Source organism: Pseudomonas sp. P42 (genome assembly GCF_017973755.1).
Taxonomy (GTDB): domain Bacteria; phylum Pseudomonadota; class Gammaproteobacteria; order Pseudomonadales; family Pseudomonadaceae; genus Aquipseudomonas; species Aquipseudomonas iridis.
Window position 1 is genome coordinate 398,052 of the sequence record NZ_JACOPU010000003.1, and the last position, 56,285, is coordinate 454,336.

The window sequence follows — 56,285 nt, forward strand, 5'->3', positions numbered from 1 at the left end:
ATGCGCGGGTAGATCGTCTCGGCGAGTTCCAGACCGCGCTTGTCGTTGAACGCCTTGGCTTCGCCCGTCAGCTGTTCATAAATTTCGAAGTGCCCCGCCGATACGTAATCAACCAGCACGCCGCAGAATTCCTGCAAGGGCTTGCGGCTCTCGGACAGCGTCTGAGGCTCCGCGCCAAGATTATCGTAGGCATCGATCAGCTCCTTGCGCTCCTGGAGCCAGCGGTCGATCAGCAGATGAACTCCACCCCAACGTTCCTGAGCATTCTGACAACTTTCGAGCATGGCGATCTCTCTTCCCTTGTGGGTCATGCTGCTCTACACCCGTGTCCCGCTTTAGGTTTTAGCATGGGGGACAGTCGGGCAGAGTGTCATCGAGCAACATAAATCCAATGACACGTGCGGGCCAGATTATGCCCGCACGCCTATGGCTTCAAGGTACGCAGGAGATAATGTTCATACAAGTGTTTAATCCCGCAGCAGCTCCCGGTGCGACGCTTCGTCGCTGAGCGGCCGTTGCAGAGCACTCCAGACCAATCGCAATAATTGATATACAGCAAGAATTGACACCGCGACAAAGAACAACAGGCTCCACTCCGGGATCGTCAGGTCAAACAACGTCCAGGAGATTTCCGCGCAGTCATTGCCGCCTTTAAACAGTTTTTGCAAGGCGCAGATCCACGACATGGCGCTGAACAGCGCCTCGGAGCTCGGCGCACACTGGATCGATTGCAGCACCGGATCACTTTGGATCAATACCTGCCGCCAGGCCGCCGTGGTGCCACCCAGACTCGCGCCCAGCGCAGACAACCAGTAAAGCCACAGGCCGACACGCTTGGGGCCATGCACCGCCGCCAGACCACAGCAAACACACAGCAACGTGAGGAACAGCCGCTGCACCAGGCACAAGCTGCACGGCGTCAGACCCACCGCGTATTCGAGATAATAGGAAGCTCCCAGAGCAAAGGCACTCGCAGTGAAAGCCATGAAGAACAAGGAGCGTGAGCAGGCCAACGACATGGCTTTTCCGTAACAGTAGAGACAGATGGTTACGGTAGAGGAAAGCGTGTCAGCCTTTCAAGGCAAGGCCCTGCCGACAGTTCACCAGAGGTGTAGGGAAAACCCGACAGCTTCGAGAGGATTCGACGTAGCCCGTTGTAGGACTTTGCCCTAAAGGCTGACTGAAGGTAAATTTTCGCTCTGCAAAGGTGTGCGAGGGAGTTACCTCCCTCGCCACTTCAGACGCGAGCCAGGGCCGGCAGTGGCGCGGCCAGCAGGCGCTCATCCAGCAGACCGAGGCCTTCCTGGAACAGCTGATTGCTTCGCTCGGTATCGCCAAGCTGTGCGAGCAAACGCGCCAGTTCCGCACAGGCTTCCGGATTGCGCTGCACACGCAGGCTGCTTTCCAGATAATCCCGGGCCTTGCCCCACAGACTCGATTGCAGGCACAGACGGCCCAGGGTCAGCAGCAGGCTCGGATCGTTCGGGTGATCCTTGAGCCAACCTTCGGCAGTTTGCAACTGACGCGCCGGATCACTCCCGCGCACCAGACCATAAAGACGCGCCAGATGACTGTCATACTTGCGCTTGAGGGCCGTGCGCAGCACTTCTTCCGCCTCGACCTGAGCGCCCAGCTGACGCAGCTGTTCGGCATAAGCCAGCACCAGTGGCGGCTCCTGGCGTTGCGCCGAGGTCAGCTGTTGCCAGGCGCGAGTCAGCGACTGCAAACCAACCGAGCCGTCCTCTTCGCGCTGCGCGGCCAGCGACAGGTTTTCACCCCAGGCGCGACGCTCGAGCTCAGCCAGTTCGGCGGGCGGCAAAACTTTATCCTTGCGCAGCTCCGGCAGCAGACGAATCACCGCCGACCATTCGCCGCGCTGCTGGTACAAGCGCTGCAACTGACGCAGCGTCTGCACGTTATGAGGATGACGCTCGTGCATCGCCTGCAATGTCACCAATGCGCCGTCGGTGTCGCCACGGTCGGTCTGCAACTGTGCGTGGCTCAAGGCAATTGCCAGCTCTGCCTGAGGCTGGCGCTCCAGCGCACGCTCAAGCAGACGATCGGATTCCTCGTAATTGCCCTGCTCGTTCGCCGCACGGGCAGCGCCGAGGTAGTACAGCAGCGGTTGGCGCTCGGCTTCAGCGGCCCGATACAAATGACGCTGGGCACTGGCCCAACGACCTTCGGCCAGATCCAGCTGGCCGTGCTCGATCGCCACTTGCACCCGACGGCTGCGGTTGCGCCGCGACCATGGATTGACCACGCCGCTGGACGCCATCACCAATTCGATCAGAGCCTTGATGCCCCACACCAGCAGCCACAACACTGCGATCAACGCCAAAGTCGCCCACAGGCTCGACTCGTAACGGAACGATTTGTAAGCGACCAACACGTAACCGGAATGCTCGGCAATCGCCAGGCCCAGCGCCGCAGTCGCTGCGATCACCAGAAACACGATCACATAGAGGCGCTTCATGGCGTGGCCTCCTGCACGGTGTCGGCGGCAGGCTTGGCAAACGGTTTCACCGATTCTTCGGCGTTGACGTTACGCCGCTCGAGATAGCCTTGCACCGCACTCAGGGTGCCGGTCAGATCCGGCGTCTTGACCGCGACCGGTTCCTTGCTCAGCTCACCGACCTGTTCCAGCATCACTTTGCTTTGTGGATTGTCCGGGTTGAAGTTGCCTTTGAGCACGTCGCGCGCCTCGGCCAGTGCCTGGGTGTAAACCGCGGCCTGACCATTGAGGGCTGCCCATTGCGCCTGCTCCAGCGCAAGGCTCAGGGCCAGACGCACCTGGCTCAGACTCTGTCCGGCCAACAGTGGCTTCACATTCTTGTCTGCATTGAAATCGATACGGATGAAGTGCGAAATCTGATCCCACCACTGCGCCCAGCGACTGGCGCCGTCACCCTCGGCGGTCAAGCCGAGCAGCGACTCGCCACGATCCTTGTATTCCGGCGCCAGTTCGGTGAGGTCGATGACCTGATCACGCAGGGCCCCCAACCGCAGGAACAAACCCGTGCGATCCGGTTGCTCGGTGCTGCGCAGCGCAACCAGGGTTTTGGCCACTTGCTCGCGGGCGGCAAAGGAGCCGGGATCATTCTGTTCGCGGAGGATTTCGTCAGCACCCTGCACCAGTGCCTGGGCGCTGCTGATGTCCTGCAACGCGGAAAGGCGCAGGCTGGCCAGACGCAGCAAGTGCTCGGCCTCGGCCAGACGCCAGTCCTTGCGGCTGGCGCCGAGGACGGTTTCCAGACGTTGATTGAGGCGCTGCTGGTCACCCTGAAGCTGCGCCACCAGACGCTGGCGTTCGGCGAGCTCTTCGGCCCCCGGCAGCTGCGCGAGACGTTCGGTCAGACGCTGCTCGTTGAGCTTCAGGGTCTGCGCCTGATCATTCAACGCCTGCACCTGACCCGATTGTTGCTGAGTGTTGGTTTGCAGGTGTCGCACCTGCCAGACTCCCCAGCCACCAATCGCGACCCCGGCTGCACCGAGCAACAGGGCGACGATGGCCAGGCCATTGCCTCGGCGCGGCGCTTGGGCCGGCGGTGGAGTTTCAACTTGTGCATCAATCACAGGTTGGACGTCATCTTTTGGCAAGGCTGTTTCGCTCACGTATCCATCCTTTGCATTAGAAAACGGGTACGGGATGCTCCCGCAACGCCGTCAGCAAAGCCGCGGCACTCGCGCCGCGGCAATCCACAACTGTTTGAGCCCCGGCGGCACGTGCCAGCTCGGCGACTCTTGGGCTTGGAACAAACAACGGCAACCGCGCAATCGACGGCCAGGTATCGCCGGCCATTTGGCGCAGGTGCTCGAAACCCTGTCCACTGCTGACCACCAGCCCGTTCAAGCGTTCCGCTGCGATCCGCTGCGGCAGTACTTGCGCTGCATAGGCCGGCAGCTCGCGTCGATACAATTCCAGATACTCGACACTAGCACCAAGCTCACGCAGGCGCTCGGCAAGCAGTTCACGGCCGCCCTCGCCGCGCAGGATCAACACCTGCGAATTCGGCTGGGCGACGGCTTCACGCAGACGCGGCAATTGCAGCAACGCTTCGCTGTCATCGCCGTCAGCCGGACAATGAACGTCGAAGCCGCGCTCCTGAAGAATCTGCGCCGTTGCCGCACCGACACTGAACCACGGCATCGCCAACGACTGCGCCCCTTGGGCATCGAGCAGTTCAAGCGCAATCCGCGCCGCTGGCTTGCTCACCACAATCACTGCGCTGCAATCGGGCAATCGCGCCATCGCCAGACGTATGTTCTCAGAGACCGGCAGCGGGGCAATTTCCAAAAGCGGCAGACAACTACCGAAAATCCCCTGCCCGGCCAACGTCTCTGCAAGCGCCGCACAATCATCCGCAGGGCGCGTCAACAGCAGGCGCCAGCCAGTCACTCGTGACCTGCCTCGCCGTAGACTGATTTAAGAATCTCTTCGGCACCTTGGGCGAGCAGATCTTCAGCGACTCTCACACCCAATGCTTCGGCATCAGCGCGAGGGGCCCGCGCTTCGGCGCTGATCAAGCGGCCGCCACTCGGCTCGCCCACCAGGCCACGCAACCACAATTGCTCGCCTTCAAGCACGGCGTAGCAGGCGATCGGCACCTGGCAGCCGCCATTCAAATGTTTGTTGAGGGCACGTTCAGCGGTAACCCGCGAAGTGGTATCAGCGTGATGCAGCGGTTCCAGCAAGGCGTGGATTTCGCTGTCTGCGCTACGGCACTCGATACCGACCGCGCCCTGGCCACCGGCGGGCAGGCTGTCATCGACACTGATTGCCGAGGTGATGCGATCCTCGAAACCGAGGCGGATCAAACCGGCGGCCGCGAGGATGATCGCGTCGTACTCACCCGCATCCAGCTTGGCCAGGCGAGTGTTGACGTTGCCGCGCAGGAAACGAATTTCAAGGTCAGGACGGCGGGTCAGCAGCTGTGCCTGACGGCGCAGGCTCGACGTGCCGACGATGCTGCCGGCAGGCAGCGCCTCAAGGCTTGGATAGGTATTGGAAACAAAGGCATCACGCGGGTCTTCGCGCTCACAGATGCAGAACAGACCGAGGCCTTCGGGGAAGTCCATCGGTACATCTTTCATCGAATGGACGGCGATGTCGGCTTCGTTTTCCAGCAGCGCGGTTTCCAGTTCCTTGACGAACAGGCCCTTGCCGCCGATTTTCGACAGCGGCGAATCGAGCAGCTTGTCGCCGCGACTGACCATGGGCACCAGTGTCACCCGCAAACCGGGATGGGCCGCTTCCAGACGGGCTTTGACGTATTCGGCCTGCCAGAGGGCCAGCGCACTTTTACGGGTGGCGATGCGGATTTCGCGAGAGGACATGGATCAATCCGTACTGAATAGATACGGCGGATAATAACAGCTCAGCCAAATCCACTTTGACTTGAATCAGAAACGGCGCGGCCTCCCTGGCCTGCAATGCCCGCTAACGAGAAATAAACGCCCGAAAAGGCCGGGTTAAAGACCCTGCATCATCTTGCGCACACCCGCCACATGCCGGCGACTGACAATCAGCGCGTCGCCATTGAGGCCTTTGAGAAATAGCTGGAAATGCCCCAGCGGCGTGCGTTGCAGACGCTCGATGCGGTCGCGGGCGACCAGCGCGTTGCGGTGGATGCGCACGAAGCGCTCGCCAAATTCGTCTTCGAGGGCTTTGAGCGGCTCGTCCAGCAGCACTTCGCCGCCTTCGTGGCGCAAGGTCACGTATTTGTGGTCGGCAATGAAATAGACCACCTGATCCAGCGGGATCAGTTCGATGCCTTTACGGGTACGGGCGCTGATGTGACTGCGCGGGCCGGTGCCACTTTCGGCAGCGGGACGGGTCAGGGCCGAGAGTTGCGCCCGATTGGGACGTTCAGCCCGTTTCAGGGCGTCATGCAGGTGTTCGGTTCGCACGGGTTTCACCACATAGCCCACGGCGCTGGCCTGCAGGGCTTCCACGGCAAATTCATCGGGACTGGTGAAAAACACCACGGCGGGCGGTGTTTCTCGCTCGCACAGACGGGCAGCAACCTGCAGGCCATCGAGGCCCGGCATGCGGATATCGAGCAGTACGATATCCGGCTTGTGGCTGTCGATCAGTGCCAACGCCTCTTCGCCATTCGTGGCGCTGGGCTCCAGGACTGTATAACCCTCGAGCTCGCTCACCATACGGCTGAGGCGCTCGCGAGCCAGTGGTTCGTCATCAACGATCAGGACATTCATATTGCGCTGGATTCCTGCGTGAGTCTCGCACAAGGATAGCGTAGACAGGTGAAGTGACGTCCGTCACCGCGATCCACGCTAAGACTAGCCCGAGCGCCAAAAAGTGCCGTACGTCGGCCAGCAATATTTGCCAGTGTCCGGGTCGTACTGCTCAAAGCCCGCTGTTTCCTGCGTTTCTCGCGGGGTTTGTCGAAGGACAAGACACCCACCTCCACTTCTTATAGTCGGCGGCCAGACCTTTGCGCGATCCGCAGTCGCGCCGACCCTTATGTCCTACTGTAGACGCTCGTCGGGCCGATATTGCTCAATCGAAAAATATCGTTGTGCAAATTCCCCGCGCAGCACACCGACTATGCATGACACTTTGCGAAAAAAACGTATCGACTGGTGTCAACGACAGGATTGGCAACCCTGTTATTATCCGCGCCAGCGTTTCACGCCTTTTTTCTTCAAGCCGATACGAGCGAATTCATGAGCACTGACAAGACCAATCAGTCCTGGGGCGGCCGCTTCAGTGAACCCGTCGACGCCTTCGTCGCCCGCTTCACCGCCTCCGTCACTTTCGACCAGCGCCTGTATCGCCACGACATCATGGGCTCGATCGCCCACGCCACCATGCTGGCCAAAGTCGGCGTGCTGACCGATGCCGAGCGCGACACCATCATCGATGGCCTGAACACCATTCAGGGCGAAATTGAGGCCGGCCAGTTCGACTGGCGCATCGACCTCGAAGACGTGCACATGAACATCGAAGCGCGTCTGACCGACCGCATCGGCGTCACCGGCAAGAAACTCCATACCGGCCGTAGCCGCAACGACCAGGTCGCCACCGACATCCGCCTGTGGCTGCGCGACGAGATCGACCTGATCCTGGCCGAAATCACCCGCCTGCAAAAAGGCCTGCTGGAACAAGCCGAGCGCGAGTCCGGCAGCATCATGCCCGGCTTCACTCACTTGCAGACCGCGCAACCCGTAACTTTCGGGCACCACATGCTGGCCTGGTTCGAAATGCTCAGCCGCGATTACGAGCGTTTGGTCGATTGCCGCAAGCGTACCAACCGCATGCCGTTGGGCAGTGCCGCGCTGGCCGGCACCACCTACCCGATTGATCGCGAATACACCGCGCAACTGCTGGGTTTCGATGCCATTGGCGGCAACTCGCTGGACAATGTTTCCGATCGCGATTTCGCCATCGAATTCTGCTCCGCCGCGAGCATAGCGATGATGCATTTGTCGCGTTTCTCCGAAGAGCTGGTGTTGTGGACCAGCGCGCAGTTCCAGTTCATCGATCTGCCGGATCGCTTCTGCACTGGCAGCTCGATCATGCCGCAAAAGAAAAACCCGGATGTGCCGGAGCTGGTACGTGGCAAGACCGGCCGTGTGTTCGGTGCACTGATGGGCCTGCTGACCCTGATGAAAGGCCAGCCACTGGCCTACAACAAGGACAACCAGGAAGACAAGGAACCGCTGTTCGACGCCGCCGACACCCTGCGCGATTCGCTGCGCGCGTTTGCCGACATGATTCCGGCGATCAAGCCCAAGCACGCGATCATGCGTGAAGCGGCCCTTCGTGGCTTCTCCACCGCAACCGACCTGGCTGACTACCTGGTGCGCCGTGGCCTGCCGTTCCGTGATTGCCACGAAATCGTCGGCCACGCTGTGAAGTACGGCGTCGACACTGGCAAGGACCTGGCTGAGATGAGCCTGGAAGAACTGCGTCAGTTCAGCGATCAGATCGAGCAGGACGTGTTTGCTGTGCTGACCCTGGAAGGCTCGGTAAATGCCCGTGACCATATCGGCGGCACTGCGCCAGCGCAGGTCAAGGCAGCCGTTGCCCGCGGCCAGGCCCTGATCGCCAGCCGCTAAAGGTCAAAAGCTTCGCGAGCAGGCTCGCTCCCACATTGGATCTGTGCTGAACACAAAGTCTGTGAACAACACAAATCCCTGTGGGAACGAGCCTGCTCGCAAATGCTGACTTCAGAACAGCACAGAACCTACTTCTTGGCAGCGATCATCGCCAAAAACGCCGGCATCGCCGCATCCTTATCCGCCGCAATCTTCTGCACATGCGGATTCTGCTCAAGCCGCTCCAGCAGCGCCTTCGCCTGCGGCATTTCTGCCAGCAAATCGATCCCGAACAGCTTCTGCCCCACCGCACAGGCCAGCGGCACGCTGTAGAGGAAATACAAATCCGCGATGCTCAGACTGTCGCCCGCCACATACGGGGCGAACTTGCCGTGCCGGCCGAGCGCCGCAAAGCCCAGCAGCAATTCTGATTGGGTCTTTTCCTTGATGGCGTCCGGCAAAGTCATGCCAAAAAACGCTTCACCGTAGCAGGCACGTCCCGGCAGCTCGATGTACAGCTCGATTTCCTTGGCGATTGCCAGCACCTGCGCCCGTTCGAAAGGATCGCTGGGCAGCAGCGGCGTGCCTTTCTGGGTCAGCTCGAGGTATTCAAGGATGATCGCTGTTTCGTTGATGTAACCGCCATCAACGCCCAGCACCGGCACCTTGCCGCGCGGGCTGATAGCCAATGATTCAGCGGTCTGCGCGGGATAAAACGTGACCTCTTCAAACGGCAGGCCTTTTTCCAGCAGCGCCAGTTTGATCATGTTGTAGTAGTTGCTGACAGAGAATCCGTAGAGCTTGAGCATCACATAGCCTCCAGGCCGTGCGGGGTGGGCAGTGCCTGTTTATAGATCGCCCGGACAATTCCCGCCAGCAGCATCACGCCGCTGAATGCGGGTAAACTGGCGCCTTTCCTTGAGGAGCCTGCCATGAGCGAGCCGACAGACATCGACAACGACGAAGAAGAGTTTACCGAGAGCACGCTGATCGAAGCGATCGAGAACCAGATCGAAAGCGACAACCCGCCTGCGGCCAAGGCTACGCTCAACAAGCTGACCCTGGTCGGCGTTGAACGTGAAGAAATCCTCAATCTGATGGCGCATGTGCTGGCCTACGAGATTGACGCGATGCTGGATGAAGATCGCCCATTCGATACCGCATGGTACGAAGCCGCACTGCGTGCGCTGCCTGAATTGCCACCAGAAAAGCAGTAATCGCGCTTTCCCGGTGGGAGCAAGCCTGCTCGCGCGACGAGGCCGTAGCATTCGTATCATGCGGCGCCTGACACGCCGCATTCGCAATGCCGGCTCGCTCCCACACAATTTGTCACCCATCCCTCCGGCCATCTCCCCGGCCCCGACTACACTGGAATTCGCCTCAAGAGGAAATCCCTGATCTGAGCACTGGACATGCCGCACAAGCGGGTTCACCTTAGGGGCGCTGCGTTCCAATTCCTAGAAAGTCTGGAGTCCTTATGTCGCTTACCCCTGAGTTGGTTGCCGAACTGGAAGTCCTTGCACTCTTTCCCCTGGACAGTTCCCAGGAAGGTTTGAAAATTCATCAGACCGCTGCCCCGAAACACATCGCTGCTGCCCAACGCCTCTTTGATAAAGAACTGACCGATCAGCCCGATGGCGGATATCTGACCAGCCTGGGTCGCGATGCCGCGCAGAATGTACAAACCGTACTGACGATCCTGAAAGAGCCGGAAACAGCCTGATTCTTCCTGACTTCGCCCACGGGAACCCCTGTCACGGGATTTCCGCGGGCCCGTCCGGACGTCAACTATCGCCTCGCGATTGAAATCTGACGTCAAAAAACAAAATCAGCTTAAAACTCCCGCCGCGCAAAGGCTAAACTGCCCGTCATTCCGAGACCCTCTACGTCCGAGCCTGCGAGCCGGTTTGAGCTGACATGACGCGCACCCATGAAATCCGCCCCGACCTGGACGAAGGAATCGACCGCAAGGTGCTTAGCCAACTGCGCGCGCGCTTTCTAAAGCTCAATGAAGGCCGCCTCGGCCGCGCTCTGGAAGGGTTGTCGACGCGCCAGCAAGCTGTGCTGACGCTGCTGCCGCTGTTCTTTCACGTCAATCATCCGCTGCTGCCGGGATATGTCTCGGGCAGTACGCCGGCCGGCCTGTCGAATTACGAGCCGGACGCCAATACCCTCGCCGAAGCCCAGCGCCTGACGCGCTCCTTCTCTTACAAGCCGCGCCACGGCAGCAATCCGCCGCGACCGATTCATGGCCTGTTTCTGATGGGCAGTCTCGGCACCCTGGCCCAGGCCGATCAAAGCGACATGGACGTATGGGTGTGTCACGCGCCGGATCTGAGCGAAAACGAGCTCGCTGAACTGGGCAAGAAATGCCAGCTCCTGGAAACCTGGGCCGCGAGTCAGGGCGCCGAGGCGCATTTCTTTCTGATCGACCCGGTGCGTTTCGTCAAAGGTGAGCGCGACACCCAGCTCAGCTCCGAAAACTGTGGCAGCACCCAGCACTACCTGCTGCTCGACGAGTTTTATCGCACCGCGATCTGGCTGGGCGGACGCACGCCGATCTGGTGGCTGGTGCCGGTATACGAAGAAACGGCCTACGACCTTTACACCCACACGCTGCTGTCCAAGCGCTTCATCCGCGCCGACGAAACCCTCGACCTTGGGCATTTGGCGACGATTCCACCGGGAGAGTTCATCGGCGCGGGGCTGTGGCAGTTGTTCAAGGGCATTGAGTCACCTTACAAATCGGTGCTCAAACTGCTGCTGACCGAGGTGTATGCCAGCGAACACCCGCAGGTGCAGTGCCTGAGCCTTCGCTTCAAAAAAGCCGTGTTCGCCAATCAACTCGATCTGGATGAACTGGACCCTTACATGGTCGTGTATCGGCGCATCGAGGAATACCTCATCGCCCGCAACGAACCGGAACGTCTTGAGCTGGTGCGACGTGCGCTCTACCTCAAGGTCAATCGCAAGCTCACGGGCAATAGCCGCACGCAGAGCTGGCAACGTTCACTACTGGAACGACTGGCCAACGAATGGCACTGGGATCAGCGGCAACTTGCCCTACTCGATAGCCGCAGCCAGTGGAAAGTCCGGCAGGTCAGCGCAGAGCGCCGCGCGCTGGTCAACGAGCTCAATTACAGCTATCGCTTCCTGACCCAGTTCGCCCGCACCGAGCAGACCGTCAGCCTGATCAACAAGCGCGATCTCAACGTGCTGGGACGCAGGTTGTACGCGGCATTCGAGCGCAAGGCCGACAAGGTCGAGTTCATCAATCCCGGCATCGCTCCGGATCTGGCCGAAGACACCCTGACCCTGGTGCAATCACGCAACAAGAAGGAGGCGGGACAAAGCCAGTGGGGCCTGTACAACGGCAGCCTCACGGCGCTTGAGTGGGAACATTTCGCCCCGATCAAACGCAGCCGCGAACTGCTGGAACTGTTGACCTGGTGCCACCGCAACGGCGTGATCGACAGCAGCACCCGTCTGGCCTTGCACCCCGGCAACAGCGACCTGAGCGAGTTCGAACTGTTCAACCTGCTTGGCAGCCTGCAACAGTGCATCGCCCTGCCCTTGCCCACTGTTGCCGAAGAGCCGCTGCTGCGCGCCGCCGTACCGAGCGAAGTACTGATGCTGGTGAACGTCGGCGTCGATCCGCTCAAGCATCACCGTGACCTCAACATCCTCATGACCACCGAGCGCACCGATTCACTGAGCTATGCCGGCGTGCGCGAGAACCTCGTGCTGACCCTCGATCAGGTCACGCTCAACAGCTGGAACGAAGTGCTGGTCAACCGTTTCGACGGACCTCACGCCCTGCTCGACTGCTTGCGCGATTATCTCAACAACCTGCCTCGCGGGCCATTGCAGCCATCGCTGAAGGTGCGCTGCTTCTGCCATAACCGTGCCCAGTTCATCGCCCGACGCGTGGAAGAAATCGTCGACACCGCGCAGAATTTGCTACTCAGCGAATTGAATCACCGCTACCTGATTCAGGTGCAACAGCACTATCACGTGCTGGAACTGGTGCCCGGACAAGTCAACCATATCGCGCTCGCCTCCCTGCCGGCGCTGCTCGACTACCTCGGTGAGGAGCAGGCGCGCTACAGCCCGCTGCACCTTGATCCGATGGCACTGGAAGATAACGACCTTGCGCTGATCCTGCCAATGGGCCAGCCGGAATGCATTCAGGTGTTCTACAGGATCACCGAGCAGCACGCCGAAGTCTGCGTTCTGGACGAGTTCAATGCGCTGTGGCAGCAGTACTTGCCGTATCACGACGAGCAAAGCCTGCTGGCACCGCTGCAACGTTTCCTGCAATCGATCCAGTATCGGCGTGAGGCGCTGCTGCCGATGGAGGCCGCCCCCTCGACCAGCCTCGACATTTTGTATTACCAGCTATTGCCTTCGGGCCCGGGACGGGCGCGGCGCGTCGAAGCGCGGCCAATGCCGCAGACGCCAGCCAACAAACCGTTCTACGACGTGCAGGCGATCATCGGCAAAGCCGCACCAGGGCAAGTGCAGGTCACGCTGTATTGCAATCAACGGGAGTTCAGCGAGCTGGAACATGGCGACCAGCTGTTCAGCGTGGTCGCCCGGGAGATCGTCGAGCAGCGTCGTGAGACCGAACGCTATCGTTGCTACATCACCGACCTGGACCTGTCCGGGCTGCTCGGTGACGGGCAAAGCTCAAGCAATCTGTATCTACGCTACAAGGCCGACCTGGAGCGCGCCCTGAACGAGGCACTCGAACAGGTCTGAGTGAATTTACTCGGGGAACGCGCCACCGTTGGCCGGTTGCGATTCGACTTCAAGCAGGGTCAATTTCAGGGTCTTGCCGCCCGGTGCCGGCCAGTCGATGTGCTGTCCGACCTTCAGGCCCAGCAGCGCGCTGCCGACCGGTGCGAGAATCGAAATCTTGCCTTCATCGGCATTGGCATCCTTGGGATAGACCAGCGTCAGATGGTAATCCTTGCCACTGCCTTCTTCGCGGCAGTGCACGCGGGAATTCATCGTCACGACATCGGCAGGCACTTCATCGTGGCTGACCAGCGTATCGGCGCGATCCAGTTCGGTTTGCAACGCAATCACGCCCGGCAGCGTGTCATCCAGGCTGTCGATCAGGCGCTCCAGACGTTGAACGTCCAGACGGGTAAGAGTGATGGAAGGTGCGGTCATGATCCGGGCAGACTCCTTTCTTCTGCGCAAAAAAAGCAAAAAACCCCGCCAAAAAAGGCGGGGTTTTCACCAGGCCTCGATGGGTTGAGGCGTTTCCGGACACTATCACAGCTCAAAAAATATACAAGTCATGCCCAGCGACACGCGTCCCCTGTAGGAGCTGCCGCAGGCTGCGATCTGTGCTTTTGAAGATCAAGATCAAAAGATCGCAGCCTTCGGCAACTCCTACAGGGACGCAGTCCTGCGATGGGCAGCCTGGGTGACAATCACTCGCCGCCGCTCATCATCCGCCGAGCGCCACTCACGAATGTCTTCAACATGCCGGAAACAGCCGAGGCAGACTTTTTGTTCGTCCAGCCGGCACACGCCGCTGCACGGCGAAGGCACCGCCGGGCTGATATTGCTGTAGAGCGGCTTGGGCGGACGGACGGGAGCGGTATCAGTCACGAATCACAGGCCTTCGAAATCGAATTCGGCGCCAGCCTGCTGCTTGACGATGCGTTCAAGCATCTCGCCCAGCTGCTCTTCGCTCTTGTCACACATCCAGCGCTCGCTTTCTTCGTCGTAATCGAAGTGGAAACCACCCGAGACGGCCGCCAGCCACAGCTGACGCAGCGGCTCCTGACGGCTGAAGATCAGCTGCGAGCCGTTTTCGAACTTGACGGTCAGCACACCGGCCGAACTTTCCAGATCGATATCCAGATCGCTCTCGTCAAAGATGTCTTCCAGTTTTTCCTGGGTGTCATCGACCAGATCGTGGAAACGGGCTTCGGACAAACTCATTGTGGCAACCTCAAAAAATGTCTGATCAGGCTCAAGCGCCGCAAGATACGGACGCTTCTGGCCGATTGCAAAGGATAACGACCAAGTGCCTTACTGCCCCTTCAACACAGCACCTGTGGGAGCGAGCCTGCTCGCGAAAGCGCTGTGTCAGCCAAAGAGCCTGTTGAACTTGCCGACCCCTTCGCGAGCAGGCTTGCTTGCACAGGGAATGATGCGCTTCTCGGGAGCCCCGCCAGACGGGAGGCCCGTCGCATAGGCAAGCTGCCGGGTGGTCGGTATACTCCGGCGCAATTAACGTATTTTCAAGGATTTCGCCATGAAGCGCCTGATCTCTTCCCTTGCTGCGCTCGTCGCGGTTGCCTGCCTCGTTTCGGCCTGTGGTCAAAAAGGCCCGCTGTACCTGCCGGATGACGATCAGGACCCGGCCGAGCAAGCCCAGTCTTCGCAAAAGCAGCCTGCTTCCAAAGCACACAAGCACGACGTTTACTAAGGGATCGCCATGGACGCTTTTAACTACCGTGGCGGGGAGCTGTTCGCGGAAGGTGTGGCGCTGTCCGCCATCGCCGACCGCTTTGGCACGCCCACTTATGTCTACTCGCGCGCGCACATCGAAGCCCAGTATCTGGCCTACGCCGATGCGCTGGCCGGCATGCCGCACCTGGTTTGCTACGCCGTCAAAGCCAACTCCAACCTCGGCGTCCTGAATGTCCTGGCCCGTCTCGGCGCCGGTTTCGACATCGTCTCCCGTGGCGAGCTGGAACGCGTACTGGCCGCTGGCGGCAGCGCCGACAAGATCGTGTTCTCCGGCGTCGGCAAGACCCGTGACGACATGCGCCGTGCGCTGGAAGTCGGTGTGCACTGCTTCAACGTCGAATCCACCGACGAGCTGGAACGCCTGCAAGTTGTCGCTGCCGAACTGGGTGTTCGCGCACCGGTTTCGCTGCGTGTGAACCCGGACGTCGATGCTGGCACCCACCCGTACATTTCCACCGGTCTCAAAGAAAACAAGTTCGGCATCGCCATCGCCGACGCCGAAGACGTGTATGTACGGGCCGCGCACCTGCCGAACCTGGAAGTGATTGGTGTCGACTGCCACATCGGTTCGCAACTGACCACGCTGCCACCGTTCCTTGATGCGCTCGACCGCTTGCTGGATCTGGTCGATCGTCTTGGCGATTGCGGCATTCACCTGCGCCACATCGATCTCGGTGGTGGCCTGGGCGTGCGTTATCGCGACGAAGAGCCGCCATTGGCTGCCGACTACATCAAAACCGTGCGCGAACGTCTGGACGGTCGTGATCTGGGACTGGTGTTCGAGCCGGGCCGTTTCATTGTCGCCAACGCCGGCGTGCTGCTGACTCAGGTCGAGTACCTCAAGCACACCGAGCATAAAGATTTCGCCATCGTCGACGCGGCGATGAACGACCTGATTCGCCCGGCGCTCTATCAGGCGTGGATGGACGTCACGGCGGTCAAGCCGCGCGACACCGCCGCGCGTCAATACGACGTCGTCGGCCCGATCTGCGAAACCGGCGACTTCCTCGCCAAGGATCGCGAGCTGGCCCTGGCCGAAGGCGACCTGCTGGCGGTGCATTCGGCCGGCGCGTACGGTTTCGTCATGAGCTCCAACTACAACACTCGCGGCCGTGCGGCCGAAGTGCTGGTGGACGGTGATCAAGTATTTGAAGTGCGTCGCCGCGAAACCGTGGCCGAGCTGTTTGCCGGCGAAAGCCTGCTGCCGGAGTAACCCATGCTGCTGCGTTTTACTAAAATGCACGGTCTGGGCAATGACTTCATGGTTCTCGACCTGGTCAGCCAGCACGCGCATATTCAGCCCAAGCACGCCAAGCAATGGGGCGATCGACACACCGGCATTGGTTTTGACCAGTTGCTGATCGTCGAAGCGCCGAGCAACCCGGACGTCGATTTCCGCTATCGGATCTTCAACTCCGATGGTTCGGAAGTTGAGCAGTGCGGCAACGGTGCACGCTGCTTCGCGCGTTTTGTGCTCGACAAGCGTCTGACTGCCAAACAGCAGATCCGCGTCGAGACCAAGGGCGGCATCATCGAACTGGACGTGCGTAACGATGGCCAGATCGGCGTGAACATGGGCGCCCCGCGCCTGGTGCCAGCGGACATTCCGTTTGAAGCACCGGCGCAGGCCTTGAGCTATCAACTGGACGTCGACGGCACCACGGTCGAACTGGCCGCCGTGTCGATGGGCAACCCGCATGCCGTGATGCGCGTGCAGGACATCAACAGCGCTCCGGTGCATGAATTGGGGCCGAAAATCGAGCACCACCCGCGCTTCCCGGCGCGGGTCAATGTCGGTTTTATCCAGATCATCGACCGTAACCGTGCCCAACTGCGCGTCTGGGAACGTGGCGCCGGGGAAACCCAAGCCTGCGGCACCGGCGCTTGTGCGGCGGCCGTCGCTGCAATCAGTCAGGGGTGGATGGATTCGCCGCTATTGATCGACCTGCCTGGCGGGCGTTTGTCCATTGAATGGGCAGGCCCTGGCCAACCGGTGCTGATGACCGGTCCGGCAGTGCGTGTATACGAAGGACAAGTGCGTCTTTGAGTGAGCAGAAACCATGACCGATAAGCCCCAGGTACCCGCCCGACAGTCCGACGAATCAGCGTCCGAGAGCCTGGAGGCGGCAGCGGTTGCCGCGTACCTGGAGGCTCATCCGGAGTTTTTCGTCGAGCACGAAGAACTGCTGCCAGCCATGCGCATTCCCCACCGACGGGGTGACACCGTGTCGCTGGTCGAGCGGCAGATGACCATCCTGCGCGAACGCAACATCGAGATGCGTCATCGCCTCTCACAATTGATGGACGTCGCCCGCGACAACGATCGCCTGTTCGACAAGACCCGTCGCCTGATTCTTGCCCTGATGGACGCGACCAGCCTGGAAGACGTTGTCATCAGCGTCGAAGACAGCCTGCGTCAGGACTTCCAGGTGCCCTTCGTCAGCCTGATCCTGCTCGGCGACAACCCGGCGCCGGTCGGGCGCTGGGTCAGCCACGCCGACGCACAAGTTGCCATCGGCGGCTTGCTCACCGAAGGCAAAAGCGTCAGCGGCACCCTGCGTGACCATGAGCTGGACTTTCTGTTCGGCGAAGAACAACGCAAACAGATCGGTTCCACCGCGGTGGTCGCCATCAGTCATCAGGGCATCCACGGCATTCTGGCCATCGCCAGCCGTGATCCGCAGCACTACAAGAGCTCGGTCGGCACGCTGTTCCTCAGCTACATCGCCGAAGTCATGGGACGCGTGCTGCCACGGGTCAACAGCTCGCTGCGCTCGGTACGCTGAACATGGAACGACAACTGGACGCTTACTGCGAACACCTGCGCAGTGAGCGGCAGGTGTCGCCGCACACGCTGTCGGCTTACCGCCGCGACCTCGATAAGGTCCTCGGCTGGTGCGTCAAACAGAACATCGGCAGTTGGGCCGCGCTGGACATCCAGCGCCTGCGCAGCCTGATCGCCCGCCTGCATGCCCAGGGCCAGTCCTCGCGCAGCCTCGCCCGCTTGCTCTCGGCAGTGCGCGGGCTCTATCACTATCTGAACCGCGAAGGGCTCTGCGATCACGATCCGGCCACCGGCCTCGCGCCACCGAAAGGTGAACGTCGCCTGCCGAAAACCCTCGATACCGACCGTGCGCTGCAGTTGCTTGAGGGTGCGGTCGAGGATGATTTTCTAGCGCGGCGTGATCAGGCAATTCTGGAGTTGTTCTATTCCTCTGGCCTGCGTTTGTCGGAGCTGACGGGGCTCAATCTCGATCAGCTCGACCTCGCCGACGGCATGGTTCAGGTGCTCGGCAAGGGCAGCAAAACCCGTCTGCTGCCGGTCGGCAGAAAGGCCCGCGAAGCCCTCGAACAATGGCTGCCGCTGCGGGCCATGACCAACCCGGCAGATGACGCCGTTTTCGTCAGCCAGCAAGGTCGGCGCCTCGGCCCGCGAGCCATTCAGGTGCGGGTCAAACTGGCCGGCGAGCGTGAATTGGGGCAGAACCTGCATCCGCATATGCTGCGGCACTCCTTCGCCAGCCACTTGCTGGAATCCTCGCAGGACCTGCGCGCAGTGCAGGAGCTGCTCGGCCACTCCGATATCAAGACCACGCAGATCTACACCCATCTGGACTTCCAGCACCTGGCGGCGGTCTACGACAGTGCCCATCCACGGGCCAAACGCATGAAAGGCGATGACTCATGAGCATCCAGTTGATCACCTTCGACCTCGACGACACCCTGTGGCACACCGCTCCGGTAATCGTCAGTGCCGAAGCGATATTGCGCGAATGGCTGAGCGAACATGCGCCGAATCTGGGCGCGGTGCCGGTGGAGCACTTGTGGTCGATCCGCGAACGCGTACTGGCTAATGAACCGGGCCTCAAACACCGCATCAGTGCGTTGCGCCGGCGGGTGTTGTTCCACGCCCTGGAAGAGGCGGGTTACGCCCATGGCGAAGCGTCGGAGCTGGCGGACAAGAGTTTTGAAGTGTTCTTGCATGCGCGGCACCAGATCGAGGTGTTCCCCGAAGTCGAGCCGGTACTGGAAATTCTCGCCAATCATTACGCCCTCGGCGTGGTCACCAATGGCAACGCCGACGTGCGTCGATTGGGGCTGGCGGACTACTTCAAGTTTGCGCTCTGCGCCGAAGACATCGGCATCGCCAAACCTGATGCGCGACTGTTTCACGAGGCATTGCAGCGCGGCGGCGTGAGCGCCGAAGCCGCGGTGCATATTGGCGATCATCCGGGCGATGACATTGCCGGGGCGCAGGAGGCAGGGTTGCGCGCGGTGTGGTTCAACCCGGCGGGTAAAGACTGGGAAGCGGATCGTCTGCCGGATGCCGAGATCCGTAGCTTGAGCGACCTGCCAGCAGTACTCGCACGCTGGAATGCCGTTTCCAACTAACACTGGACACCTGTGGGAGCTGGCTTGCCAGCGATGAGGCCGGCGCATTCAACATCAATGTCGTCTGACAGGCCGCCATCGCTGGCAAGCCAGCTCCCACAGGGTTTGTGTTTCATTCAGATATTTTTGTTTCACCCATGAAAAAGCCCGCAGCGACGGCGGGCTTTTTCAGCAAGCAAGCGGCACGCCTCAGATAGGGCGGCTGCCGTACTTGTTGTCCGGCTTCTTGGGCGGATCGGCGACCACATTGGCCTCCACTTCCTGCACTTTTCCGCCACGCGACAAGAACTCTTCCATGGCCTTGGCCAGGGCATCGCGCTCCTTGTTCTTGGCTTCAATGCTCGGCAAATCGTCCACCGACACCGCAGCCTTGGCTTTGCCTTTGGCAGCCGGGGCCGGCGTATCTTCGCCGCCATCGTCGTCAGCAACGTCTTCCGCTGCCGCTTCCAAGCCTTCCTCGGCCTCGTCTTCGTCGCCTACTTCGAGGTCGTCGTTTTCCAGATCATCGTCGCTCATGTTCTACCTCATGACTTGCGAAAAGCAGATTAGTTATAGACCAGCTTTGGCAACTGTCGAAAGTCGCCGTTAAAAAATCGTTCGCCGCTGCTGACCAGCGGCTATGCCCCTTCACCATGCAAGGTGGCGAGGACTTTACGGGCACCGCCGTGATCACGGTGCTCGCCCAGATAAACACCTTGCCAGGTTCCCAGTGCCAATCGACCTGCCGAAACCGGCAGACTGATCTGGCAGCCAAGCACGCTGGCCTTGAAGTGCGCCGGGAGGTCGTCCAGGCCTTCGTCGTTATGCTCATAGCCGTCTGTTCCTTGTGGGATCAGACGATTGAAAAATCGTTCGAAGTCGCGACGGACCGCCGGATCGGCGTTCTCGTTGATGGTCAACGATGCCGAGGTGTGCTGCAGCCACAGATGCAACAGACCGACCCGACACTCCCTGAGTTCGGGCAAGCCATGAATCAACTCGTCCGTTACCAGATGAAAGCCCCGGGGCCTTGCCCGCAGGGTTATCAGAGTCTGTTGCCACATACAGTTCTCCGCACGTTCGGGGCGCATTCTAGCGCGCTCTGGGAAAAAACAAAGGCCCTAATATTCCTGCAATGATGTAAGCCTTTGGCCGTAGAAAAACGCTCGTCGTAAACACGACTAAAGGCGTACGAAAAATCCTTTCAGCTGTTCCTTAAACGACAAATCCCGGACAAAAAAATGCCCGGCAAGCCGGGCAATTTTTTACTTCGCGTCTTACAGGTTGTAGCCGCGTTCGTTGTGTTGTGCCAGATCGAGGCCAACCGACTCTTCTTCCTCGGTCACACGCAGACCCATTACGGCGTCCAGGACCTTGAGGATGATGTAGGTGACGATCGCGGTATAGATGACCGTGAAGCCGACGCCTTTGCACTGAATCCACACTTGTGCACCGATGTCGGTGACAGTGCCGAAGCCACCCAGAGCAGGAGCGGCGAAAACACCGGTGAGGATCGCGCCGAGGATACCGCCGATACCGTGCACGCCGAAGGCATCCAGGGAGTCGTCGTAACCGAGTTTGCGTTTCAGGGTAGTGGCGCAGAAGAAGCACACCACGCCTGCCGCCAGACCGATCACCAGTGCGCCCATCGGGCCGACGGTGCCGGCAGCCGGCGTGATCGCCACAAGACCGGCAACCACACCAGAAGCGATGCCCAGTGCGCTTGGCTTACCGTGAGTGACCCATTCGGCAAACATCCAGCCCAGTGCAGCAGCAGCGGTCGCGATCTGGGTGACCAGCATCGCCATGCCAGCGGTGCCGTTGGCCGCCGCAGCGGAACCGGCGTTGAAGCCGAACCAGCCGACCCACAGCATCGCGGCGCCCATCAGGGTGTAACCAAGGTTGTGCGGCGCCATCGGCGTGGTCGGGAAGCCTTTGCGCTTGCCCAGTACCAGACAGGCAATCAGACCGGCAACACCGGCGTTGATGTGCACCACGGTGCCGCCAGCGAAGTCGAGTACGCCCCAGTCCCACATCAGGCCGCCGTTACCGGACCAGACCATGTGCGCGATTGGTGCATACACCAGAGTGAACCAGATGCCCATGAAGATCAGCATCGCGGAGAACTTCATCCGCTCGGCGAACGCACCGACGATCAACGCCGGAGTGATGATCGCGAAGGTCATCTGGAAGGTGATGAACACCGCCTCAGGGAACAGCGCTGCAGGCCCGGTAATGCTCGAAGGCGTGACACCGGCGAGGAACGCCTTGCCCATACCGCCGAAGAACGAGTTGAAGTTGACGACGCCCTGCTCCATGCCGGTGGTGTCGAACGCGATGCTGTAGCCATAAATGACCCACAGGATGCTGATCAGACCGGTAATGGCGAAGCACTGCATCAACACGGAAAGAATGTTTTTCGAGCGAACCATGCCGCCGTAGAACAGCGCCAGGCCGGGAATGGTCATGAACAGCACGAGGGCCGTCGAGGTGAGCATCCAGGCTGTGTCGCCGGAATTGAGGACTGGGGCCGCCACTTCGTCTGCCGCCATTGCAAGGCCGGGCATTACGATGGACAACAGGGCTCCTAGCCCTGCGAATTTACGCAGAGTCATATTGTTTTCTCCTGGGGCGTTGGGTTTGTGGCGGCGCTTAAATCGCGTCGGTATCGGTTTCGCCGGTACGGATGCGAATCGCCTGTTCCAGATTGACCACGAAGATCTTGCCGTCACCGATCTTGCCGGTGTTGGCCGCCTTGGTTATCGCTTCGATAACCCGATCCAGATCCTTGTCGTCGATGGCCACGTCGATTTTCACCTTGGGCAGAAAATCGACCACATATTCCGCGCCGCGATACAGCTCGGTGTGACCCTTCTGCCGGCCGAAGCCTTTGACTTCAGTAACGGTAATGCCCTGCACGCCGATTTCGGACAGCGACTCGCGCACGTCGTCCAACTTGAACGGCTTAATGATGGCAGTGACTAGCTTCATGAAAACTCTCTCCCGAATTGGTGGACTTGCCCCAGGAAAACAAACCCGACTCAAGTCTAAGCGCAGTGCCTGGCTTTGTAACGCATCGTCGGCCTTACCTGCCCGACTGACGCCAGCTAACCGCTGCTGACGAAACTCCCCGCTTCGTCTGCCGCACTGCATTCGTCACAGCGACTGCATCAGTGCATGGGTCAAGAGTGACTAAGCAGAAACCTTGCCATCTCGGCAAAAACCTCTGATTTCAATCCCTTGGCCGCTACCGCAAGCACTCGCGTGCAAAACGCTTCGCGGATACGCACAACAACGGTGCGTCACCGTCCGTCCGCCTGCGCGAAAAGCGTGCATCCCTGACGACGAGATTGACTATAGACACTGCGTGATACACTGCCGGCCATTGTTTCCAGGACATTTCCCATGCTCGCGCCCAAAGACTTCCTCGACGCTCTGAGCGGCACCGCTTCCCGCCTGTTCAGCGGCGACACCCCGCTGCCAAAAGCCGAAATCGAAAGCCAATTCAAGATGCTGCTGCAAAGTGCCTTCAGCAAACTCGATCTGGTCAGCCGTGAAGAGTTCGATAGTCAGATGGTGGTGCTGGCCCGCACCCGTGCCCGCCTCGAAAGTCTCGAAGCGAAAGTTGCCGAGATGGAAGCGAAGCTGACGCCGCCCGCCGAGTAACCCTGCCCCCCTGTAGGAGCCGCCGAAGGCTGCGATCTTTTGATCAAAAAAAGGCGATTACTCGGTAAACTTCAGGTTTGGCCAGGTGAGAAGCCAGTCTTTCCCCTGCATGCGTTCCAGATAGATTTCCCGTTTGTCGATCTGGAACCTTGCTGTAGGTCGAACAACAAGTTGCAACAGATCCTCCAAACCAAGCGGCGCTGCAACCTCCAGAGCGCCTTGCGAGTCGAGCCTTATGGCAATTGCCGTGGCTGTCTCCGGCCAGAACCTGATGGCATCAATTGCGCTGGCATATGGCGTATCAGAATTTCGCAGATGCATGCGCGCCTGGTTCTTTACTGACCAATTGTATGAAGCATCCATATTTCGCAAACAGGCTTCCAGTTCAGTGTCTGACTGAACAGTAGCCCGCCCCGGATCGAACCAGATGACATAGATGTCGGAAGGCAGTGGCGAGTAAGCACGCTGGTGCAAGTGATCCCAAACCGCGCTACGCAGAAACCCTGCGCCTACCCAGCAATCAGGTAATCCAAGAGATTGCACCAGACTCAATATGCTCATGCGCACTGGGTCGGCTTCGATGAGCGCCTGGATTTGCAACACTTGTTCAGAATTCATAGTTCCATTCAGTCACGCATGACTTCACTGCTTGATCTAAATAATTATGCGCAATGTGCCAGTCGCTCCACCTGATCACGGATAGAAGCACCTCTTTCAATTTCCGCTTTGCGCAAATCGTAAGTCGATTGCAGGTTCAGCTAAAACTCTGGAGTGGTGTCCAGACAGTAGGACAGTCTGAGCGCCATATCAGCGCTGACACCTCTGCGTTGTAGAACGATGTCGTTCACCGTCGGAGTGAATACACTCAATGCCCTCGCCAGCGCAGCAGCCGTCAGGTTCAGAGGCTCCAGGTACTCATCCTTGAGGATCTCGCCCGGATGTACCGGACGCATACCATTTTTAGTCATACTCACCTCAGTGGTAATCGACGATTTCAACATCCTCGGGGCTGATGTCGAAAAAATCAAACAAGGCATCCCGCGCTTTCGGTGTTCCCTCAAAGCTTTCGGAAATGGCCTACTCACGCTCCTTGGCTCGCACTTAAAAATCGCCATTTCCTACAGTAATAATCGCTAATTCTGCTTGCAGGTCTGGATCAAAATTTCTCGACTCGCTCCTGCAACATTCTGCGAAACGTTGCTCTGTATACCTCCCCACGGAAACGACTTCTCCCAACTACCCTTAAAAAACCCGCAGGAAGCGGCCCCCGATTCAGCTCAAGGAACGACCATGTCCCTCTCCATCGTCCACAGTCGCGCCCAGATTGGCGTGGATGCTCCCGCCGTCACTGTCGAAGTTCATCTGGCAAACGGTCTGCCCTCCCTGACCATGGTCGGGCTGCCCGAGGCGGCGGTGAAGGAGAGCAAGGATCGGGTACGCAGCGCGATCATCAATTCCGGGCTGCAGTTTCCGGCGCGGCGGATCACTTTGAATCTGGCGCCGGCGGATCTGCCCAAGGATGGCGGGAGGTTTGATCTGGCGATTGCTTTGGGAATTTTGTCGGCGAGTGTGCAGGTGCCGTGTCTCACACTGGATGAGGTGGAATGCCTCGGTGAGCTGGCGTTGTCCGGCGCGGTGCGGCCGGTACGCGGGGTGTTGCCAGCGGCACTGGCGGCGCGCAAGGCCGGGCGGGCGTTGGTGGTGCCGCGAGCAAATGCCGAGGAGGCGTGCCTGGCGTCGGGGTTGAAGGTGTATGCGGTTGATCATCTGCTGGAAGCGGTGGCGCATTTCAATGGGCATACGCCGGTGGAGCCCTACGTATCGGACGGTTTGATCCATGCCGCCAGACCCTATCCCGACCTCAATGAAGTACAAGGGCAGATGGCCGCCAAACGCGCGCTGCTGATTGCCGCAGCGGGTGCGCATAACCTGCTGTTCAGCGGGCCGCCGGGGACAGGCAAGACGCTGCTGGCCAGTCGACTGCCGGGCTTGCTGCCACCATTGTCCGAATGCGAAGCGCTAGAGGTGGCGGCGATTCAATCCGTCGCCAGCGGCGTGCCACTGACCCATTGGCCCCAGCGCCCCTTTCGCCAGCCGCATCACTCGGCGTCAGGCCCGGCACTGGTCGGCGGCAGTTCGAAACCACAACCCGGCGAGATCACCCTCGCCCACCACGGCGTGCTGTTTCTAGACGAGTTGCCGGAGTTTGATCGCAAGGTGCTGGAGGTGCTGCGCGAGCCGCTGGAGTCCGGGCATATCGTGATTGCCCGGGCCAAGGATCGCGTGCGTTTCCCGGCGCGGTTTCAGTTGGTGGCGGCGATGAACCCGTGTCCCTGTGGATATCTTGGCGAGCCGAGTGGCAAATGCTCGTGCACGCCGGACATGGTGCAGCGCTATCGCAACAAGCTCTCGGGGCCGTTACTGGACCGGATCGATTTGCACCTGACGGTGGCGCGGGAAGCGACGGCGTTGAACCCGCAAGTGAAACCGGGAGAGGACAGCGCCAGCGCCGCGGCATTGGTGGCCGAGGCGCGTGAGCGGCAGCTGAAGCGTCAAGGCTGCGCCAATGCATTTCTCGATTTGCCTGGACTGAAAAGGCACTGCAAGTTATCCACAGCCGACGAAACCTGGCTGGAGTCAGCCTGCGAAAGGCTGACTTTATCGCTTCGCTCGGCACATCGGTTACTCAAGGTTGCCCGGACACTGGCAGACCTTGAGCAAGTCGATGCAATCAGACGTGAGCACCTGGCCGAAGCGCTGCAATACCGGCCGGCGACGACTTAATGCTCGGTCAGATCAACCAGCGGCGCTTGCCGCACTTCGGTTTCACGCCCGGCCTGAATTTCGGTCACTCGCTTCAAAGCGTTATCCACGGCAGCTTTGTCCGCGAGCAGGCTGTAGCTGATCTGGAACTGTTTGTGTTCCTTGGGTGCAATGGTCGGGACCAGATTCAGCGGACGCTGATAGCGGCGGTTGTAAGAAAAACTGGTGCCCGGCTCCAGTCCCGTGACATAGCCCTGCCCTTGGGTGTCAGTGTTTTTCCACAGGGAAAACACCGGCAACTGCTGGGTATTGAAACCGACAGAGACACCAAGGCTCCCGGCCTGGTTGTGCAAAACGGTCAGGGTTTCGCCTTTGGCATCCGCATAGGGCACGACGTTGTAGACGGTTTCGTCGTAGTCCTTGGTGGGGGCGCGGTAGGTCTGCCAGTCGGCCAAATCGCCCTTGGCCTTGTTGTTGAAAGGCGACACCTGTTTTACCGGTGCAGCAAAACGTGCGCCCTGTTCGAGGAATGGCGTACTGAAGTTGCTGTGATACAGCGCCTGGTATTCCTTTGGATAATCGCCGTTGTTGGTCAACGTATCGTTGAGTGCGAAACGCACGCTGCCGGGCTCGGTGACCAGCTCAGTGACGACCGAAAAGTCGACTTTCTTGAACGCCTGCTCCTTCAGTTCGCCGCGCAAACTGATGGCGTAGGGCGGCTTTTCATCGATGTGCAGCGTGACGGTACTGGCCGGGATGTTGGCGGCGCGTCCGTGCAGGGTCAGCAGCTCACCCTTGTCCATGCCGGGATGGCCGACCCATTCGTAACCACAGCGGGTCACCAACTCGTTGAAACCTTCCAGCCAGCCCAGACCACCGCGCCCATTGAGCTCAATGAATGCCGGGTTGACCACATCCTTGACCGGCGAATCCCAGCCCATCCGCACGCTGCCAACGGAAGCGTGCAGGACATTCATGCCACGGGTTGGCACCACCGAGAGTTTCATCGTGCCGTTATCGATGTCGACAATGCTCACGCCTTCCTGCCGCCCACCGTGCAAGGTTCGCAGGCTCACAGAGAAAGGCTTGTCGGTTTTCACGCCGAGTTGCTCGCTGGTGACGGTCCAGTTTTGCGCGGGTTTGTCAGTGTCGAGGAGGACGTAATCCCAAGCCATGGCATGGGAGGCAGCGGACAGTGCGCCGAGTGCGGCGACAAGTTTGAGCGGGGTCATGGCAGCAGCCTTTATTGGAGTTGTGCCATTTTTATAGCGCTGCGGAAACGTTTCAGCAAGTACAAATGAAGGAGATACAGGGTGATCTGCAATATCGGCGGCGACGCATTCGCGAGCAGGCTCGCTCCCACGGGATTTTCGGATGTTCACAAGATTTGTGAGCCACCCAGAAAACTGTGGGAGCGAGCCTGCTCGCGAAGCTATTTCAAAGGCGCATCAACGAAAGCGATCAACCTCGGAACGCAAGTCCGCCGCCAGTTTCTCCAGCTCTTTGGCAGTGACCGCGAGGTTCGACACAACTTCACGCTGCTCACTGTTGGCCAGCGCAATGCTTTGCAGATTGCTGCTGAGCAAAGTCGCCGTGCTGCTCTGCTCCTGAGTCGCCGTCGTGATCGCCGCAAACTGCTGCCCCGCCGAGCGGCTCTGCTCATCGATGCGCGCCAGTGCCGAAGCAACGTTGGCATTACGCGACAAGCCTTCCTGCATCAGCACGTTGCCCTGCTCCATGGTGCTGATTGCGTTGCCGGTTTCCTGCTGGATGCTGTGGATCATGCTGGAAATTTCATCCGTCGCCTGACGGGTGCGCGAGGCCAGGCTGCGCACTTCATCAGCCACCACGGCAAAGCCGCGGCCTTGTTCACCGGCACGGGCCGCTTCAATCGCAGCGTTGAGCGCCAGCAGGTTGGTCTGTTCGGCAATCGAGGTAATCACGCCAACGATGCCGCCAATTTCCTGGGAGCGCTGGCCGAGAGTGTTGATCACTGTTGCGGTACTGTTCAGGGCGCCAGCAATCTGCTCCAGAGACGACGAAGCTTCTTCCATCGAGCTGCGGCCGATTTGCGTTTGCTGAGCGTTTTCCTGTGCCAGGCGCTGGGTTGCGCCCATGTTGTCGGCAATGTCCAGCGACGTCGCGCTGAATTCTTCAACCGCGCCAGCCATGCTGGTGATCTCGCCGGATTGTTGCTCCATGCCTTCGTACGCGCCGCCGGACAAACCGGACAGCGCCTGGGCACGGCTGTTGACCTCTTCCGAGGCGAGGCGAATGTGCTCGACCATGGTCGACAGTGCCTGGCTCATCTGGTTGAAGGCGCGAGACAGCTGACCGATTTCATCGTTGCTCGACACGTTCAGACGCACGCTCAGATCACCGGCCCCCAAGGCCTCTGCCTGACGCACCAGGTCACTCAACGGCGCCAATTTGCTGCGCAGCAACCAAACCACAGAGCCAACCGCCAGCAGCATCGCCAGCAGGCTGCCGATGGCCAGTTGCGTGCCGACGCTCCAGGTCACTGCACGAATCTCGGCTTTCGGCATGCTCGCCACGACCGCCCACGGCCCGCCGTCGAAGGGCACCGAAACGCTGTAGAAGTCTTCAGACTTGTCGCTCCAGAAATGGCCTTTGCCCGGCGTTTGGGACATGCCGCCGATCACCGGGATCGCTTGATCCAGCGCTTGCACACCTGCTGGCGCAACCAGCCATTTGCTCTGTTCATCAAGCAGGGCCAGCGAACCGGTCTGACCGATGCGGAAGCGCTTGAGGTTGTCGAACTGGGCGTTCTGCGCGTCGGTGTAATCGAAACCGACGAACAGCACCGCAATCACCTTGCCGCTGCCATCGCGCACCGGGGTGTACTGGGTCATGTAAGAGCGATCAAAGAGCAACGCCCGGCCGACGTAGCTTTGCCCCGCCATCAGCTTCGCATAGGCCGGATGCGCATGATCGAGCAAGGTGCCGATGGCGCGGCTGCCATCCTGTTTGGTCAGGGAGGTGCTGACCCGCACGAAGTCTTCGCCGCTGCGCACAAACAGTGTGGCAACGCCCGCCGTCATTTGTGTGAACTCGTCGACTTCCTTGAAGTTGTTGTTCAACACTTCGCTGCCCAGGTGCAGACCCGGGGTCTGGGTGCCGGCAACCGTTACCGGCTCACTCGGGTGAATGCTCAAACCGGCGCTGAAGCGCTTCTCGAACAACCCGCTCAAGCGCTGAGTGCTTTCACGCAACGTGCCGTGGAAGGTGCTCAGTTGGTCGGCCAGCAGCCGAGCCTCACTGGCCAGGTGCTCTTCACGGGTGGCAAGGTTGGCGTTATCCAGCGAACGCAAGGCAAAGACTGTACTGCCGCTGATGACAATCGCCAGTATCACGGCGAGCGCGAGGCCCAGCTGCGAGGCGATCCGAGCGCGAGGTTGAGACATGGTCAGCTCCTGGCCGAGCCACGGGATCCTCCTTGATCTCGACTCGGATAATTTTCTAATAGTTGGGTCACTCGTGGACACCGGCACGACGGTTCCACATGCACGTATTCGGCGGCAGCGCCAAATACTTGAGCGAATAGCAGGGTTATGGCACAAGGCCGGCATTGTGGCGGCTCTAACGTTTCAGCTCAAGCGCGCAACTGGCGGCAGTTCCATGGCGCGGACCTCGCCTTGCAGGAAGTCGCTGAGACGACGCAAACGTTCACCTCCCGGACGGGTTTTGGGCCACACCAGGTAATAATTCAGGCCACTGGCGACAGCCGTAGGCCACGGCAGGCTCAAGCGGCCTTGCGCCACATCTTCAGCCACCATCAACAAATCGCCCATCGACACGCCGTAACCCCGCGCCGCAGCGATCATCCCCAACTCCAGCGTGTCGAACACCTGCCCGCCCTTGAGCGACACCTGATCGGCCAATCCCATGTGCTCCAGCCAGCTGCGCCAATCGCGGCGATCCGGGGTCGGATGGAGCAACTCGGCAGCCGCGAGTCGGGCCACGTCCCAAGGTTGATCGTGCAGCAGATTGGGCGCGCCAACGGGGATCAGTTCCTCGGGAAACAACAGGCTGGCCTCCCAGTCCAGAGGAAAATGGCCGTCGCTCAGCAACACCGCGCAATCGAACGGCTCATCGTTGAAGTCCACCGAGTCGATGTCCATCCACGCACTGGTCAACTGCACCTCGTTGCCCGGCTGCAAATGCCGGAAGCGACTCAGGCGCGCCAGCAACCAGCGCATGGTCAGGGTCGATGGCGCCTTCATGCGCAGGATGTCGTCCTCGGCGCGCAAGGTGTTGCAGGCGCGCTCCAGCGCCGTGAAACCTTCGCGGATGCCCGGCAACAGCAGGCGCGCCGCTTCGGTCAGCTGCAAATTGCGTCCGCTGCGATGAAACAGTCGACAGGCGAAGTGATCTTCAAGCGTTCGAATGTGCCGACTCACCGCACTCTGGGTGATGGACAGTTCCTCGGCCGCACGGGTGAACGAGCTATGCCGCGCTGCCGCTTCGAATGCGCGCAGGGCATACAACGGAGGAAGTCGACGGGACATGCACAAAGCTCCTGTAGCGGGATGCGGCCAACTTAGCAGAATTCTTTCATGATGAGTTTTAATCATGCCAGCCATCCTTTTTATCCCTTTGTGCAATCCCTTCCAAGCGCCGAGAATCGACGGTCTCTTGTTCCCTCTATTGATGGCGGGTGATGACCATGCAGCATCCTGTGCGTACTGAACTCTGGGCCATCCTGCGGCTGGCGGGGCCGTTGATTGCCTCGCAGTTGGCGCACATGTTGATGGTGCTGACCGACACTTTGATGATGGCGCGCCTGAGCCCTGAGGCGCTCGCCGGCGGTGGCCTGGGTGCCGCGACTTACTCGTTCGTGTCGATTTTCTGCATTGGCGTGATAGCGGCGGTCGGCACGCTGGTAGCGATCCGCAAGGGCGCGGGCGACATTATTGGCGCCGCACGCCTGACCCAGGCCGGGTTGTGGCTGGCGTGGCTGATGGCGCTGGGTGCCGGGCTGCTGTTGTGGAACTTGAAACCGGTGTTGCTGCTGTTCGGCCAGACTGAAACCAACGTCAACGCCGCCGGGCAATTCCTGATTGCCCTGCCGTTCGCCCTGCCCGGCTATCTGAGCTTCATGGCACTGCGCGGCTTCACCAGTGCCATCGGCCGGGCGACGCCGGTCATGGTCATCAGCCTGGTCGGCACAGTGGCGAACTTCCTGCTTAATTACGCGCTGATCACCGGCATGTTCGGCCTGCCGAAACTGGGCTTGATGGGCATCGGTCTGGTCACGGCGATCGTTGCCAACTGCATGGCACTGGCCCTGGCCTGGCACATTCATCGGCATCCGGCGTACGACGCTTATCCATTGCGCGCAGGGTTGTCGCGGCCGAACCGGCAGTACCTGAAGGAGCTGTGGCGCCTTGGTCTGCCGATTGGCGGCACCTACGCGGTGGAAGTCGGGCTGTTCGCCTTCGCCGCGCTGTGCATGGGCACCATGGGCAGCACGCAACTGGGCGCGCATCAGATTGCTTTGCAGATCGTGTCGGTGGCATTCATGGTGCCGGCGGGGATGTCGTACGCCATCACCATGCGTGTCGGTCAGCATTACGGCGCGGGGCAATTGGTCGATGCGCGAATGTCGGGGCGAGTCGGGATCGTGTTCGGCGCAGTGGCGATGCTGGGGTTTGCGATGGTGTTCTGGCTGCTGCCGAATCAGTTGATCGGCTTGTTTCTCGACCATAACGATCCGGCGTTTGCCGAGGTGATCCAACTGGCCGTGAGCCTGCTGGCGGTAGCGGCGTGGTTTGAGCTGTTCGACGGTACGCAGACGATTGCCATGGGCTGCATTCGTGGGCTCAAGGACGCGAAGACCACGTTTTTGGTCGGGCTCGGCTGCTATTGGCTGATCGGTGCGCCAGCGGCGTGGTGGATGGCGTTTCACCTGAACTGGGGGCCGACGGGTGTCTGGTGGGGGTTGGCGCTTGGGCTGGCGTGTGCGGCAGTGAGTCTGACGCTGGCGTTCGAGTGGAAGATGAAGCACATGATTCGGCGTGAGCCGCAATCTCGGGGCTTCAACATCCCTCAGCCTGAATGAGTTTCACCTTGTGGGAGCGAGCCTGTTCGCGAATGGGATCGGTCAGTCAAATCATCCTTGCCTGACTCACCACTTTCGCGAGCGGGCTCGCTCCCACAGGGGTTAATGCCTGACCCGGAGATTGTGTTCAGCTCACGATTTCGAGCGCTGGCTGTTGGCTTGAGCCGAAGGTGAGATATTCAACCAGTTCCGCCAACGGCAACGGCCGGCTGATCAGATACCCCTGCACCTGATCGCAACCAAACCCGCGCAGCAGTTCAAGTTGCTCCGTGGTTTCCACGCCTTCAGCCACTACTTCCAGATGCAGGTTGTGCGCGAGGTTGATCATCGCGTGCACCAGTTTGCGGTTCTCTTCACGTTGTTCCATGCCACCGACGAAGCTCTTGTCGATCTTCAGCAAAGCGATCGGCAGGCTGTTGAGGTGCACGAACGATGAAAACCCGGTGCCGAAGTCGTCCAGCGAGAAGCGCACGCCGAGGCGGCCGAGGGCGTCCATGGTCTGTTTGACCAGGTCACTGCGGCGCATCACTGCGGTTTCGGTCAGTTCAAACTCCAGCCACTGCGCCTCGACGCCACGTTCGGCGATCAAACGGCTGAGCGTCGGCAGCAACTGGCTGTCCTGAAACTGACGGAACGACAGGTTGATCGCCATGTGCAGCGCCGGCAAACCGCGCTCGCGCAAGGCCTGCATGTCGCGCAGGGCCCTGGAAATCACCCAGTAACCCAGCGGCACGATCAAGCCACTCTGCTCGGCCAGCGGCACGAATTCACTGGGTGGCAACAGCCCGCGTTCACCATGGCGCCAACGCACCAAGGCTTCGAGGCCGACGATCTGGCCGTCTTCGATATTCAGGCGCGGCTGGTAATGCAGCTCCAGCTCGTCGCGACGCAAGGCCCGGCGCAGTTCGCTTTCGAGGTCGGCCATGCTCCGCGCGTTGCGGTTGATGCGTTCGTTGAAGATGTGAAAGGTGCAGCCCTGCGTGCTTTTCGCCTGCTGCATGGCGATGTGCGCATGCCACATCAACGGGTCGGCGCCACCCTGCGCGCGGGCATGGGCGATGCCGAGGCTGGAACCGATCAACAGGCTTTCGCCGTCGACCCAGTAGGGTTCGGCCAAGGCTTCGGTGATGCGTTCGGCCATCCACTCGGCGCGTTGCGGCGCGCGGCGGGTGTCGATCAGCAGGGCGAATTCGTCACTCCCCAGGCGCGCCAGTTGATCACCGGCCTCCAGCTGACTTTTCAGCCGCGCAACGACTTGCAGGATCAAGCGGTCGCCAGCCTGATGACCTAGGGCGTCGTTGGCGTGACGGAAGTTGTCGAGGTCGAGATGCCCGAGGGCCAGGCCTCGTCCGTCGTTTTCCGCCAGGCGCGCGGCGAGCAAGGTCTGGAAGCCCTGACGGTTGGCGATACCTGTCAACGGATCCTGTTCGGCGAGGCGCTGCAGAGTGTTCTCCAGTACGCCGCGTTCGCGAACGTGGCGCAGGCAACGACGGAGCATGCCAGCGTCGAGGGCATCGAACACCAGCCAGTCGCTGACGCCAACGGGCGCGGTGACCGGTTCGTGCTCCAGCAGCAACACCGTCGGCAGGCTGCAACGGCCCGGCGCCGGTTGTAATGCAGGAAGGGTCAACAACACCGCGTTGCGGTTGTCTTCGAACAAACGGCTGACCGACTCCCAGTTCGGTGCGCTGATCAGCACTGCCGCGCTCCCCATTGGCGCCAGACACTCGCGCAATAGCGCTGTCCACGCTGGCTCTTCGGCCAGTAACAGCAAACGCAAGGGTTCGACAGGCGTAGTCAAGCTGACTCCCTAGACTCTGCAATGATGTGGGCGGCGGGCATTATGCCGGTGCGCAGACCAATCTCCAAATGACAACGGTTATCAAAAACCGAATACGCGTCATGAATGAGAACATTAGCCGCAAAATCACCATGCATCCTGCGTGAAAGTAACAAAACCGGCAAATTTGAATCGCGTGGTGCGTCACAAGTCGGACAGAGCAGCACAAATCGCTGAGCCTGTTAAAATGCCGGCCCATTTCGTCAACGACTCCCGAATTTTCGTATGTCCCGACTCAATCCCCGGCAGCAAGAAGCCGTGAGCTACGTCGGCGGCCCTCTTTTGGTGCTCGCCGGCGCTGGCTCCGGCAAAACCAGTGTGATCACGCGCAAAATCGCGCATCTGATCCAGAACTGCGGCATCCGCGCCCAGTACATCGTCGCCATGACCTTTACCAACAAGGCTGCGCGCGAGATGAAGGAGCGGGTCGGCAGCCTGCTCAAGGGTGGCGAGGGCCGTGGCCTGACCGTGTGTACATTCCACAACCTGGGCCTGAACATCATCCGCAAGGAACACGTGCGGCTGGGCTACAAACCGGGCTTCTCGATCTTCGACGAGACCGACGTCAAGTCCCTCATGACTGACATCATGCAGAAGGAATACGCGGGCGACGACGGCGTCGACGAGATCAAGAACATGATCGGCTCGTGGAAAAACGACCTAATCCTGCCGGCCGAAGCGCTGGAAAACGCGCGCAATCCCAAGGAACAGACCGCCGCCATCGTCTACACCCACTATCAGCGCACGCTCAAAGCGTTCAACGCAGTGGACTTCGACGACCTGATCCTGCTGCCGGTGAAGTTGTTCCAGGACAACGCCGACATCCTCGAAAAGTGGCAGAACAAAGTCCGCTACCTGCTGGTGGACGAATATCAGGACACCAACGCCAGCCAGTATCTGCTGGTAAAACTGCTGATCGGCACGCGCAATCAGTTCACCGTGGTGGGCGATGACGACCAGTCGATCTACGCCTGGCGCGGCGCGCGGCCGGAAAACCTGATGCTGCTCAAGGATGACTATCCGTCGCTGAAAGTGGTGATGCTCGAGCAGAACTACCGCTCCACCAGCCGCATCCTGCGCTGCGCCAACGTGCTGATCTCGAACAACCCGCACGAATTCGAAAAACAGCTGTGGAGTGAGATGGGCCACGGCGACGAGATCCGAGTGATCCGCTGCCGCAACGAGGACGCCGAGGCCGAGCGCGTGGCCATGGAAATCCTCAGCCTGCACTTGCGTACCGACCGCCCGTATAGCGATTTCGCCATCCTCTATCGCGGTAACTATCAGGCCAAGCTGATCGAGCTGAAACTGCAGCACCATCAGGTGCCGTATCGCCTGAGCGGCGGTAACAGCTTCTTTGGCCGCCAGGAAGTGAAGGACCTGATGGCCTACTTCCGCCTGATCGTGAACCCGGACGACGACAACGCCTTCTTGCGAGTGATCAACGTGCCGCGCCGCGAGATCGGCTCGACCACGCTGGAAAAACTCGGCAACTACGCCACCGAACGCAAGATCTCGATGTACGCCGCCACCGATGAAATCGGCCTGGGCGAACATCTGGACAGCCGCTTCACCGATCGCCTGTCGCGCTTCAAGCGCTTCATGGACAAAGTGCGCGAGCAATGCGCCGGTGAGGACCCGATCTCCGCCCTGCGCAGCATGGTCATGGACATCGACTACGAGAACTGGCTGCGCACCAACAGCTCCAGCGACAAGGCTGCGGATTACCGGATGAGCAACGTCTGGTTCCTGATCGAGGCGTTGAAAAACACCCTTGAGAAGGACGAAGAAGGCGAAATGACCGTCGAGGACGCCATCGGCAAACTGGTCCTGCGCGACATGCTGGAACGTCAGCAGGAAGAAGAGGACGGCGCCGAAGGTGTGCAGATGATGACCCTGCATGCGTCCAAGGGACTGGAATTCCCCTACGTGTTCATCATGGGCATGGAAGAGGAAATTCTTCCGCACCGCTCCAGCATCGAAGCCGACACCATTGAAGAAGAGCGCCGCCTGGCTTACGTGGGCATCACCCGCGCCCGCCAGACCCTGGCCTTCACCTTCGCCGCCAAGCGCAAACAGTACGGCGAGATCATCGATTGCGCGCCTAGCCGCTTCCTTGATGAACTGCCGCCGGACGATCTGGCCTGGGAAGGCAACGACGATACACCGACCGAAGTCAAAGCCGTGCGTGGCAACAGCGCATTGGCTGATATACGCGCGATGTTAAAGCGCTAGAATTGACCACTTTTCAAGTTTAGGGCGCGCGTGCGCCAATAGAGGAAAAGCTTCATGGAAGCACTGCACAAGAAAATTCGCGAAGAAGGCATCGTGCTTTCCGATCAGGTCCTGAAAGTCGACGCCTTTCTGAACCACCAGATTGACCCGGCCCTGATGAAGCTGATCGGCGACGAATTCGCCTCGCTGTTCAAGGACTCGGGCATCACCAAGATTGTCACCATCGAAGCCTCGGGCATTGCCCCGGCGATCATGACCGGTCTGAACCTTGGCGTGCCGGTGATCTTCGCACGCAAACAACAGTCCCTGACCCTGACTGAAAACCTGCTGTCGGCGACCGTTTACTCGTTCACCAAAAAGACTGAAAGCACCGTGGCCATCTCCCCGCGTCACCTGACCAGCAGCGACCGCGTGCTGATCATCGACGACTTCCTGGCCAACGGTAAGGCATCCCAGGCGCTGATCTCGATCATCAAACAGGCTGGTGCCACCGTCGCCGGTCTGGGCATCGTCATCGAGAAGTCGTTCCAGGGCGGCCGTGCCGAACTGGATTCGCAGGGCTATCGCGTTGAGTCGCTGGCCCGCGTGCAATCGCTGAAGGATGGCGTTGTAACCTTCATCGAGTAACTGCTGAAAGCCGCAAGCCCCCCCAGAAACCATTGTGGGAGCTGGCAAGCCAGCTCCCACAATGGTTTCTGGGTCGGTGTCTATTGCGCGGTGGCCTTCAGGCCGGTAAGCAACAGGCGCTGGAACAGGTCCTCTTTCAAGCCTTCCGGGTTCGCAAGCTGCATCCGCTCCAGATGCTCCGGATAAAGCGAAGCCTGCGGCGCATCCAGCGCTGCCTTGCCCAGCTCCAGAATCTCGGTCAACTTGAACTTGCTCTTCAGCCAGTTCAACGCCCGCAACAAATCCCGCTCGATCGCTGTGAAATCACAACCTAATGGATATTCCGGAAACAGATTCGGATGGCGGGCGGCAATCGCCTGCAAACGCTCTGGCGTGTTGTCGGCAAAGCGCGGATCAATACGGAAATCCTTCGGCAGCTTGCCGACCTTCTGCGCTTGCTCGATCAGTCCCGGCTGGAAGCGCGAGTCGCTGATATTCAACAGCGCTTCGATCACGGCCGCATCGGTTTTGCCGCGCAGATCGGCGATGCCGTACTCGGTGACCACTATGTCGCGCAGATGCCGCGGGATGGTGCAGTGACCGTACTCCCACACGATGTTCGAATTCACCTCACCGCCGGACTCGCGCCAGCTGCGCAGAATCAGCATCGATCGCGCACCTTGCAGGGCATGACCCTGGGCGACGAAGTTGTACTGCCCGCCGACGCCGCTGAGCACCCGGCCGTCTTCCAGTTGATCGGCCACACCGGCTCCGAGCAACGTCATGTTGAACACCGTGTTGATGAAGCGCGCATCAAGGCGTTGCAGCCGCTTGAGCTCTTCCTGCCCGTACAACTCGTTGATGTAGCTGATACGGGTCATGTTGAATTCGAGGCGCTTGCTCTGCGGCAATTCACGCAGGCGCTCGTAGAAACTGCGGGGGCCAAGAAAGAAGCCGCCATGCACCGAGATGCCGTCGGTCTGCGCCGCTTCATCAAGAGTGCCGGCGTTGGCTTGTTCTTGGGTTGGCACATCCGGGTAAACCTTGCGCCGGATAATCCCGGCATCCGCCAGCACCAACAGGCCGTTGACGAACATTTCGCTGCAACCGTACAGGCCTTTGGCGAACGGCCCCGTCCCGCCCTCGCGCTCGATCAATTGCGCCCACTGGCTGAGGTTTACATCCGCGAGCAAAGCTTGATAACCCGCGTTATCGGCCTGGCGCGCCAACAGTGCGGCGGTCAGCGCATCGCCCATCGAGCCAATGCCGATCTGCAACGTGCCGCCGTCGCGCACGAGCACGCTGGCATGCAGACCAATGAAGTGATCCTGAAAACCGACGGGCATGTTCGGGGTGGAAAACAGCGTGTTGCTGTCCTTCTCGTCGACCAGCAAGTCGAACGTGTCGATATCAACCTCGGCGTCGCCGGGCATGTACGGCAGCTCGGTATGAACCTGGCCGACCAGCAAAATGGTTTCCCCAGCGTCGCGGCGCTTGGCGATCATCGGTAACAGGTCGAGGGTGATGTCCGGGTTGCAGCTCAGGCTCAGACGGTCGGGATGTTCGCTGCTGCTGGCCAGCAGTTGCGCCACCAGGTTCAGGCCGGCGGCGTTGATGTCGCGGGCGGCATGGCTGTAGTTGCTGCTGACGTAATCCTGCTGGGCCGGCGCGCTGTTGAGCAGGCTGCCGGGCTGCATGAAGAACTGTTCGATGCGGATGTTGGCGGGCAAGCTGTCGCGGTGCAGGTCGGCGAGGAAATCGAATTCCGGGTAGTCACCGAAGACTCGCTCGACGAAGGGCTCGATAAAGCGCTTCTGCAAACCGTCGCCCAGACTCGGACGGCCCAGACACAGCGCCGTGTAAATCGTCAGTTGCCGATCGGGCAGCCCTTTGACGCGTCGGTACAACGCGTTGACGAAGTGATTGGGTTTGCCCAACCCGAGCGGCAGGCCCATGTGGATATGCGCCGGCAACCGCGCCAGCACGTCATCCACTGCCTGTTCGATCGAACACAACTGCACCATCTGAAGCCTCCCGCCCGTTCCGTTGATAGGGGTAGACCGAGATTGCCTTGAGTTTGCTGCAAAGGACAGCCCAAAGTCCTGGACGATTGTCGGCCACGGGAGTTTTTATGGTTGGAGATCGCTTGCCGTCTCGCGTGGGTAGAGGGGACTGAATGGGGGATATTGGAGAGATACGCCGACGTGAAACAGCTTGGCCGAATCCATAGTCGATGAAGTCTTTCAGGTCGATGTCGGACGCCAGACACTTCGGTCGGCCCCCTCTCCCTCTGGGAGAGGGCTGGGGTGAGGGCTCTTGAATCGCAGACACAAAAAAACCGTCCGAAGACGGTTTTTTTCATCAGCAGTACGCCCTACTTCAGGCCGGACATCTTCTCGATTGCACCTTTCAGGTCGGCATCCGAGCAATCCGCGCAAGTGCCTTTAGGCGGCATGGCGTTGATGCCAGTGATCGCCTTGGCCAGGATGCCGTCGAGGCCGCCTTGCTTATCGGCGCGCTCTTTCCACGCGGCGGTGTCACCAATTTTCGGCGCGCCTAACAGGCCGGTGCCGTGGCAAGCGTTGCAATGTTTGGCAATGATCGAGTCTGGAGTCTTGGCATCACCGCCGCCGGCAGTCGCCGCCACTTCCATCCCTTTACATTCCTGACCTTGCACACACACCTGGCCGACGGGCTCGAGGCGTTTGGCAATGTCGTCGTTCGTCGCAGCTTGAGCGCTGACAGCCCAGAGGGCCAGTACGGTTGCTGGTGCAGCCAGCATTTTCATAATTAGGTTCACGCGTTCACCCTCAATGGTGGCTATTCACGCCTGCGGCCACGGTTCGCAGGCGGGCGCAAGTATAGCGGTTAGCCCGCCACACTGAAACAACCCCATAGTCGAAGGGGTTATACCGCGCTGTGGAAAAACTGTTCGGATGCCTTTGCCGTTATGGCTTGGCGCCTCTTTGTTTAAAAATTCGCCGGCGTGGCTGCGCTGATTAGTCGCGCAGGCAAGTCGAACGGATTACGAAAACGATGCGGCTTGGTACTTTCAAAGTAGTAGCTGTCGCCGGCTTCGAGAATAAAAGTTTCAAGACCCACCACCAATTCCAGACGACCCTCCACCAAAATCCCGGTTTCCTCGCCCTCGTGGGTGAGCATTTCTTCGCCGGTGTCGGCGCCCGGCGGGTAGATTTCGTTGAGAAACGCGATGGCCCGGCTAGGGTGTGCGCGGCCGACCAGCTTCATGGTCACGGCGCCGTCGGAAATGTCGATCAGCTCGTTGGCCTTGTAAACGATCTGGGTCGGTATTTCCTGCAGGATCTCTTCGGAAAAGAACTCGACCATGGACATGGGAATCCCGCCCAGAACCTTCCTTAGCGAACTGATCGAAGGGCTGACGCTGTTCTTCTCGATCATCGAAATGGTGCTGTTGGTGACGCCCGCGCGCTTGGCGAGTTCACGCTGGGAAAGCCCTTTGAGCTTGCGGATCGATTGCAGTCGTTCACCGACGTCCAAGGCTTAAGCCTCCTGATGTTGTAGAAATATTGAGCGTTATCATGGCGACAGCGTTCAGTATTTACAACACGTGGGCTCTGTAGCGGCCTCAACCCTCGGAATAGAGCCTTGGCACTCGACGCAGGTTGCAGAAGATCTGGTACGGAATGGTGCCGGCCCACTGCGCCACTTCGCTGGCGAGGATGTTTTTGCCCCACAGCTCGACGGTCGAACCCAATCCGGCTTCTGGCACATCGGTGAGGTCGATGCAGAGCATGTCCATCGATACTCGGCCGATGATGCGGCTGCGTTTGCCCGCGACCAAAACCGGCGTGCCGGTTGGCGCCTGACGTGGGTACCCATCGGCGTAACCCATGGCAACCACGCCAATGCGCATCGGTTTGTCGGTGATGAACTTGGCGCCGTAACCAACAGGTTCGCCGGCCGGCAATTCACGCACGCTGATGACTTTCGACTCGAGGGTCATCACCGGCAGCAGACGCCCGGCCACGGTGTGGGATTCTTCGAACGGCGTGGCGCCGTAGAGCATGATCCCCGGGCGCACCCAGTCGCTGTGAATCTGTGGCCAGCCGAGCACGGCTGGCGAGTTGCGCAGGCTGACTTCGGCGGCGAGGCCCTGACGCGCGGCTTCGAACACGGCGACCTGATCAGCGCTGCTCTGCTCGTGCAGTTCGTCGGCGCGGGCGAAGTGGCTCATCAGGACGATCTTCGCCACTTTGCCGCTGGCCAGCAGGCGTTGATAGGCGGCCGGGTAGTCCTTGGGGTGCAGGCCAACGCGATGCATGCCCGAATCAAGCTTCAGCCACACGGTGATCGGCTTGTTCAGCGCGGCCTGTTCAATTGCTTCGAGCTGCCACAGCGAATGCACCACGCACCAGAAATCATGCTCGACGATCAGCGCCAGCTCATCGGCTTCAAAAAAACCTTCAAGCAACAGCACCGGCGCACGAATGCCGGCGGCGCGCAGTTCCAGGGCCTCTTCGATGCAGGCGACGGCAAAACCGTCGGCCTCTCCTTCCAGCGCCTGGGCGCAGCGCACCGCGCCATGGCCGTAGGCATCCGCCTTGATCACCGCGAGCGCCTTGGCACTGGTGACTTCACGGGCGATTCGGTAGTTGTGACGCAGGGCTTGGAGGTCGATCAGGGCACGGGCTGGACGCATGGCGGCAGACTTCTAGGCGGTCATGGGAATAAAAACCGGCGCTGGCTGACGGCGTGAACCGCCAACAGCACCGGGAGAGGGATCTTTACAACGTATTACGGCAGTGCGGCGACGATGGAAATCTCAACCAGGATGCTCGGTTTGGCCATCTTCGCTTCGACGGTGGCGCGGGCCGGGGCAGCGCCTTTGGGCAGCCACTGATCCCACACCGAGTTCATCCCGGCAAAGTGTGCCTCGATGTCGTTGAGGTAGATGGTCGCCGACAGCAGATGCTGCTTGTCAGTGCCCGCCAGATCCAGCAAGCGCTCGATGTTGGCGAGCACCTCACGGGTCTGCTGTTCAATTCCGGCGTCAAAGTCATCGCCGACCTGCCCGGCCAGATACACAGTGCCGTTATGGCTGACGATCTGACTCATGCGCTCATTGGTGAGCTGGCGCTGGATTGCCATGTTTTGCGGACTCCTGAATTTTGTTGCCGTAACGGGAAATATCGAGGCCTTCGGCGCTGATTTGCGGCTTTTTCTTCGCCATCAGGTCGGCCAGCAAACGACCGGACCCGCACGCCATGGTCCAGCCGAGCGTGCCGTGACCCGTGTTGAGGAACAGGTTCTTGAACGGCGTCGCGCCCACGATAGGCGTGCCGTCCGGAGTGGTCGGACGCAGGCCGGTCCAGAAGCTCGCCTCGGCCAGATTGCCGCCCTGAGGATAAAGGTCGTTGACGATCATCTCCAGGGTTTCGCGCCGACGCGGATTCAAAGACAGGTCAAAACCGGCGATCTCGGCCATGCCGCCGACGCGGATACGGTTGTCGAAACGGGTGATCGCGACCTTGTAGGTCTCGTCAAGAATGGTCGAAGTCGGGGCCATTGCCGGGTTGGTGATCGGAACGGTCAGCGAGTAACCCTTGAGCGGGTAAACCGGCGCCTTGATGCCCAGCGGCTTGAGCAATTGCGGCGAGTAGCTGCCGAGGGCCAGCACGTAGCGGTCGGCGGTTTCCAGCTTGCCGTCGATCCACACACCGTTGATGCGATCACCGGCGAAGTCGAGTTTCTGGATGTCTTGGCCGAAGCGGAATTCCACACCCAGTTGCACCGCCATTTCGGCGAGACGCGTGGTGAACATCTGGCAGTCGCCGGTCTGGTCGTTCGGCAGGCGCAGGGCACCGGCGAGAATATCGGTAACGCCCGCCAGGGCCGGCTCGACGCGGGCAATGCCGGCGCGGTCGAGGACTTCAAACGGCACGCCGGATTCTTGCAGCACGGCGATGTCTTTGGCGGCGTTATCGAGTTGCGCCTGGGTTCGGAACAGTTGCGTCGTACCGAGGCTGCGACCCTCGTAGGCAATGCCTGTTTCGGCGCGCAATTCGTCGAGGCAGTCACGACTGTACTCGGACAGACGCACCATGCGCTCCTTGTTCACCGCGTAACGATTGGCCGTGCAGTTGCGCAGCATCTGCGCCATCCACAAGTACTGGTCAATGTCAGCGGTGGCCTTGATCGCCAGTGGCGCGTGGCGTTGCAACAGCCATTTGATGGCCTTGAGCGGCACGCCCGGCGCTGCCCACGGTGAGGCATAGCCCGGTGAAACCTGGCCGGCGTTGGCGAAACTGGTCTCCATGGCGGCGGCTGGCTGACGGTCGACCACCACCACTTCAAACCCGGCACGGGCCAGATAGTAAGCACTGGCGGTACCGATGACGCCGCTACCCAAGACCATAACGCGCATTTTTGTATCCCTCATCGCGGCGTGCCGCGTACGTCTGTTGTTAGAGCAATGATGCGCGCAGTGTAAGAAAGATTTGCCAGTGCTTTTCACTGTATAAGCGCCTATATTTGGCGACAATTCTCGGCAAAAACCCTTTTCACGGAGGCGCATCCCCTATGCGTACCAACACTCAGACCAAACGTGAGCTGGACAAGATCGACCGCAACATTTTGCGGATCCTGCAGGCGGACGGTCGGATTTCCTTTACCGAACTCGGAGAAAAGGTCGGCCTCTCCACCACGCCGTGCACCGAGCGGGTGCGGCGCCTGGAGCGCGAGGGGATCATCATGGGCTACAACGCCCGGCTGAATCCGCAGCACTTGAAGGGTAGCTTGCTGGTGTTCGTCGAGATCAGCCTCGACTACAAATCCGGTGACACTTTCGAAGAGTTCAGACGCGCGGTGCTGAAGTTGCCCCACGTGCTGGAGTGTCACCTGGTGTCAGGGGATTTCGACTATCTGGTGAAGGCGCGGATTTCCGAGATGGCCTCGTACCGCAAGCTGCTCGGCGACATCCTGTTGAAGCTGCCGCATGTGCGTGAATCGAAGAGCTATATCGTGATGGAAGAGGTTAAGGAAAGCTTGAACTTGCCTATTCCCGATTGATAATTGTGGCGTCTGACCTGGCCCCATCGCTGGCAAGCCAGCTCCCACAGTGATCATGGGTGTTCACCAAGAAACCTGTGGGAGCTGGCTTGCCAGCGATGGCAGCAACGCGGTTCGAAGCGAACCTGTTAGACCAACACCTGCCGATTCGCCGCCATATATTCGAAGATTTGCTTTTCCGCGCGGGGATGAATGAGTTCCACAGGCCCCCGCCCATTCGGGCACGGCAGCGTTTTGGTGGTACCAAACAACCGGCAAATCAGCGGCCGTTCGCCGTACACCGTGCAGCCATTCGGCCCCAGGTGCACGCAGTTCAGTTCATCCATCGCCGCATCCTGCTCGGCTCGGGTCTTGCGCGGCAGGCGTGCCATTTCTTCGGGCGAGGTGGTCACGGGCCCACAGCAGTCGTGGCAGCCCGGCACGCACTCGAACGTGGGGATCTGCTGACGCAGGGTGCGGATTTTCTCGCTGTTGCAGCTCATCGAAACATTGACCGACGTGGGGTAGGCGGCAATTGTGCCGCAAAAGCCGTGATCCAGACACCGCGGGCCGACCAGTGTTGCCCGACTTCGCGCGTGCGGCTTATGCTCCGTCAAATTTTCTCGACACCCCGCTCAGGATGACGCCCATGACTGCCCGCGCCCACACCACCGCGAGCCAACCTCACGCAGCCTCTTATTACGCCGCCAGCAGCCTGCCGCAACCGGACCATCCGTTTCTACAAGGCGAGGTGATTGCGGACGTGTGCGTGGTCGGCGGTGGCTTTTCCGGGCTGAACACCGCGCTGGAACTGGCCGAACGTGGCCTCAGCGTCGTGTTGCTGGAAGCGCACAAGATCGGCTGGGGCGCCAGCGGTCGCAACGGCGGGCAACTGATTCGCGGGGTTGGCCATGGTCTTGATCAGTTCACAAACGTGATCGGCGCCGATGGCGTGCGGCAGATGAAACTCATGGGCCTGGAAGCCGTGGAAATTGTCCGTCAGCGCGTCGAGCGTTTTCAGATTGCCTGCGATCTGACCTGGGGCTATTGCGACCTCGCCAACAAGCCGTCGGACCTCGAAGGCTTTGCCGAAGATGCCGAGGAGCTGCGCAGCCTAGGTTATCGCCACGAAACCCGGCTGCTGCAAGCCGATGAAATGCACACCGTGGTCGGCTCCAAACGCTACATCGGTGGTTTGATCGACATGGGTTCCGGTCATCTGCATCCGCTGAATCTGGCGCTGGGCGAAGCCGCAGCAGCGCAGCAACTGGGCGTCAGACTGTTCGAGCAGTCGGCCGTCACACGCATCGATTACGGCCCGCAAGTCCGCGTGCATACCGCCCAGGGTTCAGTTCGCGCCAAGACCTTGGTGCTGGGCTGCAACGCCTATCTGAACAACCTCAATGCGCAGCTCAGCGGCAAAGTGTTGCCCGCCGGCAGCTACATCATCGCTACCGAGCCGTTGAGCGAACAACTGGCTCACCAGTTGCTGCCGCAAAACATGGCGGTCTGCGACCAACGTGTGGCGCTGGATTACTACCGGCTCTCGGCGGATCGCCGCTTGCTGTTCGGCGGTGCCTGCCATTACTCGGGACGCGACCCGAAGGACATCGGCGCGTACATGCAGCCGAAGATGCTTGAAGTGTTTCCGCAGTTGGCCGGGGTGAAAATCGATTATCAGTGGGGCGGGATGATCGGCATCGGCGCCAACCGTTTGCCTCAGATCGGTCGGCTCGCGGATCAGCCGAATGTGTATTACGCCCAGGCGTACTCGGGGCACGGCGTGAATGCCACGCACCTCGCGGGCAAGTTGCTGGCCGAAGCGATCAGCGGGCAGCACAGCGGCGGGTTTGATCTGTTCGCCAAAGTGCCGCACATCACCTTCCCCGGCGGCAAGCATTTGCGTTCGCCGTTGTTGGCGCTGGGGATGCTGTGGCATCGCCTCAAAGAGCTGGTCTGAGGGCATTGCTGCGACCTTGAAGCCGTCATCGCTGGCAAGCCAGCTCCCACAATGACCATGGGTGCTCACGATATTTGAGTTCACCCAAAAACCTGTGGGAGCTGGCTTGCCAGCGATGGGGCCCGAAAGGGCACCACACCATTCAGATCCGCCAGAATGGCTTCAACCCCTCCTCCAGCGCCTGCTCGCGCGACAACCCGACATCCTTGAGCTGATCGTTTGTCATGTTCAGCAATGCCTTGCGCGTGTGCAGACGATGCCAGAACAGTCCCCAGCGACTTAGGCCGGACGGTGCGTTGCGCATGGCGCTGTTCCACGCACTGTCCTCCTGCCCTGCCTCCAGTTCCTGACTGTGTAACGTCAGCCGCACATCGCTCAAGCCGTTCATTTTTGTCGCTCCTGTTTACTTGGGTAGCCAGAGATTCCATGATGCGCGGGTCGGCAAAAGCATTACAGATTCAGCACATCTGTATTACTTCCATACAGATTTGCTATACCTGGTACTGAATTGTCGATTTATGCCGCATCTGTACTGGTTTTTCGAATCACCTGCATCGAGGCAGTGCCATGACGCTTTATGTGAATCTCGCCGAACTGCTCGGCACACGCATCGAACAAGGCTTCTATCGACCAGGTGATCGACTGCCGTCGGTGCGCGCACTGAGCGTAGAACATGGCGTCAGCCTCAGCACGGTGCAGCAGGCTTATCGCATGCTTGAAGACGGTGGCCTGGCCACGCCGAAACCCAAATCCGGTTACTTCGTGCCGGTCGGACGCGAGCTGCCGGATCTGCCCGCCGTCGGCCGGCCGGCACAGCGACCGGTGGATATCTCGCAGTGGGATCAGGTGTTGGAGCTGATTCGCGCGGTGCCGCGCAAGGATGTGGTGCAACTCGGTCGCGGCATGCCCGACATCAGCTCACCGACCATGAAGCCGTTGCTGCGCGGACTGGCGCGGATCAGTCGCCGCCAGGACATGCCCGGCCTGTATTACGACAACATCCACGGCACCCTCGAATTGCGTGAGCAGATTGCCCGGCTGATGCTTGATTCCGGCTGCCAGTTGAGCGCCAGCGATCTCGTCGTCACCACCGGTTGCCACGAAGCGCTGTCCACCAGCATCCGGGCAATCTGCGAACCCGGCGACATCGTCGCGGTGGATTCGCCAAGCTTCCACGGTGCCATGCAGACACTCAAGGGGCTGGGCATGAAGGCCCTGGAAATCCCCACCGACCCACTCACCGGCATCAGTCTCGAAGCGTTGGAACTAGCGCTGGAACAATGGCCGATCAAGGTCATCCAGCTCACGCCCAACTGCAACAACCCGCTTGGCTACATCATGCCGGAGTCGCGCAAACGCGCCCTGCTCAACCTCGCACAGCGCTTCGACGTAGCGATCATCGAGGACGATGTGTATGGCGAACTGGCCTACACCTACCCGCGCCCACGCACGATCAAATCCTTCGATGAAGACGGCCGCGTGTTGTTGTGCAGTTCGTTTTCCAAGACCTTGGCGCCCGGGCTGCGCATCGGCTGGGTTGCGCCGGGTCGATATCTGGAACGGGTGCTGCACATGAAATACATCAGCACCGGATCGACCGCGCCACAGCCGCAGATCGCCATTGCCGAGTTTCTCAAGTCCGGTTATTTCGAGCCGCATTTGCGGCGGATGCGCACACAATACCAGCGCAATCGCGACATGATGATCGACTGGGTGACCCGCTACTTCCCTGCCGGCACGCGCGCCAGCCGCCCGCAAGGCAGCTTCATGTTGTGGGTCGAACTGCCGGAAGGCTTCGACGCGCTGAAACTGAATCGTGCGCTGCTCGAGGAAGGCGTACAGATTGCTGTTGGCAGCATCTTTTCCGCCTCCGGCAAGTACCGCAATTGCCTGCGGATGAACTACGCCGCCAAACCAACGCCGCAAATTGAAGAGGCGGTACGTAAAGTTGGCGCGGCGGCGATCCGGCTATTGTCCCTCGACTGATTGGCAGACCGCGTCGACCGTTGCATAGAGTTTATCGGTGTCGCTGTTTGCCGGCGCGTCGACCTCGACCTGACAGGCTTGACCGATGCCGGCGTCGATCCGCAACCGCACCAGGACTGGTGCATCGGCCAGGTACACCAGCCCGGCATCCACGACACTGGTGAGATAGTTACCCTGCCCATCCTGCACCGATGCGCCTTTGGGGACGGGCAAACCGTCAGGCGTACGCACCTGCAGCATCAGACGGCGCACGGTGTCTACGGGAAAGTCCAGGCGCGGCACGGCGCCACGTCCGGCTTCGACTTCCTGATAACCATTGAGTACATCAACATTGCGCGGCAGGCTGCGGGTGTCGATTTCGACTCGATTGGTGCGCCACGCCGACAAACTCGAAGCCACTGCCCGCCCCGCGCCATCGGTCCAGACCGGACCTTGCGGTGTGCTCAGCTGGATACCGGCATTCTCACCCGCCTTGACCAGCGCAAAAGTCTCGCGCACCGGATAAGGCGAAAGCGTCACGCCCGCTTCGTGCAGCACCAGACCACCGCGCAGCCCGGCGTCATAACGGGTCGAGCCGACGCTGTTACGCGAGTAACCAAGGTCGATACTGGTGTAACGCGGCAATGCACTGAGCCGGGCATTAAAGTCGGTTTGCCCGTTCTGCACACGCGTCATATCCACGCTGTAATTCAGCGTGTCGCTCAATTGTTCGGCATAGCGGGTACCCGTGCGCAATCCCCGCTGCTCGTCATGCCGGGCGAATGTGTTCACTCTGCCTTTGCTTCCCAGCGGGAAACCAACGGTCAGATAGGCACTGCCACCTCGCCCTCCCATGGCGGAACCACTGCTTTCGCGCTGAACACTGAGCGACAAATTGGCCTTGGAAAAAGTCTGCGACCATGTCGCCCCCATCCGCGAATGTTGCGTGCTCCCCTGCCCCGCATACGTTGACCAAAAGCCCGAAAAGGCGCCCCAGTCGCGACTCGAGTAGTTGACCCCGGCGCCCCATTGTCGCTCGCCCTGCTGGTCCAGCTCCTCTCCAGCACCCTGCCCCGTCTGCGCCAGGGTACGAAAACCCGCACTGCGCCGGCTCATGTTGATACTGGCTGACAGGCCGTAGCCCAAAGGCATCCCTAGCGCCGCTTGCGTCCTCCGGCCCTGGCCCGAATTCACGGTCATGGAATTCAGCTGCTGCACGCTGACCACCGCCCCCATGCCCAAAGCCTGCTTTAACTCCCAGCCTACGGAACGATAGTCGCCAGCACCCATGATCCCGGCACTGAAGCCAGTCGTCGAGCCCAACAACCAGTCTTTGCTGGCCGCCACGAAGGCCGGCGCTTCGCGGTCATCGTTGCGCATTCGCCGGACCTTTCCTGCCGCGAGCCCATATCCGGGTTTCGCCGGCAGGGACGGGGGTCTCAAAGAGGCGGCCGAAACGAGAAATACGTGGCGCTCACCACTTTCGGCCACGACGGTGACTTCCAGATCCAGATGACGGCTCAACAACGGCAAATTACGCAGTGCAAACGGCCCGCCGGGTACCACAGTGGAATAGACCACCACGCCGCTCTGCCGAACTTCGACGCGCGCGGGCGACGGTGCATGACCTTCCACGACCGAGCCGCTACCGGGATCGTCTGCCACGGCCCCGGCCAAGGCCGAGTCAGGCAGGATTTGCACACCCGTGAACGGCTCCCCCGCGAACAACGATGAACGCATGTTGAGCTGCCCGACCTGCACCTCCGCCGCATACGCCTCCCATGTGCGCGAAGCATGGGTATAGAGAAGATCGAAACGCTCGACACCCGCGGATGAGTTGTAGTTCTGCCGACTGCGCACCACCCAGTCGGCAGCATTGAACCCCAACTCGGTAGCAAGGTTTAGATATTGGGTCGACTGGCCAGGGCTGGAGTCGCTCACCACTAGCGCGTCGTAGTTGAACAACCCGGCACTGCCGCCCGATTGCCATCCGCGCGCGGCAGACTTTGGTTCAAGCAGCAAACCTGTCGGTACCAACAGCATCACTCTCTGCGAACCGGGATCAAGCCGTACCTGCACGCCAGGCAGATGCTGGTCCACGTGAACACAGCTGCCATTGTTGGCGTTGTCGGGCAAGCCGGAAGGTACGGCAATGGACGCCTGATCCAGCAACGGGTTGTCGAGACATAGCTGCCCGTCGCCATCAAATCTCGCCACAACCGAACCCATAGCCCTGCCGTTGACCTCAAGCGCCACTCGACTGCGTCCGGCCGTGAAACGGGGTTCCACGCCGAAAAACCGGGCGGTGGCAGGGTCGATACCGCGAGCTTCCAGTACCGCCGGGTCGAATTCGGTATATGTCAGAGCCGCGGCTACTGAAGGCACCAGGAGGACCGGTGCCAACCAGCCGGGGACAGCGCAAAATACCCGCAGGAGCAGCGCCCTGCGTTTCATTTTTGAACGGTCAACGGCGCGTCGTAGCTGTCGACGGCAAAACCGTAAGTTGACGCCGGAAACAACCGTACGTGACTGCCCAATGTCGACGATGCGTCGAGCATCAGCACTTCGCCCGGCAGAATGTAAGTGCGTTGCAGATCGAGCGTGACGCCACCGGGAATCAGGTTCACCGCTTTGGACAGCCTGACCACATACGGACTCGGGTTACTCACGCGAACTTGCTGGCCGGCAACGCTCCAGACCAGGCGCTTCCAGGGCATACGGTCGATAGCCAGGTTGGCCGGCCGGACAATCACCGGGATGTTCTGGCGCACGGTCAGATGCACCTGCGCGCCGCTCCCCCCTTGCCGCGGGCTGATCCCTTCGAATACCACGCGTTGCAGGCGCTCGGTTTTCAGCGATCCGACCTCCCGCAAAATGAACCGCACCTGCTGACTTTTGCCCGGCTCGACACGAGCCACCGGTGGATTGAGCAATAGCAGCGGCTCGGTATCCTCAGGAATGTGCTCGATGGTGCTGTAGAGCAGTGCCGGCTGGTCGTCGGAGTTGCGGACATTCAGGGTCGCCTCCCCCGACGCTTGATCGACCACCACAACCGGCGTTTCCGGAACCATGCCAGCGGCATGGCTACTGGTGCTCATGAATGACAGGCACACGGCCACGAAGGCGGCAGGCACCTGGAAAGAAAAAAGGGGATACATGAAAATCTCCAGCGGGCATCGACCGAATGCGCCAGGCGATTTCGGCCGATACCTTGATGCGAAAAAATACGCGCTAACGCTATTCAGGCCCTGCGAGGCGCATCACGCGATCCGCACGGGCTCGTCAGTTTTTCGACTCAGAGGTAGAACACGTTGAACGTCACCGAACCATCGAGCTGAAACTCATCGGTGGTCGGCGGCAGATCGGCGGTCGGGCGAATCGCTGCCGCGACCTGCATCGGGAACGTATGCAGCCGAGCAGCGGCAGGACCCGCCGCAGCACTTGGCCCCCACGAATAAGTGATAGGTGCGTTGGATACCAGGCCGGCGGCCGGTACACGCCAGACGCGGTCTTGTGGGCTGCGTACCAGGAAGGTTTGTGGCGTGCCATCGGCAAGTGGCTGGCCGGTCAACAGACCGAAACCGCCAATGCCTACACCATTTGTGCTACCTAGACCGTAATAAAGCGTGTCAGAAGTCCGGCCATTGAACGTCAGGCCTGACACTTTGGTGGCGGCACGGTTGTCAGTAGCCGAGATTTCAACCGCCGCTGGTGCATCGCACGCAACTTTTAGGGTGATGTCCCTTGGGGGCAGATCGTTCTGCTGCGTTGCGCTCAGACTGGCGGAAAAAATACGCCCCAGATTAACGTTGCTGCCACCGGCGAATGCCGGAACGCAGGACGTCGGAATCACTGTGCCGGAGACCGTAAGGTCGACGGTGCCGGCCTGAGCTGCAAAGGGTGACAGTGCCAATAGCAAGGCACTGGCTGCATAGAGTTTTTTCATTGTTATTTACCGGTTGATGATTGAGTACATACACAGGTCGTTTCAGGACGTTGCGCAGTCCTGAGCGGGCGTTATGCCCGCACATCATTCCCGGTTCAGAAAGGCTTTTCTGTAGGTTCCAGTCACCTGGTCGGCATAGCGTTTTCGACGTACTGCGTAGTCCATTTCAGCGGGCATCGACAGAGCCGACTCAAAGTCCAGAGTGAATTTAATCTGAACAAAGAATGTCCTACGCCCGTGCCATACTTCGACCTTCGACCCGCCATGAGATGATCCTCCTTGAGATCCAGAACGGTCCTACTTTTCCCTGCACTTCTCATGCTCCTGCTCAGCAGTTGCGCGAGCCTGAACGTCCCACGCGAACCGAGCCAGGCATTGCCAGCGTCCGACTCGGCTTTCGGCCGGTCGATTCAAGCTCAGGCGGCGCCGTACGGAGGGCAATCCGGCTTTCGTTTGCTTTCCAACAGCACCGAGGCGTTCACCGCCCGTGCCGAACTGATTCGCCACGCGCAAAGCAGCCTCGATTTGCAGTACTACATCGTGCATGACGGCGTCAGCACACGGATGCTGGTGGAAGAATTGTTGAAAGCCGCCGACCGTGGCGTACGCGTGCGGATTCTGCTCGACGACACCACCAGCGACGGTCTCGACCAGATCATCGCGACACTGGCGGCGCACCCGCAGATCCATATCCGTCTGTTCAATCCGCTGCACCTGGGGCGCAGCACCGGCGTGACCCGGGCAGCCGGACGACTGTTCAACCTGTCGCTGCAACACCGGCGGATGCACAACAAGTTATGGCTGGCGGATAACAGCGTGGCCATCGTCGGCGGACGCAATCTGGGCGACGAGTACTTCGATGCCGAGCCGAACCTGAATTTTACTGACATCGACATGCTCAGCGTGGGGCCGGTGGCCGAGCAGCTCGGACACAGTTTCGATCAGTACTGGAACAGCGCGTTGAGCAAACCCATCGACGAGTTCCTCAGCAGCAAACCGACGGCCAGGGATTTGCAAAACACCCGCATGCGCCTCGAAGAGTCGCTGGAGGAAACCCGAAAGCAGAACCACGCGCTGTATCAGCAGTTGATGACGTTCAAGACCGACCCGCGCATGGACATCTGGCGCAAAGAGCTGATCTGGGCGTGGAACCAGGCGCTGTGGGATGCGCCGAGCAAGGTGCTGTCCAAAGGCGAGCCAGACCCGCAATTGCTCCTGACCACGCAACTGGCGCCAGAGCTTACGGGGGTCAGCAAAGAACTGATCATGATCTCGGCCTATTTCGTACCGGGCCAGCCGGGGCTCGTCTACCTGACCGGGCGTGCTGATGCCGGGGTTTCGGTAAGCCTGCTGACCAACTCGCTGGAGGCCACGGATGTGCCGGCGGTGCATGGCGGGTATGCGCCTTATCGCAAGGCGCTGCTGGAGCATGGCGTAAAACTGTTCGAACTGCGCCGCCAACCGGGGGACGGTGGCGGCAGTGGCCCGCACGTGTTTTACAGCAAGTCCTTTCGCGGCTCGGACTCCAGCCTGCACAGTAAGGCGATAATCTTCGACCGGCGTAAATCGTTTATTGGCTCGTTCAATTTCGACCCTCGCTCGGTGCTGTGGAACACCGAAGTCGGCGTGCTGGTGGACAGTCCGCAGCTTGCCGAGCATGTGCGCGAACTGGCGCTGCAAGGCATGGCGCCGGCACTCAGCTACGAAGCGAAATTGCAGGATGGGAATATCGTCTGGGTGACCGAGGATAACGGTCAGATGCACACGCTGAGCAAGGAACCGGGGAGTTGGTGGCGCCGGTTCAATGCGTGGTTCAGTACCAGCGTTGGCCTGGAGCGGATGCTTTAAAGATCAAAAGATCGTCCGGTCTTTTGATCTAAGCAGTCTGTGCCGAGCCGAAAGCGCCTTGGCGCGACAGCAGAATCACCAACCCGAACGCCCCCGCTGCCATCAACCAGGGCAACGCATGCCCGCTGACCCACTGACTGCCCGCCCCGGCCGCCAACGGCCCGATCAGACAGCCAACGCCCCACAGTTGCGCGATATGCGCATTGGCTCGCACCAGCGCGTCATCACGGTAACGCTCACCGATGAGGATCAGCGACAGCGTGAACAAACCACCGGCACTGGCGCCAAACAACACCCACAGCGGCCAGATCAGCAACGTGTCGATCAGCATCGGAATCGCCAGGCTCGACAGCATCAACACCACCGCGCACCCGGTGAACAGGGTGCGCCGCGACAGGTAATCGGCTAACGCGCCAATCGGCAATTGCAGCAGCGCATCGCCCACCACCACAGTACTGACCATCGCCAAGGCGATTTCGGCGGTAAAACCCTGTTGCAGGCAATACACCGGCAGCAACGTCAGGATCATCGCCTCGAACGCGGCAAACAACGACACCGCCCAGGCAATCGCCGGCAGCTCGCGGGCAAAGCCCCACAGGTCGCGGAAGGTCACGCTGCTCGCTTCACTGCTCGGCGCACCGCTACGGCGCAACAACAGCAAAGGGGAAACCATCAGCAGCGCGACACCGACCCAAAATCCGTAATCATTTTCGGTGCCGAGCGCGCCCAGCAGCAAAGGGCCAGACAGCTGGCTCAGCGCATAACTGCTGCCATACAGCGCCACCAGTCGACCGCGCCAATGCTCGACCACCAGCTGATTGATCCAGCTCTCGCCGAGGATAAACACGATGGTCAGGATCACGCCGATCATCAGGCGCAGCACCAGCCAGACCGGATAGCTTGGCAATAACGCCAACAAGCCAATGGACAGCGCTCCGGCCCACAGGCACAGGCGCATCAGGTTCGCCGTGCCGAAACGCGCCGCCAGGTGACTGGAGATTTTCGCGCCCAGCAACACGCCAATGGCCGGCATCGCTGCCATTACGCCAATGGCGAAGGCGCCGTAGCCCCAGCCCTCCAGACGCAACGACACCAACGGCATGCTGACCCCCAGGGCCAGGCCGACACTCAAGACAGACGCCAACACGGCGAAATACGTCGCCCACCGCATGTTCCACGCTCCTGTGGATATTCTTTTTGTATTCACCCAAAGCACTGTGGGAGCGAGCCTGCTCGCGAAAGCCGTTTCACATTCAGCACCTGGGCTGACTGATAAACCGCTTCGCGAGCAGGCTCGCTCCCACAGGGGATCTCTGCATGGCTGGGGAGCCCGACGGAATCAGGCTCCCTTCAACGGTTTACAGTTTGATCCACGTCGCCTTCAGTTCGGTGTACTTGTCGAACGCGTGCAGCGACTTGTCACGACCGTTGCCCGACTGCTTGAAGCCACCGAACGGTGCAGTCATGTCGCCGCCGTCGTACTGGTTGACCCACACGCTACCGGCGCGCAGCGCCTTGGCGGTCAGGTGTGCCTTGGAGATGTCCTGAGTCCACACCGCAGCGGCCAGGCCGTAAGGCGTGTCGTTGGCAATCTGGATGGCTTCTTCAGCCGTGTCGAAAGCGATGACCGACAGCACCGGGCCGAAGATCTCTTCCTGTGCGATCTTCATCGCGTTGCTCACGCCGTCGAAAATCGTCGGCTCGACGTAGGTGCCACCGGTTTCCTGAAGGATGCGCTTGCCGCCAGCCACCAGTTTGGCGCCGTCGGTATGACCGGACTCGATGTAGGACAGCACGGTGTTCATCTGCTGGGTATCGACCAGCGCGCCGACGTTGGTCGCCGGATCAAGCGGGTTGCCCGGCTTCCAGGCTTTCAGCGCCTCGATCACCATCGGCAGGAATTTGTCCTTGATCGAACGCTCGACCAGCAGACGCGAACCGGCGGTGCAGACTTCGCCCTGGTTGAAGGCGATGGCGCTGGCGGCCGATTCGGCAGCGGCTTGCAGATCGGGAGCATCTGCAAAGACGATGTTCGGGCTCTTGCCACCGGCTTCCAGCCACACGCGTTTCATGTTCGATTCGCCGGAATAAATCATCAATTGCTTGGCGATCTTGGTCGAACCGGTGAACACCAAAGTATCCACATCGTTGTGCAGGGCCAGCGCCTTGCCCACGGTGTGGCCGTAACCCGGCAGCACGTTGAGCACGCCTTTCGGAATGCCGGCCTCGACAGCCAGCGCCGCGATACGGATGGCGGTCAGCGGCGACTTTTCCGACGGTTTGAGGATCACCGAGTTACCGGTCGACAGCGCCGGGCCGAGTTTCCAGCACGCCATCATCAGCGGGAAGTTCCACGGCACGATGGCGCCAACCACGCCGACTGGCTCGCGGGTCACCAGACCCAGTTGATCGTGCGGCGTAGCTGCGACTTCGTCGTAAATCTTGTCGATCGCCTCACCGCTCCAGCTCAGCGCTTGCGCCGCGCCCGGCACGTCGATGTTCAGCGAATCGCTGATCGGCTTGCCCATGTCGAGGGTTTCGAGCAGGGCCAGTTCTTCGGCGTGCTGCTTCAGCAGGCCGGCAAAACGGATCATGGTGGCTTTGCGTTTGGTCGGCGCCAGGCGCGACCACACGCCGGAATTGAAGGTAGCGCGAGCATTTTCCACGGCGCGCTGGGCGTCGGCGGCGTCACAGCTGGCAATTTTGCCCAGCAGACGGCCATCGACCGGGCTGATGCATTCGAAAGTCTCGCCGGAGACGGCGTCGGTGTATTCGCCATTGAGGTAGGCGCGGCCTTCGATCTTCAGGTCGCGGGCGCGTTGTTCCCAATCGGCACGAGTCAGGGTGGTCATTCAGGTGTCCTCCTCTTGTTGAATACGAGCGCCGCGCGATCTTCGCCGACGTCCTCAGCAATTCTGCCCGGCCAGCCTGCATTTCGGCCCGAGGCACCCGCCACCCTAAACCAGCGGCCGGGTTTGTTTCAATATATTTGACATAAGGCGGCTATACGACCTTGCAGTGTTGATTTTAATCAACATAGACTTTGGCCTTTTCCAGCCTTGCGCCGCATTTACGGGAGATAACAACAATGAACATCCAGAACGTCGTCGACATCAGCCTGACCTCCAGCGAAGCCGAACGCTATCGCCCGGAACCGGCCAAAGTCCTCAAAGGCGATCCCGAGCAGGCAGTGTTCCATCAATATGAAAGTCCTTGCGGGCAGATGGGTGTCGGCGTGTGGGAAGGTGCGGTGGGTCAGTGGACGGTGAACTACACCGAGCATGAATACTGCGAAATTCTCCAGGGTGTTTCGGTGCTGCGTGACAGCGACGGCAATGCCAAGACGTTGCGCGTGGGTGATCGTTTTGTAATTCCGGCAGGGTTTCGCGGCACTTGGGAGGTGCTGGAGGCTTGC

General features: G+C 60.3%; 53 protein-coding genes and 2 pseudogenes (2 of these 55 cut by a window edge). 20 read left to right on the forward strand and 35 right to left on the reverse strand.

From position 1 onward, the window contains the following. From H8B20_RS11210 to H8B20_RS28280, 8 genes and pseudogenes are all read right to left on the reverse strand, one after another. Positions 1-284, reverse strand: the 5' portion of a protein-coding gene (locus H8B20_RS11210; RefSeq protein WP_042561701.1) for an Rsd/AlgQ family anti-sigma factor. 175 nt of this gene lie to the left of the window's left edge; 284 of the gene's 459 nt are visible here — the first part of the coding sequence; it begins with the start codon at positions 282-284; the stop codon falls past the left edge of the window. A gap of 183 nt (positions 285-467) precedes the next feature. Next, on the reverse strand, positions 468-1,019 hold the full coding sequence (locus tag H8B20_RS11215; RefSeq protein ID WP_042561702.1) for a disulfide bond formation protein B: 552 nt from the start codon (positions 1,017-1,019) through the stop codon (positions 468-470). Positions 1,020-1,237: 218 nt separating this feature from the next. Then, complete coding sequence (locus H8B20_RS11220; protein ID WP_210623163.1) at positions 1,238-2,476, reverse strand: heme biosynthesis protein HemY; 1,239 nt, start codon at positions 2,474-2,476, stop codon at positions 1,238-1,240. Continuing rightward, complete coding sequence (locus H8B20_RS11225) at positions 2,473-3,615, reverse strand: uroporphyrinogen-III C-methyltransferase (RefSeq protein WP_210623164.1); 1,143 nt, start codon at positions 3,613-3,615, stop codon at positions 2,473-2,475. Before H8B20_RS11225 ends, H8B20_RS11220 begins: the two co-directional genes overlap by 4 nt. Before the next feature lie 16 nt (positions 3,616-3,631). Next, on the reverse strand, positions 3,632-4,399 hold the full coding sequence (locus H8B20_RS11230; RefSeq protein ID WP_210623165.1) for a uroporphyrinogen-III synthase: 768 nt from the start codon (positions 4,397-4,399) through the stop codon (positions 3,632-3,634). Then, positions 4,396-5,337 carry a hydroxymethylbilane synthase gene (gene hemC / locus H8B20_RS11235; RefSeq protein WP_210623166.1) on the reverse strand — a complete coding sequence of 314 codons (942 nt, stop codon included), beginning with the start codon at positions 5,335-5,337 and terminating at the stop codon, positions 4,396-4,398. The genes H8B20_RS11230 and hemC overlap by 4 nt, the downstream gene beginning before the upstream one ends. Before the next feature lie 135 nt (positions 5,338-5,472). Further along, a complete protein-coding gene (locus H8B20_RS11240) occupies positions 5,473-6,219 on the reverse strand; it encodes a LytR/AlgR family response regulator transcription factor (protein WP_042561707.1) in 747 nt (248 codons plus the stop codon). Then, positions 6,216-6,356, reverse strand: a pseudogene (locus H8B20_RS28280) (sensor histidine kinase); the annotation flags it as partial. The gene H8B20_RS11240 and the pseudogene H8B20_RS28280, both read right to left, overlap by 4 nt. Positions 6,357-6,690: 334 nt before the next feature. On the opposite strand from H8B20_RS28280, the gene argH reads away from it, so the two are divergent. Next, positions 6,691-8,085: an argininosuccinate lyase gene (argH, locus tag H8B20_RS11250; RefSeq protein ID WP_210623167.1), complete on the forward strand. Its 1,395-nt coding sequence runs from the start codon at positions 6,691-6,693 to the stop codon at positions 8,083-8,085. 128 nt (positions 8,086-8,213) lie between these two features. Here argH and H8B20_RS11255 read toward each other — a convergent pair whose 3' ends face one another. Next, positions 8,214-8,873: a glutathione S-transferase family protein gene (locus tag H8B20_RS11255; RefSeq protein WP_047304116.1), complete on the reverse strand. Its 660-nt coding sequence runs from the start codon at positions 8,871-8,873 to the stop codon at positions 8,214-8,216. 123 nt (positions 8,874-8,996) lie between these two features. Here H8B20_RS11255 and H8B20_RS11260 point away from each other — a divergent pair, with 123 nt between their 5' ends. The 3 genes from H8B20_RS11260 (at position 8,997) to H8B20_RS11270 (ending at position 12,825) form a co-directional block, all read left to right on the forward strand. Then, positions 8,997-9,281 (forward strand): hypothetical protein, encoded by a 285-nt coding sequence (locus H8B20_RS11260; protein WP_042561710.1) that lies wholly within the window; start codon positions 8,997-8,999, stop codon positions 9,279-9,281. Positions 9,282-9,541: 260 nt separating this feature from the next. After that, on the forward strand, positions 9,542-9,787 hold the full coding sequence (locus H8B20_RS11265; protein WP_042561711.1) for a TIGR02647 family protein: 246 nt from the start codon (positions 9,542-9,544) through the stop codon (positions 9,785-9,787). A gap of 194 nt (positions 9,788-9,981) precedes the next feature. Then, entirely contained in the window at positions 9,982-12,825 is a 2,844-nt protein-coding gene (locus tag H8B20_RS11270) for a class I adenylate cyclase (RefSeq protein WP_210623168.1), read from the forward strand. A 6-nt stretch (positions 12,826-12,831) separates the two neighbouring features. Here the strand turns inward: H8B20_RS11270 and rnk are convergent, their stop codons facing one another. The 3 genes from rnk to cyaY form a co-directional block, all read right to left on the reverse strand. Further along, positions 12,832-13,242, reverse strand: coding sequence for a nucleoside diphosphate kinase regulator (rnk, locus tag H8B20_RS11275; protein ID WP_042561713.1), 411 nt, complete (start codon positions 13,240-13,242; stop codon positions 12,832-12,834). 225 nt (positions 13,243-13,467) lie between these two features. After that, complete coding sequence (locus H8B20_RS11280) at positions 13,468-13,689, reverse strand: DUF1289 domain-containing protein (RefSeq protein WP_080896076.1); 222 nt, start codon at positions 13,687-13,689, stop codon at positions 13,468-13,470. A gap of 3 nt (positions 13,690-13,692) precedes the next feature. Next, positions 13,693-14,025 carry an iron donor protein CyaY gene (gene cyaY / locus H8B20_RS11285; RefSeq protein WP_042561714.1) on the reverse strand — a complete coding sequence of 111 codons (333 nt, stop codon included), beginning with the start codon at positions 14,023-14,025 and terminating at the stop codon, positions 13,693-13,695. A gap of 316 nt (positions 14,026-14,341) precedes the next feature. Between cyaY and lptM the strand changes: the two genes are divergently transcribed. The 6 genes from lptM to H8B20_RS11315 are packed head-to-tail and all read left to right on the forward strand — an operon-like array spanning position 14,342 to position 18,951. Further along, the gene (lptM, locus tag H8B20_RS11290; protein ID WP_042561715.1) at positions 14,342-14,515 is read left to right on the forward strand and encodes an LPS translocon maturation chaperone LptM; all 174 of its coding nucleotides are present in this window, start codon (positions 14,342-14,344) and stop codon (positions 14,513-14,515) included. Between the two features lie 9 nt (positions 14,516-14,524). Continuing rightward, positions 14,525-15,772: a diaminopimelate decarboxylase gene (lysA, locus tag H8B20_RS11295; protein WP_210623169.1), complete on the forward strand. Its 1,248-nt coding sequence runs from the start codon at positions 14,525-14,527 to the stop codon at positions 15,770-15,772. Between the two features lie 3 nt (positions 15,773-15,775). After that, positions 15,776-16,606 (forward strand): diaminopimelate epimerase, encoded by an 831-nt coding sequence (gene dapF, locus H8B20_RS11300; RefSeq protein ID WP_210623170.1) that lies wholly within the window; start codon positions 15,776-15,778, stop codon positions 16,604-16,606. Between the two features lie 13 nt (positions 16,607-16,619). Continuing rightward, positions 16,620-17,345, forward strand: a complete 726-nt coding sequence (locus H8B20_RS11305) for a DUF484 family protein (RefSeq protein WP_042561718.1) — start codon at positions 16,620-16,622, stop codon at positions 17,343-17,345. Positions 17,346-17,347: 2 nt separating this feature from the next. Continuing rightward, positions 17,348-18,247, forward strand: coding sequence for a tyrosine recombinase XerC (gene xerC, locus H8B20_RS11310; RefSeq protein ID WP_042561719.1), 900 nt, complete (start codon positions 17,348-17,350; stop codon positions 18,245-18,247). Next, positions 18,244-18,951 carry an HAD family hydrolase gene (locus tag H8B20_RS11315; RefSeq protein ID WP_210623171.1) on the forward strand — a complete coding sequence of 236 codons (708 nt, stop codon included), beginning with the start codon at positions 18,244-18,246 and terminating at the stop codon, positions 18,949-18,951. The genes xerC and H8B20_RS11315 overlap by 4 nt, the downstream gene beginning before the upstream one ends. Positions 18,952-19,140: 189 nt before the next feature. Here the strand turns inward: H8B20_RS11315 and sutA are convergent, their stop codons facing one another. The 4 genes from sutA to glnK all read right to left on the reverse strand — a co-directional run bounded on the left by sutA (position 19,141) and on the right by glnK (position 21,921). Continuing rightward, positions 19,141-19,467, reverse strand: a complete 327-nt coding sequence (gene sutA / locus H8B20_RS11320) for a transcriptional regulator SutA (RefSeq protein ID WP_042561721.1) — start codon at positions 19,465-19,467, stop codon at positions 19,141-19,143. 101 nt (positions 19,468-19,568) lie between these two features. Then, complete coding sequence (locus tag H8B20_RS11325; protein ID WP_150593475.1) at positions 19,569-19,994, reverse strand: secondary thiamine-phosphate synthase enzyme YjbQ; 426 nt, start codon at positions 19,992-19,994, stop codon at positions 19,569-19,571. Between the two features lie 213 nt (positions 19,995-20,207). Then, positions 20,208-21,545 carry an ammonium transporter gene (locus H8B20_RS11330; RefSeq protein ID WP_210623172.1) on the reverse strand — a complete coding sequence of 446 codons (1,338 nt, stop codon included), beginning with the start codon at positions 21,543-21,545 and terminating at the stop codon, positions 20,208-20,210. 37 nt (positions 21,546-21,582) lie between these two features. Continuing rightward, positions 21,583-21,921, reverse strand: coding sequence for a P-II family nitrogen regulator (gene glnK, locus H8B20_RS11335; protein ID WP_002555808.1), 339 nt, complete (start codon positions 21,919-21,921; stop codon positions 21,583-21,585). 414 nt (positions 21,922-22,335) lie between these two features. On the opposite strand from glnK, the gene H8B20_RS11340 reads away from it, so the two are divergent. Further along, on the forward strand, positions 22,336-22,596 hold the full coding sequence (locus H8B20_RS11340; RefSeq protein WP_007920416.1) for an accessory factor UbiK family protein: 261 nt from the start codon (positions 22,336-22,338) through the stop codon (positions 22,594-22,596). Between the two features lie 57 nt (positions 22,597-22,653). Here the strand turns inward: H8B20_RS11340 and H8B20_RS11345 are convergent, their stop codons facing one another. Both H8B20_RS11345 and H8B20_RS11350 read right to left on the reverse strand, forming a co-directional pair. Continuing rightward, entirely contained in the window at positions 22,654-23,214 is a 561-nt protein-coding gene (locus H8B20_RS11345; protein ID WP_210623173.1) for a nucleotidyltransferase family protein, read from the reverse strand. Positions 23,215-23,258: 44 nt separating this feature from the next. Further along, a pseudogene (locus H8B20_RS11350) lies at positions 23,259-23,564 on the reverse strand (HigA family addiction module antitoxin). 322 nt (positions 23,565-23,886) lie between these two features. Between H8B20_RS11350 and H8B20_RS11355 the strand changes: the two are divergent. Next, complete coding sequence (locus tag H8B20_RS11355; RefSeq protein WP_210623174.1) at positions 23,887-25,380, forward strand: YifB family Mg chelatase-like AAA ATPase; 1,494 nt, start codon at positions 23,887-23,889, stop codon at positions 25,378-25,380. Here H8B20_RS11355 and H8B20_RS11360 read toward each other — a convergent pair. The 3 genes from H8B20_RS11360 to H8B20_RS11370 all read right to left on the reverse strand — a co-directional run bounded on the left by H8B20_RS11360 (position 25,377) and on the right by H8B20_RS11370 (position 29,888). Beyond that, the gene (locus tag H8B20_RS11360; RefSeq protein WP_210623175.1) at positions 25,377-26,591 is read right to left on the reverse strand and encodes an aldose 1-epimerase family protein; all 1,215 of its coding nucleotides are present in this window, start codon (positions 26,589-26,591) and stop codon (positions 25,377-25,379) included. The genes H8B20_RS11355 and H8B20_RS11360 overlap by 4 nt on opposite strands. Positions 26,592-26,807: 216 nt before the next feature. Continuing rightward, entirely contained in the window at positions 26,808-28,784 is a 1,977-nt protein-coding gene (locus H8B20_RS11365; RefSeq protein WP_210623176.1) for a methyl-accepting chemotaxis protein, read from the reverse strand. 183 nt (positions 28,785-28,967) lie between these two features. Continuing rightward, positions 28,968-29,888, reverse strand: coding sequence for a LysR substrate-binding domain-containing protein (locus tag H8B20_RS11370; protein WP_115146625.1), 921 nt, complete (start codon positions 29,886-29,888; stop codon positions 28,968-28,970). A 158-nt stretch (positions 29,889-30,046) separates the two neighbouring features. On the opposite strand from H8B20_RS11370, the gene H8B20_RS11375 reads away from it, so the two are divergent. Further along, the gene (locus H8B20_RS11375) at positions 30,047-31,441 is read left to right on the forward strand and encodes a NorM family multidrug efflux MATE transporter (RefSeq protein ID WP_210623177.1); all 1,395 of its coding nucleotides are present in this window, start codon (positions 30,047-30,049) and stop codon (positions 31,439-31,441) included. A 127-nt stretch (positions 31,442-31,568) separates the two neighbouring features. Here the strand turns inward: H8B20_RS11375 and H8B20_RS11380 are convergent, their stop codons facing one another. Further along, positions 31,569-33,242 carry a putative bifunctional diguanylate cyclase/phosphodiesterase gene (locus H8B20_RS11380; RefSeq protein WP_042561731.1) on the reverse strand — a complete coding sequence of 558 codons (1,674 nt, stop codon included), beginning with the start codon at positions 33,240-33,242 and terminating at the stop codon, positions 31,569-31,571. A 264-nt stretch (positions 33,243-33,506) separates the two neighbouring features. On the opposite strand from H8B20_RS11380, the gene rep reads away from it, so the two are divergent. Continuing rightward, entirely contained in the window at positions 33,507-35,516 is a 2,010-nt protein-coding gene (gene rep, locus H8B20_RS11385; protein ID WP_042561732.1) for a DNA helicase Rep, read from the forward strand. Positions 35,517-35,570: 54 nt separating this feature from the next. Next, the gene (locus H8B20_RS11390) at positions 35,571-36,143 is read left to right on the forward strand and encodes a xanthine phosphoribosyltransferase (protein WP_042561733.1); all 573 of its coding nucleotides are present in this window, start codon (positions 35,571-35,573) and stop codon (positions 36,141-36,143) included. Positions 36,144-36,223: 80 nt separating this feature from the next. Here the strand turns inward: H8B20_RS11390 and H8B20_RS11395 are convergent, their stop codons facing one another. From H8B20_RS11395 to dadA, 6 genes are all read right to left on the reverse strand, one after another. Then, complete coding sequence (locus H8B20_RS11395; RefSeq protein WP_210623178.1) at positions 36,224-38,146, reverse strand: acetyl-CoA hydrolase/transferase C-terminal domain-containing protein; 1,923 nt, start codon at positions 38,144-38,146, stop codon at positions 36,224-36,226. A 350-nt stretch (positions 38,147-38,496) separates the two neighbouring features. Then, complete coding sequence (locus H8B20_RS11400; RefSeq protein WP_181818469.1) at positions 38,497-38,922, reverse strand: c-type cytochrome; 426 nt, start codon at positions 38,920-38,922, stop codon at positions 38,497-38,499. A 170-nt stretch (positions 38,923-39,092) separates the two neighbouring features. Continuing rightward, positions 39,093-39,641, reverse strand: a complete 549-nt coding sequence (locus H8B20_RS11405) for a cupin domain-containing protein (protein ID WP_025112726.1) — start codon at positions 39,639-39,641, stop codon at positions 39,093-39,095. 88 nt (positions 39,642-39,729) lie between these two features. Further along, positions 39,730-40,803 carry an alanine racemase gene (gene alr / locus H8B20_RS11410; RefSeq protein ID WP_200612617.1) on the reverse strand — a complete coding sequence of 358 codons (1,074 nt, stop codon included), beginning with the start codon at positions 40,801-40,803 and terminating at the stop codon, positions 39,730-39,732. 95 nt (positions 40,804-40,898) lie between these two features. Beyond that, positions 40,899-41,252, reverse strand: coding sequence for a RidA family protein (locus H8B20_RS11415; protein ID WP_042561737.1), 354 nt, complete (start codon positions 41,250-41,252; stop codon positions 40,899-40,901). Beyond that, positions 41,224-42,528, reverse strand: coding sequence for a D-amino acid dehydrogenase (gene dadA, locus H8B20_RS11420; RefSeq protein ID WP_210623179.1), 1,305 nt, complete (start codon positions 42,526-42,528; stop codon positions 41,224-41,226). Before dadA ends, H8B20_RS11415 begins: the two co-directional genes overlap by 29 nt. Before the next feature lie 155 nt (positions 42,529-42,683). Between dadA and H8B20_RS11425 the strand changes: the two genes are divergently transcribed. Further along, positions 42,684-43,172, forward strand: a complete 489-nt coding sequence (locus tag H8B20_RS11425; RefSeq protein WP_003206849.1) for an Lrp/AsnC ligand binding domain-containing protein — start codon at positions 42,684-42,686, stop codon at positions 43,170-43,172. A gap of 128 nt (positions 43,173-43,300) precedes the next feature. On the opposite strand, the gene H8B20_RS11430 is transcribed toward H8B20_RS11425, so the two are convergent. Then, positions 43,301-43,654 carry a YkgJ family cysteine cluster protein gene (locus H8B20_RS11430; RefSeq protein WP_042561739.1) on the reverse strand — a complete coding sequence of 118 codons (354 nt, stop codon included), beginning with the start codon at positions 43,652-43,654 and terminating at the stop codon, positions 43,301-43,303. 146 nt (positions 43,655-43,800) lie between these two features. Between H8B20_RS11430 and H8B20_RS11435 the strand changes: the two genes are divergently transcribed. Then, positions 43,801-45,111: an NAD(P)/FAD-dependent oxidoreductase gene (locus tag H8B20_RS11435; protein ID WP_210623180.1), complete on the forward strand. Its 1,311-nt coding sequence runs from the start codon at positions 43,801-43,803 to the stop codon at positions 45,109-45,111. Positions 45,112-45,253: 142 nt separating this feature from the next. Here H8B20_RS11435 and H8B20_RS11440 read toward each other — a convergent pair whose 3' ends face one another. Further along, positions 45,254-45,499 (reverse strand): DUF1127 domain-containing protein, encoded by a 246-nt coding sequence (locus H8B20_RS11440; protein WP_047304150.1) that lies wholly within the window; start codon positions 45,497-45,499, stop codon positions 45,254-45,256. 179 nt (positions 45,500-45,678) lie between these two features. Here H8B20_RS11440 and H8B20_RS11445 point away from each other — a divergent pair, with 179 nt between their 5' ends. Continuing rightward, positions 45,679-47,097 carry an aminotransferase-like domain-containing protein gene (locus H8B20_RS11445; RefSeq protein WP_210623181.1) on the forward strand — a complete coding sequence of 473 codons (1,419 nt, stop codon included), beginning with the start codon at positions 45,679-45,681 and terminating at the stop codon, positions 47,095-47,097. On the opposite strand, the gene H8B20_RS11450 is transcribed toward H8B20_RS11445, so the two are convergent. The 3 genes from H8B20_RS11450 to H8B20_RS11460 form a co-directional block, all read right to left on the reverse strand. Next, on the reverse strand, positions 47,080-49,461 hold the full coding sequence (locus tag H8B20_RS11450) for a fimbria/pilus outer membrane usher protein (protein ID WP_342345707.1): 2,382 nt from the start codon (positions 49,459-49,461) through the stop codon (positions 47,080-47,082). The two genes, H8B20_RS11445 and H8B20_RS11450, sit on opposite strands and share 18 nt — an antisense overlap. 65 nt (positions 49,462-49,526) lie before the next feature. Beyond that, positions 49,527-50,234, reverse strand: coding sequence for a fimbria/pilus chaperone family protein (locus H8B20_RS11455; protein WP_210623183.1), 708 nt, complete (start codon positions 50,232-50,234; stop codon positions 49,527-49,529). A gap of 137 nt (positions 50,235-50,371) precedes the next feature. Further along, positions 50,372-51,022 (reverse strand): DUF1120 domain-containing protein, encoded by a 651-nt coding sequence (locus H8B20_RS11460; RefSeq protein WP_210623184.1) that lies wholly within the window; start codon positions 51,020-51,022, stop codon positions 50,372-50,374. Positions 51,023-51,340: 318 nt separating this feature from the next. Between H8B20_RS11460 and H8B20_RS11465 the strand changes: the two genes are divergently transcribed. Continuing rightward, entirely contained in the window at positions 51,341-52,870 is a 1,530-nt protein-coding gene (locus tag H8B20_RS11465) for a phospholipase D family protein (protein WP_047304157.1), read from the forward strand. A 28-nt stretch (positions 52,871-52,898) separates the two neighbouring features. Here the strand turns inward: H8B20_RS11465 and H8B20_RS11470 are convergent, their stop codons facing one another. Then, the gene (locus tag H8B20_RS11470) at positions 52,899-54,041 is read right to left on the reverse strand and encodes an MFS transporter (protein ID WP_210623185.1); all 1,143 of its coding nucleotides are present in this window, start codon (positions 54,039-54,041) and stop codon (positions 52,899-52,901) included. Positions 54,042-54,228: 187 nt separating this feature from the next. Further along, the gene (locus tag H8B20_RS11475) at positions 54,229-55,722 is read right to left on the reverse strand and encodes an aldehyde dehydrogenase (RefSeq protein ID WP_042561747.1); all 1,494 of its coding nucleotides are present in this window, start codon (positions 55,720-55,722) and stop codon (positions 54,229-54,231) included. A gap of 236 nt (positions 55,723-55,958) precedes the next feature. Between H8B20_RS11475 and H8B20_RS11480 the strand changes: the two genes are divergently transcribed. Beyond that, positions 55,959-56,285, forward strand: partial view of a cupin domain-containing protein gene (locus H8B20_RS11480; protein ID WP_210623186.1) — the 5' portion only. It continues 36 nt past the right edge of the window; only the first 327 of its 363 coding nucleotides appear in the window; the start codon lies at positions 55,959-55,961; its stop codon lies beyond the right edge, outside the window.

Excerpts from the sequence above, each read along its gene's own strand:
- H8B20_RS11215 (WP_042561702.1), bottom strand. The coding sequence starts at position 1,019 with ATGTCGTTGGCCTGCTCACGCTCCTTGTTCTTCATGGCTTTCACTGCG.
- H8B20_RS11220 (WP_210623163.1), bottom strand. The coding sequence starts at position 2,476 with ATGAAGCGCCTCTATGTGATCGTGTTTCTGGTGATCGCAGCGACTGCG.
- hemC (WP_210623166.1), bottom strand. The coding sequence starts at position 5,337 with ATGTCCTCTCGCGAAATCCGCATCGCCACCCGTAAAAGTGCGCTGGCC.
- H8B20_RS11240 (WP_042561707.1), bottom strand. The coding sequence starts at position 6,219 with ATGAATGTCCTGATCGTTGATGACGAACCACTGGCTCGCGAGCGCCTC.
- argH (WP_210623167.1), top strand. The coding sequence starts at position 6,691 with ATGAGCACTGACAAGACCAATCAGTCCTGGGGCGGCCGCTTCAGTGAA.
- H8B20_RS11255 (WP_047304116.1), bottom strand. The coding sequence starts at position 8,873 with ATGCTCAAGCTCTACGGATTCTCTGTCAGCAACTACTACAACATGATC.
- H8B20_RS11260 (WP_042561710.1), top strand. The coding sequence starts at position 8,997 with ATGAGCGAGCCGACAGACATCGACAACGACGAAGAAGAGTTTACCGAG.
- H8B20_RS11265 (WP_042561711.1), top strand. The coding sequence starts at position 9,542 with ATGTCGCTTACCCCTGAGTTGGTTGCCGAACTGGAAGTCCTTGCACTC.
- H8B20_RS11270 (WP_210623168.1), top strand. The coding sequence starts at position 9,982 with ATGACGCGCACCCATGAAATCCGCCCCGACCTGGACGAAGGAATCGAC.
- rnk (WP_042561713.1), bottom strand. The coding sequence starts at position 13,242 with ATGACCGCACCTTCCATCACTCTTACCCGTCTGGACGTTCAACGTCTG.
- cyaY (WP_042561714.1), bottom strand. The coding sequence starts at position 14,025 with ATGAGTTTGTCCGAAGCCCGTTTCCACGATCTGGTCGATGACACCCAG.
- lptM (WP_042561715.1), top strand. The coding sequence starts at position 14,342 with ATGAAGCGCCTGATCTCTTCCCTTGCTGCGCTCGTCGCGGTTGCCTGC.
- lysA (WP_210623169.1), top strand. The coding sequence starts at position 14,525 with ATGGACGCTTTTAACTACCGTGGCGGGGAGCTGTTCGCGGAAGGTGTG.
- dapF (WP_210623170.1), top strand. The coding sequence starts at position 15,776 with ATGCTGCTGCGTTTTACTAAAATGCACGGTCTGGGCAATGACTTCATG.
- H8B20_RS11305 (WP_042561718.1), top strand. The coding sequence starts at position 16,620 with ATGACCGATAAGCCCCAGGTACCCGCCCGACAGTCCGACGAATCAGCG.
- xerC (WP_042561719.1), top strand. The coding sequence starts at position 17,348 with ATGGAACGACAACTGGACGCTTACTGCGAACACCTGCGCAGTGAGCGG.
- H8B20_RS11315 (WP_210623171.1), top strand. The coding sequence starts at position 18,244 with ATGAGCATCCAGTTGATCACCTTCGACCTCGACGACACCCTGTGGCAC.
- sutA (WP_042561721.1), bottom strand. The coding sequence starts at position 19,467 with ATGAGCGACGATGATCTGGAAAACGACGACCTCGAAGTAGGCGACGAA.
- H8B20_RS11325 (WP_150593475.1), bottom strand. The coding sequence starts at position 19,994 with ATGTGGCAACAGACTCTGATAACCCTGCGGGCAAGGCCCCGGGGCTTT.
- H8B20_RS11330 (WP_210623172.1), bottom strand. The coding sequence starts at position 21,545 with ATGACTCTGCGTAAATTCGCAGGGCTAGGAGCCCTGTTGTCCATCGTA.
- glnK (WP_002555808.1), bottom strand. The coding sequence starts at position 21,921 with ATGAAGCTAGTCACTGCCATCATTAAGCCGTTCAAGTTGGACGACGTG.
- H8B20_RS11340 (WP_007920416.1), top strand. The coding sequence starts at position 22,336 with ATGCTCGCGCCCAAAGACTTCCTCGACGCTCTGAGCGGCACCGCTTCC.
- H8B20_RS11345 (WP_210623173.1), bottom strand. The coding sequence starts at position 23,214 with ATGAATTCTGAACAAGTGTTGCAAATCCAGGCGCTCATCGAAGCCGAC.
- H8B20_RS11355 (WP_210623174.1), top strand. The coding sequence starts at position 23,887 with ATGTCCCTCTCCATCGTCCACAGTCGCGCCCAGATTGGCGTGGATGCT.
- H8B20_RS11360 (WP_210623175.1), bottom strand. The coding sequence starts at position 26,591 with ATGACCCCGCTCAAACTTGTCGCCGCACTCGGCGCACTGTCCGCTGCC.
- H8B20_RS11365 (WP_210623176.1), bottom strand. The coding sequence starts at position 28,784 with ATGTCTCAACCTCGCGCTCGGATCGCCTCGCAGCTGGGCCTCGCGCTC.
- H8B20_RS11370 (WP_115146625.1), bottom strand. The coding sequence starts at position 29,888 with ATGTCCCGTCGACTTCCTCCGTTGTATGCCCTGCGCGCATTCGAAGCG.
- H8B20_RS11375 (WP_210623177.1), top strand. The coding sequence starts at position 30,047 with ATGCAGCATCCTGTGCGTACTGAACTCTGGGCCATCCTGCGGCTGGCG.
- rep (WP_042561732.1), top strand. The coding sequence starts at position 33,507 with ATGTCCCGACTCAATCCCCGGCAGCAAGAAGCCGTGAGCTACGTCGGC.
- H8B20_RS11390 (WP_042561733.1), top strand. The coding sequence starts at position 35,571 with ATGGAAGCACTGCACAAGAAAATTCGCGAAGAAGGCATCGTGCTTTCC.
- H8B20_RS11395 (WP_210623178.1), bottom strand. The coding sequence starts at position 38,146 with ATGGTGCAGTTGTGTTCGATCGAACAGGCAGTGGATGACGTGCTGGCG.
- alr (WP_200612617.1), bottom strand. The coding sequence starts at position 40,803 with ATGCGTCCAGCCCGTGCCCTGATCGACCTCCAAGCCCTGCGTCACAAC.
- H8B20_RS11415 (WP_042561737.1), bottom strand. The coding sequence starts at position 41,252 with ATGGCAATCCAGCGCCAGCTCACCAATGAGCGCATGAGTCAGATCGTC.
- dadA (WP_210623179.1), bottom strand. The coding sequence starts at position 42,528 with ATGCGCGTTATGGTCTTGGGTAGCGGCGTCATCGGTACCGCCAGTGCT.
- H8B20_RS11425 (WP_003206849.1), top strand. The coding sequence starts at position 42,684 with ATGCGTACCAACACTCAGACCAAACGTGAGCTGGACAAGATCGACCGC.
- H8B20_RS11430 (WP_042561739.1), bottom strand. The coding sequence starts at position 43,654 with ATGAGCTGCAACAGCGAGAAAATCCGCACCCTGCGTCAGCAGATCCCC.
- H8B20_RS11435 (WP_210623180.1), top strand. The coding sequence starts at position 43,801 with ATGACTGCCCGCGCCCACACCACCGCGAGCCAACCTCACGCAGCCTCT.
- H8B20_RS11440 (WP_047304150.1), bottom strand. The coding sequence starts at position 45,499 with ATGAACGGCTTGAGCGATGTGCGGCTGACGTTACACAGTCAGGAACTG.
- H8B20_RS11445 (WP_210623181.1), top strand. The coding sequence starts at position 45,679 with ATGACGCTTTATGTGAATCTCGCCGAACTGCTCGGCACACGCATCGAA.
- H8B20_RS11455 (WP_210623183.1), bottom strand. The coding sequence starts at position 50,234 with ATGTATCCCCTTTTTTCTTTCCAGGTGCCTGCCGCCTTCGTGGCCGTG.
- H8B20_RS11460 (WP_210623184.1), bottom strand. The coding sequence starts at position 51,022 with ATGAAAAAACTCTATGCAGCCAGTGCCTTGCTATTGGCACTGTCACCC.
- H8B20_RS11465 (WP_047304157.1), top strand. The coding sequence starts at position 51,341 with ATGCTCCTGCTCAGCAGTTGCGCGAGCCTGAACGTCCCACGCGAACCG.
- H8B20_RS11470 (WP_210623185.1), bottom strand. The coding sequence starts at position 54,041 with ATGCGGTGGGCGACGTATTTCGCCGTGTTGGCGTCTGTCTTGAGTGTC.
- H8B20_RS11475 (WP_042561747.1), bottom strand. The coding sequence starts at position 55,722 with ATGACCACCCTGACTCGTGCCGATTGGGAACAACGCGCCCGCGACCTG.